The sequence below is a fragment of the Collinsella sp. AM36-4AA genome (genome assembly GCF_003467795.1).
Taxonomy (GTDB): Bacteria; Actinomycetota; Coriobacteriia; order Coriobacteriales; family Coriobacteriaceae; genus Collinsella.
Map to the genome: position 1 here is coordinate 17,480 of NZ_QSHS01000001.1, position 57,671 is coordinate 75,150.

Annotated in this window: 49 protein-coding genes (1 of these 49 cut by a window edge); 17 read left to right on the plus strand and 32 right to left on the minus strand. The window is 59.7% G+C overall.

The features are described from left to right. Positions 1-80: 80 nt before the first annotated feature. Positions 81-3,164: a CAP domain-containing protein gene (locus DW850_RS00085; protein WP_117785890.1), complete on the minus strand. Its 3,084-nt coding sequence runs from the start codon at positions 3,162-3,164 to the stop codon at positions 81-83. Between the two features lie 179 nt (positions 3,165-3,343). Continuing rightward, on the minus strand, positions 3,344-3,538 hold the full coding sequence (locus tag DW850_RS00090) for a hypothetical protein (protein ID WP_117785891.1): 195 nt from the start codon (positions 3,536-3,538) through the stop codon (positions 3,344-3,346). Positions 3,539-3,845: 307 nt separating this feature from the next. Between DW850_RS00090 and DW850_RS00095 the strand changes: the two genes are divergently transcribed. Further along, positions 3,846-4,985, plus strand: coding sequence for a DUF389 domain-containing protein (locus tag DW850_RS00095; protein ID WP_117785892.1), 1,140 nt, complete (start codon positions 3,846-3,848; stop codon positions 4,983-4,985). Between the two features lie 128 nt (positions 4,986-5,113). Here the strand turns inward: DW850_RS00095 and DW850_RS00100 are convergent, their stop codons facing one another. From DW850_RS00100 to DW850_RS00145, 10 genes are all read right to left on the minus strand, one after another. Next, on the minus strand, positions 5,114-5,563 hold the full coding sequence (locus tag DW850_RS00100) for a hypothetical protein (protein ID WP_117785893.1): 450 nt from the start codon (positions 5,561-5,563) through the stop codon (positions 5,114-5,116). Between the two features lie 481 nt (positions 5,564-6,044). After that, positions 6,045-10,826 (minus strand): 2-hydroxyacyl-CoA dehydratase, encoded by a 4,782-nt coding sequence (locus tag DW850_RS00105; RefSeq protein WP_117785894.1) that lies wholly within the window; start codon positions 10,824-10,826, stop codon positions 6,045-6,047. Positions 10,827-10,837: 11 nt separating this feature from the next. Continuing rightward, on the minus strand, positions 10,838-11,548 hold the full coding sequence (locus DW850_RS00110; RefSeq protein ID WP_117785895.1) for a TetR/AcrR family transcriptional regulator: 711 nt from the start codon (positions 11,546-11,548) through the stop codon (positions 10,838-10,840). A gap of 846 nt (positions 11,549-12,394) precedes the next feature. Further along, entirely contained in the window at positions 12,395-13,252 is an 858-nt protein-coding gene (locus tag DW850_RS00115; RefSeq protein WP_117785896.1) for an HAD-IIB family hydrolase, read from the minus strand. Positions 13,253-13,368: 116 nt separating this feature from the next. Beyond that, complete coding sequence (locus tag DW850_RS00120) at positions 13,369-14,631, minus strand: MFS transporter (RefSeq protein WP_117785897.1); 1,263 nt, start codon at positions 14,629-14,631, stop codon at positions 13,369-13,371. A gap of 100 nt (positions 14,632-14,731) precedes the next feature. Continuing rightward, complete coding sequence (locus DW850_RS00125) at positions 14,732-15,394, minus strand: TetR/AcrR family transcriptional regulator (protein ID WP_158565196.1); 663 nt, start codon at positions 15,392-15,394, stop codon at positions 14,732-14,734. A 74-nt stretch (positions 15,395-15,468) separates the two neighbouring features. Continuing rightward, a complete protein-coding gene (locus tag DW850_RS00130; RefSeq protein ID WP_099432138.1) occupies positions 15,469-15,807 on the minus strand; it encodes a P-II family nitrogen regulator in 339 nt (112 codons plus the stop codon). A 156-nt stretch (positions 15,808-15,963) separates the two neighbouring features. Beyond that, the gene (locus DW850_RS00135) at positions 15,964-17,241 is read right to left on the minus strand and encodes an ammonium transporter (protein ID WP_117785899.1); all 1,278 of its coding nucleotides are present in this window, start codon (positions 17,239-17,241) and stop codon (positions 15,964-15,966) included. 198 nt (positions 17,242-17,439) lie between these two features. Continuing rightward, complete coding sequence (locus tag DW850_RS00140) at positions 17,440-18,459, minus strand: putative ABC transporter permease (protein ID WP_233540572.1); 1,020 nt, start codon at positions 18,457-18,459, stop codon at positions 17,440-17,442. A 3-nt stretch (positions 18,460-18,462) separates the two neighbouring features. Then, a complete protein-coding gene (locus DW850_RS00145) occupies positions 18,463-18,999 on the minus strand; it encodes an HD domain-containing protein (protein WP_117785900.1) in 537 nt (178 codons plus the stop codon). Positions 19,000-19,227: 228 nt separating this feature from the next. On the opposite strand from DW850_RS00145, the gene DW850_RS00150 reads away from it, so the two are divergent. The 6 genes from DW850_RS00150 to DW850_RS00175 all read left to right on the plus strand — a co-directional run bounded on the left by DW850_RS00150 (position 19,228) and on the right by DW850_RS00175 (position 25,761). After that, on the plus strand, positions 19,228-21,009 hold the full coding sequence (locus tag DW850_RS00150) for a 1-deoxy-D-xylulose-5-phosphate synthase (RefSeq protein ID WP_117785901.1): 1,782 nt from the start codon (positions 19,228-19,230) through the stop codon (positions 21,007-21,009). A 465-nt stretch (positions 21,010-21,474) separates the two neighbouring features. After that, positions 21,475-22,470 carry a glutamate ABC transporter substrate-binding protein gene (locus tag DW850_RS00155; protein WP_117785902.1) on the plus strand — a complete coding sequence of 332 codons (996 nt, stop codon included), beginning with the start codon at positions 21,475-21,477 and terminating at the stop codon, positions 22,468-22,470. A 138-nt stretch (positions 22,471-22,608) separates the two neighbouring features. Beyond that, positions 22,609-23,268, plus strand: a complete 660-nt coding sequence (locus DW850_RS00160; protein ID WP_022094657.1) for an amino acid ABC transporter permease — start codon at positions 22,609-22,611, stop codon at positions 23,266-23,268. Next, complete coding sequence (locus DW850_RS00165; protein WP_117785903.1) at positions 23,265-24,098, plus strand: amino acid ABC transporter permease; 834 nt, start codon at positions 23,265-23,267, stop codon at positions 24,096-24,098. Before DW850_RS00160 ends, DW850_RS00165 begins: the two co-directional genes overlap by 4 nt. Before the next feature lie 36 nt (positions 24,099-24,134). After that, a complete protein-coding gene (locus DW850_RS00170; protein ID WP_117584139.1) occupies positions 24,135-24,899 on the plus strand; it encodes an amino acid ABC transporter ATP-binding protein in 765 nt (254 codons plus the stop codon). Positions 24,900-24,951: 52 nt separating this feature from the next. Continuing rightward, positions 24,952-25,761, plus strand: a complete 810-nt coding sequence (locus DW850_RS00175) for a gamma-glutamyl-gamma-aminobutyrate hydrolase family protein (RefSeq protein ID WP_117785904.1) — start codon at positions 24,952-24,954, stop codon at positions 25,759-25,761. A gap of 109 nt (positions 25,762-25,870) precedes the next feature. Here the strand turns inward: DW850_RS00175 and DW850_RS00180 are convergent, their stop codons facing one another. The 8 genes from DW850_RS00180 to DW850_RS00215 form a co-directional block, all read right to left on the minus strand. Further along, positions 25,871-26,689, minus strand: a complete 819-nt coding sequence (locus DW850_RS00180) for a hypothetical protein (protein WP_117584141.1) — start codon at positions 26,687-26,689, stop codon at positions 25,871-25,873. Further along, entirely contained in the window at positions 26,673-27,497 is an 825-nt protein-coding gene (locus tag DW850_RS00185; RefSeq protein WP_117584142.1) for a hypothetical protein, read from the minus strand. Before DW850_RS00185 ends, DW850_RS00180 begins: the two co-directional genes overlap by 17 nt. After that, positions 27,494-28,255: an ABC transporter ATP-binding protein gene (locus tag DW850_RS00190; RefSeq protein WP_117785905.1), complete on the minus strand. Its 762-nt coding sequence runs from the start codon at positions 28,253-28,255 to the stop codon at positions 27,494-27,496. Before DW850_RS00190 ends, DW850_RS00185 begins: the two co-directional genes overlap by 4 nt. Positions 28,256-28,399: 144 nt before the next feature. Continuing rightward, on the minus strand, positions 28,400-28,729 hold the full coding sequence (locus DW850_RS00195; protein ID WP_089572320.1) for a helix-turn-helix transcriptional regulator: 330 nt from the start codon (positions 28,727-28,729) through the stop codon (positions 28,400-28,402). A gap of 8 nt (positions 28,730-28,737) precedes the next feature. Further along, the gene (locus DW850_RS00200; RefSeq protein WP_147327752.1) at positions 28,738-29,277 is read right to left on the minus strand and encodes a hypothetical protein; all 540 of its coding nucleotides are present in this window, start codon (positions 29,275-29,277) and stop codon (positions 28,738-28,740) included. 251 nt (positions 29,278-29,528) lie between these two features. After that, the gene (locus DW850_RS00205; RefSeq protein ID WP_117785906.1) at positions 29,529-29,885 is read right to left on the minus strand and encodes an Hpt domain-containing protein; all 357 of its coding nucleotides are present in this window, start codon (positions 29,883-29,885) and stop codon (positions 29,529-29,531) included. Positions 29,886-29,909: 24 nt separating this feature from the next. Beyond that, positions 29,910-31,790, minus strand: coding sequence for a diguanylate cyclase (locus DW850_RS00210; protein WP_158565197.1), 1,881 nt, complete (start codon positions 31,788-31,790; stop codon positions 29,910-29,912). Positions 31,791-32,001: 211 nt separating this feature from the next. Continuing rightward, on the minus strand, positions 32,002-32,799 hold the full coding sequence (locus DW850_RS00215) for an alpha/beta fold hydrolase (RefSeq protein ID WP_117637637.1): 798 nt from the start codon (positions 32,797-32,799) through the stop codon (positions 32,002-32,004). Positions 32,800-33,024: 225 nt separating this feature from the next. On the opposite strand from DW850_RS00215, the gene DW850_RS00220 reads away from it, so the two are divergent. The 3 genes from DW850_RS00220 to DW850_RS00230 all read left to right on the plus strand — a co-directional run bounded on the left by DW850_RS00220 (position 33,025) and on the right by DW850_RS00230 (position 35,849). After that, positions 33,025-33,801, plus strand: a complete 777-nt coding sequence (locus DW850_RS00220) for a radical SAM protein (protein WP_117637636.1) — start codon at positions 33,025-33,027, stop codon at positions 33,799-33,801. 92 nt (positions 33,802-33,893) lie between these two features. After that, positions 33,894-34,781 carry a type I methionyl aminopeptidase gene (gene map, locus DW850_RS00225; protein ID WP_055286839.1) on the plus strand — a complete coding sequence of 296 codons (888 nt, stop codon included), beginning with the start codon at positions 33,894-33,896 and terminating at the stop codon, positions 34,779-34,781. Positions 34,782-34,913: 132 nt separating this feature from the next. Next, positions 34,914-35,849, plus strand: coding sequence for a D-2-hydroxyacid dehydrogenase (locus DW850_RS00230; RefSeq protein ID WP_117736128.1), 936 nt, complete (start codon positions 34,914-34,916; stop codon positions 35,847-35,849). Between the two features lie 233 nt (positions 35,850-36,082). On the opposite strand, the gene DW850_RS00235 is transcribed toward DW850_RS00230, so the two are convergent. From DW850_RS00235 to DW850_RS00245, 3 genes are all read right to left on the minus strand, one after another. Beyond that, positions 36,083-36,577, minus strand: a complete 495-nt coding sequence (locus DW850_RS00235) for a PIN domain-containing protein (RefSeq protein WP_117785907.1) — start codon at positions 36,575-36,577, stop codon at positions 36,083-36,085. Next, positions 36,570-36,950 carry a hypothetical protein gene (locus tag DW850_RS00240; protein ID WP_117785908.1) on the minus strand — a complete coding sequence of 127 codons (381 nt, stop codon included), beginning with the start codon at positions 36,948-36,950 and terminating at the stop codon, positions 36,570-36,572. Before DW850_RS00240 ends, DW850_RS00235 begins: the two co-directional genes overlap by 8 nt. A gap of 213 nt (positions 36,951-37,163) precedes the next feature. Beyond that, positions 37,164-38,549, minus strand: a complete 1,386-nt coding sequence (locus tag DW850_RS00245) for a M18 family aminopeptidase (protein ID WP_233540573.1) — start codon at positions 38,547-38,549, stop codon at positions 37,164-37,166. Between the two features lie 161 nt (positions 38,550-38,710). Between DW850_RS00245 and DW850_RS00250 the strand changes: the two genes are divergently transcribed. The 3 genes from DW850_RS00250 (at position 38,711) to DW850_RS00260 (ending at position 42,369) form a co-directional block, all read left to right on the plus strand. Continuing rightward, positions 38,711-39,796 (plus strand): carcinine hydrolase/isopenicillin-N N-acyltransferase family protein, encoded by a 1,086-nt coding sequence (locus DW850_RS00250; protein ID WP_117785909.1) that lies wholly within the window; start codon positions 38,711-38,713, stop codon positions 39,794-39,796. Between the two features lie 139 nt (positions 39,797-39,935). Continuing rightward, the gene (locus DW850_RS00255) at positions 39,936-41,015 is read left to right on the plus strand and encodes a 6-phosphofructokinase (protein ID WP_117785910.1); all 1,080 of its coding nucleotides are present in this window, start codon (positions 39,936-39,938) and stop codon (positions 41,013-41,015) included. Between the two features lie 433 nt (positions 41,016-41,448). Further along, positions 41,449-42,369 (plus strand): helix-turn-helix domain-containing protein, encoded by a 921-nt coding sequence (locus tag DW850_RS00260; RefSeq protein ID WP_117785911.1) that lies wholly within the window; start codon positions 41,449-41,451, stop codon positions 42,367-42,369. 514 nt (positions 42,370-42,883) lie between these two features. Here the strand turns inward: DW850_RS00260 and DW850_RS00265 are convergent. Together DW850_RS00265 and DW850_RS00270 are read right to left on the minus strand one after the other, a co-directional pair. Continuing rightward, positions 42,884-45,649: an FtsX-like permease family protein gene (locus DW850_RS00265; RefSeq protein WP_233540574.1), complete on the minus strand. Its 2,766-nt coding sequence runs from the start codon at positions 45,647-45,649 to the stop codon at positions 42,884-42,886. A 5-nt stretch (positions 45,650-45,654) separates the two neighbouring features. Next, positions 45,655-46,356, minus strand: a complete 702-nt coding sequence (locus DW850_RS00270) for an ABC transporter ATP-binding protein (RefSeq protein ID WP_117563856.1) — start codon at positions 46,354-46,356, stop codon at positions 45,655-45,657. 271 nt (positions 46,357-46,627) lie between these two features. Here DW850_RS00270 and DW850_RS00275 point away from each other — a divergent pair, with 271 nt between their 5' ends. Both DW850_RS00275 and DW850_RS00280 read left to right on the plus strand, forming a co-directional pair. Then, the gene (locus DW850_RS00275; RefSeq protein ID WP_117785912.1) at positions 46,628-47,266 is read left to right on the plus strand and encodes a GyrI-like domain-containing protein; all 639 of its coding nucleotides are present in this window, start codon (positions 46,628-46,630) and stop codon (positions 47,264-47,266) included. Positions 47,267-47,451: 185 nt separating this feature from the next. Further along, positions 47,452-48,696, plus strand: coding sequence for a chloride channel protein (locus DW850_RS00280; RefSeq protein ID WP_117785913.1), 1,245 nt, complete (start codon positions 47,452-47,454; stop codon positions 48,694-48,696). A 69-nt stretch (positions 48,697-48,765) separates the two neighbouring features. Here the strand turns inward: DW850_RS00280 and DW850_RS00285 are convergent, their stop codons facing one another. From DW850_RS00285 to DW850_RS00300, 5 genes are all read right to left on the minus strand, one after another. Continuing rightward, positions 48,766-49,440 carry a TIGR00266 family protein gene (locus DW850_RS00285; RefSeq protein ID WP_117648272.1) on the minus strand — a complete coding sequence of 225 codons (675 nt, stop codon included), beginning with the start codon at positions 49,438-49,440 and terminating at the stop codon, positions 48,766-48,768. Between the two features lie 165 nt (positions 49,441-49,605). Next, positions 49,606-50,967 (minus strand): sensor histidine kinase KdpD, encoded by a 1,362-nt coding sequence (locus DW850_RS00290; RefSeq protein ID WP_117785914.1) that lies wholly within the window; start codon positions 50,965-50,967, stop codon positions 49,606-49,608. 2 nt (positions 50,968-50,969) lie between these two features. Continuing rightward, the gene (locus tag DW850_RS10240) at positions 50,970-51,206 is read right to left on the minus strand and encodes a winged helix-turn-helix domain-containing protein (protein WP_255415223.1); all 237 of its coding nucleotides are present in this window, start codon (positions 51,204-51,206) and stop codon (positions 50,970-50,972) included. Between the two features lie 12 nt (positions 51,207-51,218). Further along, a complete protein-coding gene (locus DW850_RS10245) occupies positions 51,219-51,653 on the minus strand; it encodes a response regulator (protein ID WP_199575442.1) in 435 nt (144 codons plus the stop codon). A gap of 228 nt (positions 51,654-51,881) precedes the next feature. Continuing rightward, on the minus strand, positions 51,882-52,460 hold the full coding sequence (locus tag DW850_RS00300) for a methylated-DNA--[protein]-cysteine S-methyltransferase (RefSeq protein WP_233540575.1): 579 nt from the start codon (positions 52,458-52,460) through the stop codon (positions 51,882-51,884). Between the two features lie 870 nt (positions 52,461-53,330). Between DW850_RS00300 and DW850_RS00305 the strand changes: the two genes are divergently transcribed. Then, a complete protein-coding gene (locus DW850_RS00305) occupies positions 53,331-54,620 on the plus strand; it encodes an IS110 family transposase (protein ID WP_158565199.1) in 1,290 nt (429 codons plus the stop codon). A 63-nt stretch (positions 54,621-54,683) separates the two neighbouring features. On the opposite strand, the gene DW850_RS00310 is transcribed toward DW850_RS00305, so the two are convergent. Beyond that, on the minus strand, positions 54,684-55,709 hold the full coding sequence (locus DW850_RS00310; protein WP_117785917.1) for an aspartate-semialdehyde dehydrogenase: 1,026 nt from the start codon (positions 55,707-55,709) through the stop codon (positions 54,684-54,686). A gap of 174 nt (positions 55,710-55,883) precedes the next feature. Then, the gene (locus DW850_RS00315) at positions 55,884-57,272 is read right to left on the minus strand and encodes an aspartate kinase (protein WP_117654959.1); all 1,389 of its coding nucleotides are present in this window, start codon (positions 57,270-57,272) and stop codon (positions 55,884-55,886) included. 103 nt (positions 57,273-57,375) lie between these two features. Between DW850_RS00315 and thrC the strand changes: the two genes are divergently transcribed. Then, positions 57,376-57,671: the 5' end (the start) of a threonine synthase gene (gene thrC, locus DW850_RS00320; RefSeq protein WP_117785918.1), read on the plus strand. The gene runs 1,222 nt beyond the window's last position; only the first 296 of its 1,518 coding nucleotides appear in the window; the start codon lies at positions 57,376-57,378; the stop codon falls past the right edge of the window.

Sequence of the window (57,671 nt, forward strand, 5' to 3'; positions counted from 1 at the left end):
GCGCGCCGGCCTTATTGGTTTAGCTATCGAAGCGTTCCTGCTATGAACCGAAGTTCGTTGCAGAATCTACGCTTGAAACGCTACATCTGCTTGCGACGACGATCAGCCAACGTCACGCCCGCGGCAACGAGCGTAATGCCACCGATGACGAACACCTCGCCCGCAAGTGCGGAGTCATCACCAGTCTGGGCGAGCGCGGCAGGCGCGGCCTGTTTCTTGGCAACGGGGACCTTTGCAGCAGCCTGCGCAACCTGAGGCTTGGCCTGCGGCTCAGCCTTGAGATGATACTTGTCGTACTCGGCCTGAGCGGCAGCCAAGGCATCCTTGGCATCGCCAAGCTCGGCAAGCGCGGCGGCATAGGCGTCGTTGGCATCGGACAGCTTGGCATCGGCATCGCTCAGAGCAGCCTTGAGACCAGCGGCGGCATCGACGGCAGCCTTATAGCGAGCGTAGGCAGCGTTCAGCTTAACCAGCTTCTCGTTGCCCGTCGTGCCCGCGGCAAGGGATGCCTTATGGTCGACAGCCTCAAGATCGGCCTTGAGTGCCTCATCGCTGGCAAGCTCGGCCTTGGCCTCGACGATCTCGAAGTTCGCATCGACGACGGCTTCGTTGGCGGCCTCGAGCTGCTTCTGGGCATCGGCGACACCGGCGACGGCAGCGTCATAGGCGGCCTTGGCGTCGTCGACCGCCTTCTGGGCACCGGCGAAGCGCTCGAAGGCCTTGTTTGCGGTGGCAAGCTCGTCCTCGGCGGCCTTGGCCTTCGCCTGCGCGTCGGACAGGATCTGCGTCTTGGCGGCAACTGCCTGCTTGGCGCCCGAAAGAGCGGTCGCGGCGTGCACATCTGCGGCCTGAGCCTTGTCAACGCCAGCCTGGGCAGTGTCGTCGGCCTTCTTGGCATCGTTAAGCGTGCCCTGCTTGTTCGCAAGATCCGTCTTGGCGGCATCGCACTTGGCGGCAAGGTCCTTGACCGAAGCAGTAGCGTTGTCATACGCCTCGTTGGCCTGATCGGACTTTACCTTGGCGGCGTCGCGGGCGCTGCGAGCCTTCGCCTTGTGAGCAGCGGCCTCGGCTGCCTTCGTCTTGCTGTCAGCAAGCGTGGCGTTTGCCTTATCGAGAGCTGCCTGGGCAGTAGCGGCCTCGCCCTTGGCGGCGTCGAGCTTGGTCTTGGGCGTCTTGACGTCGATACCCTTGAGTTTGGCTTCGGCGGCGTCGTATGCCGTCTTCGCGGCGGCGGTGCCGGACTTGGCCTTCTCGTACTCGCCCTTGGCGGTGTTCATGTTCACATCTGCTGCGGTGAAAGCGTCCTGGGCGGCATCCTGCCCGTTTACAGCTGCGAAGTAAGCTTCCCTAGTAGTTCCAAAGTTCTTCTGCGCCTCGGCGAGCTTGCCCTGAAGCTCCTTGAGCTGCGCCTTCTGCGCCTGCGTGCCGCCAGCGTTATAGGCAGAGTCGATGTAGTCGTTCACGAGCTTCTTGAACTCGGAGACAGTGAAATCAGCCTGAGTATCATCAGCGCTGTAATCGAATACGGTTACCTCGGAATCGGTGTTCTTACCGCTACCGGTCGCGATACCGATAGCCTTCGTGCCGGCATCGATGATGTTGAGATAGTGCCCGCACTCTTTGTAGATGCTGTAGTAGTGCTGGTAGATATAGCATGAATCATATCGATGGCTCCCAAGTGCGTCACCATACTGTTCGACGTACTTATCGAATGCCTTTTTCTCCTGGGTGTAGAGACCGGTATATGGCCAGCCAAGCGTATCCTCGGTCTCGCCGCCGGTATATGCGCCGCCTCCGCCAGCAAGATTTTCGCCGTTGTCGAAGTAACAGTTCGAGTGTCCCCAGATGTTCGATGAATATGATGTATTAAGAGCGGCTGCCGCAGTCATGCGGTGGCTGACGCTGAGCGCCGACTGACCGTTCGCCTTGCGGAGGTTGTTCTGGGTGTCGAGATATGTCAGGGCGTTGCGCATCTGCTCCAAGGAAAGCGGGTTGGTGTCGCGAGACATGTCCTGATCGACGTACTGGTCATACCATTCGGCCTTGTCAGCGGCACCGGTCAGCATCGATACGGCTTCCTGGGCGTTCTTTTTCTGCGTGGCTGTGAACTGGCTGCCGTCGCTAATATAGTTCATGAAGCCGAGTATACCTTGGCTGATGACTTCCTGGTCAACGGTCATGTTGGACTTGAGCTCAGCAATCTGCTGCTCAAGAGCCTCAGCCTGGACATTAGCAGCGTCATAAGCCTTTTCCGCGGCGTTCGAAGCAGCGCAGGCTGCCTCCCACTCGCTGCGCTTCTGCTTGCGAACTTCGACAAGCTTATCGTACTCCGCCTTCTTGTCGGCCTCGGTCTGCTGGGCCTGCTCGTATGCCGTCTTCGCGGCGTCACGCTTACTGGCCGCGTCCTTGTACTCCTTGTTTGCCGCATCGTATGCAGACTGGGCAGATGCCACAGCAGCGTTGGCGGCGTTGGCCTTCTCCTGCGCGGCAGCGACGGCAGCCTGGGCGGCCTGCAGATTTGTCTGTGCGGTGGCGTCGGCATCCGTCGCGGCATTGAGCTCCGCCTGCGCGGTCTTGAGCTCACCAGCAGCAGCTTTCTTGGCGGCCTCAAGCGCACTCAGGTCAACACCCGTACCCGAGACGGCAGCATCGAGCGCGGCCTGCGCCTGGTTGAACTTCTGCTGGGCGTTATCGCGCGCGGTGGTTGCGGCTGCGAGAGCAGCGGCAGTCTCCTGCTTCTTGGCCTGGGCAGTCGTCAAAGCCGCCTCGGTATTCTGCTTTTCCTGCTGGGCGCTGGCCTCGGCAGCCTTGGCCTGGTCCAGATTGGCCTGTGCAGTAGTAACGGCCTTATTGGCGTCATCGAGCTTTGCCTGCGCGTCCTCGACGGCCTTCTTGGCGGCCTCGTACTCGTCCATACCCATGGCCTCGAGCTTGGCCTGGGCATCATCGAGGGCCTTCTTGGCCTCATCCTGCTTTGCCTTGGCGTCCTTGAGCGCCTGGGTCTTATCCTCGACACTCTTGTTGGCCTGTTCGAGCCGATCGTTCAGGTCGCCCAGCTTCTTCTGCTGCTGCTCGGTCTTTTCGACGGCGGCTTTGAGCTCGTCAATCTTCTCCTGGAGCGCGGCGACTTCTGCTGCGTTCTGCTCGGCGGCGTTATCGGTCACGGCCTGCGAGGCCTGATTCTTTTGCTGCTGCGCCTGCTTTTGAGACTGGCCCGCCGCGTCGGCCTTCTTCTGGGCGGCATCGTAGGCGGCCTGAGCGTCCTTGAGCTGCTTTGCCGACTCCTCGGCCAGCTGGGCAGCCGTCTTTACGACCGCTTGGTTACCGGCGGCAACGGTATTCTCTACAGAACTACCCCCCCCCCCTGAACAGAATCGCCGTTACCGGTTGACGGTGCGGCGATTGCCGCCAGCGGCGACATGAGCGGCTGAGCGATGAGGCCCGCCGTCAAAACGGTTGCGACGGCGCGGTTGGCAACGCCCTTGACGTTGACGGCCTTAGCCCGAGGCTCAAAGTGTTGTGGACTGTAGTTTGCCATGGCTTTCTCCCTTTGACACGGATTTATCCATACGCTTCAAACTGTAGGAGCTGATTTTTGAATTCTGTTGCGCAACATTGGTCACCGGCGGATTTTTTGAAATTCGCGCTCTCGTGCTTCACAATTTCGTCACATATGTAGGAGCTGGCGCATCATATTCTTGCGGGATCGAATTGAGCCTGTGATTTGCATTTGCTCCCGCGTCATCCGCCCTATCGGATTCCGCATCCAACAGACACCCCGCCCGCCACGGTGTAGAGTTAGGACAACGGGCGCGTTGCGCGGCCCGTGCCAGAACGAGGTGAACATGGAACTCGACAAGCAACAGATCGAACGACTGCGTGAGCGTCATCATCGGCGTCACGGCATCCGCCCTGCTCATAGCGAAGCCATGGAAAACGTCACCCGCTTCCTCAAGCGCGCGTTCAACATTCGCGAGGGACGCGCACCCTATCACGTGATCCGCAAGCGTTTTGTAAACGGGGCGCGTCTGACTGGCACTCACCTGTGCATCCTCATCATCGCGATGTTAATCGCAAGTATTGGCCTCGATATCGATTCGGACATCGCCATCGTGGGCGCCATGCTCATCTGCCCGCTTATGGGATCGGTCCTTGCCATGGCATATGGCATCGCCACGCTCGACCGCGAGATCACCGTCGAGGCCATTGCCAGCCTCGCACTGCAGATGGTCTTTTGCCTGGTCACATCCACGTTGTACTTTAAGCTCTCGCCCCTTGGCACCACCACAGCCGCCATTATCGACAACTCGACGCCCACCGTGTGGGACCTTGCCGTCGCGCTCGCGGGCGGCTTTGCGGGTGGCCTGGGCAACTCGCGCGACCAGGAGCCCGCAACGCTCATCGCCGGCGTGGCCGTGGCGACCGCGCTCATGCCGCCCCTGTGCGCGGCGGGCTATGGCATCGCCATCGCAAGCGGGTCGCTGTTTCTCTCGGCGCTTTACGAGTTTGGCATCAACGTCGTCTTTATCGCGCTGGCGGCCGAAGCCGTACTACTTCTTTTGCGCGTGCCGCTCAAGCGCGACCTCAACGGCGACGGCATTGTGACCGCCGAAGAAGATGCCGAGGTCGATGAGCTGTCACACAAGGTGCGCCGCCGCATCATCGTGGGTACGGTGATCTTTGCCATCCCCTGCATCGTCATGACCGCGGGGTCCATTGGCTCGGCGCAGGTCGGCGTGCAGGACGGCTACGGCGTCACCGAGACCACATGCGAGCTTGCCGCGGTGCTGCCGGGCTTTAAGGATTACACCGTCGCCGTCGAGACCTCGGCCACCGAAGGGGACGAGGAAGGCATCGTCGAGCGCGAGATTGTCGCCCATGTGACGACAGGCGAGGCGCTTGGGGCACACGACCGCCGCGTTGCCCGCAAGCTCATCGACCTCAACGTGCCCGAGCTCGATCGCGTGGAGTTCGATGTGAAGTGATGCGGGATGTGAGATGGATGCGCGCACAGGCGCGAGTCGGAACGAAGCGCAGACGCGACGCAGGCCGCGAGCAAAAAAGCGGGGCGCGATTCATGTCCGTGCCCCGCTCGCTGTTTTATTGCCGTGAATCAACTGTCCGCATCGACATCGCCAGACTCCACCGTAAACGCCGGACCGGTACTCACCAGATAAAAACGGGTCACCCTGGTATCTCTAAATAGGTAGAGCAAGCCCTGATCGCGTCGGCGTGACAAGTACGCCACGTGGACCGTACCGAATTCTTCACCGTTTTCCTTCTTTAATATCAGGATGTTGGGGTCATCCGTACGCTTAAACTGCCCGTCTGTGCAGATTCCGTCTTGGTCGACCAGCTGCCATCGACAGTTGTCCTCCTCAAGAAAAGCCAGGGTTACCCGACTCGTTTTGTCATCCCGATAGTAACCATCAATGGCAAAGCCTTCGGAAGCGCATTCCTGCATATAGGACGTTTCTCGGCTTATAGCAAACAGCCCTGTAGCGCCCAGGAGCACAGCCAGGCAGACCACTGCAAGGGTTATCGAGACAAAACGGCGGCTCATGTTAGCCAGCCCGATACTTGTTTAACGGAGCACGAAACATACTTGGTACCTCCGATATCAGGGCAAACGTCACCTACGGCCTGCCGGCAATCATATGTTTCCAACATCAAACCATATGGTTACAACTCGTTGGAGATAGGTTCCATGAACGGACGATAATTTGCGGCGAACGGCTACATATGTTCATTATCTCAGGGTTCTGGAGGCAATTTTTGGTGCCACCGAGACGTTGTTTTCGGAAGTATGCGGCAAATTCCGGAGCCCTCGAGCACACCCCGGTTTTTCACCAATAAAACCGCAGGTACAAAGCTTGGGCATATCCAGTGTGCTCGGCCTATTCAAATTTTGCCGCATAATTCCGAAATCCGAGTCCGCTGAAGGCGCCTGCAACGCTATTTACGCAACATATGTGCAATAAAAACGGGTGGCAGCCGGTACGGCTACCACCCGTTTGTCTCATATCCAGCACAAAGCAGGCCAGTTACTTCTTAATACCGCGTCCCAGGCGCTCAGCGACCGATGCCACGGCCTCCTCGCTGGCCGGTCCGCAGCTCACGCAGCCATCGTGGGCGCGCATCTGGCCGGTGACCTCGTCCATCGCGAGCGGCGCCACCTTCTCGAGCTTAAAGCCCTTACCGGCGCGCATGTTCTCCTTGGCCACGCTGATCATGAGCTTAATGCGGTTGAGCTGGTTGACCTCGGACGCGCCGGGGTCGTAGTCCACCGCGACGATGTTGCTCTCGGGATGCTGGCGGCGCAGCTCCTTAATCACGGCCTTGCCCACCACGTGATTGGGCAGGCACGCGAAGGGCTGCGTGCAGATGATATTGGGTGCGCCATGATCGATCAGGTCGAGCATCTCGGCCGTGAGCAGCCAGCCCTCGCCCATGTTGTTGCACACCGAAAGCACCGTGCGGGCCTTGTCGGCCATGGTGCCGATGCGCTCGGGCGCCTCAAAGCGGCGGGACTTCTCGAGCAGCTCTTCCACCGGCGTACGCATCCAGTCCACGAGCTTAATAAGCGCTTGCATGCCCGCACGCGTCGTGGCAGAGCTGCCCAACTCGTCCTTCTGCAGCTCGGCGTTGCTCATGGAGTACAGGAAGAAGTCGAGCAGGCCCGGCACCACAGCCTCGCAGCCCTCGCGCTCGATAACGTCGACCACGTGGTTGTTGGCTGTAGGGTGGAACTTGACCAGGATCTCGCCGACCACGCCCACGCGCGGCTTGGTGCCCTCGCCCACAAGCGGCATGGTGTCGAACGCGCGGATGGCCTCGCGGCACAGCTTGGTGTAGTTGTGACGGTTGAACTTGGGCGCCAGCTTGCGGGCTCGTGCCATGTACTCCTCGTAGAGCGCGTTGGCGGCACCGGGCGTTGCCTCGTACGGGCGGCAACGATAGAGCATCTGCATCATCACGTCGCCAAAGAGCACCGCGTAGACTGCCTGTTTAAGCAGCGCCGGCGTGATCTTAAAGCCGGGGTTGTCCTCGCCGAGCGCCACGGCCGAAAGCGAGATTACTGGGATCTCGGGGTGGCCGCTCTCGCGCAGGGCCTTACGGATGAGCGCGATGTAGTTGGTGGCACGGCAGCCGCCGCCGGTCTGGCTGATGACCACGGCCGTCTTGGACAGGTCGTACCGACCGCTCTCGATGGCCTCCATAATCTGGCCCGTCACCAGAATCGACGGATAGCAGATGTCGTTATTCACGTAGCGCAGGCCGGCCTCGACGGCATCGTGATCGGTCGAGGGCAGCAGCTCCAAGTTGTAGCCGGCACCGCGGAACACCTCTTTGACCAGGTCAAAGTGAATCGGCGCCATCTGCGGGCACAGAATGGTGTAGCCCTCCTCGCGCATCTGCTCGGTAAAGGGCACCTTGGGCCACGCGGTCGAAGCACTCTCGCGCTGAGCCTCAAACGTGTATTTGCGACTCGCGAACGCGGGGGCATCCGTGGAGGGCGTCACCGGCGCGGCATCGCCCTGCTCGTAGGCCTCGCCCGCGGCCGTGGCCTCGGCCAAGCGCTCGGCCTCCTGGTCCTTGAGCGCCGCCATGAGCGAGCGGATGCGGATGCGCGCGGCGCCCAGGTTGGACACCTCATCGATCTTGAGCACGGTGTAGATCTTGCCGCTGGCCTCAAGGATTTCCTGCACCTGGTCGGTGGTCAGGGCGTCCAAGCCGCAGCCGAAGGAGTTGAGCTGAATCAGGTCCAAATCGTTGCGCATGGTCACAAAACGGGCGACGGCGTACAGGCGGCTGTGGTACATCCACTGGTCGACAACGCGAATCGGACGCTCGGGCTTTACCAGATGCGCGAGCGAATCCTCGGTAAAGACCGCAAAGCCAAAGCTCGAGATAAGCTCGGGCAGGGCATGGTTGATCTCGGGGTCGTTATGGTAGGGACGGCCGGCGAGCACGATGCCGTGACCGCCGTGGTCCTCGACCCACTTAAGGGCCTCCTCGCCCATGGTCTGGATGTCCTCGTGGAAACGTGCATCGGCCTCAAAGGCAGCGTTGACGGCGGCATCGACCTCGGAGCGCGTGATCTTGGGTCCACGCACGCGACCGCGACCGGCTTGCGCATCGGCCACACGGTCGACGGCGAGCACCTGGTACAGACGGCGCTTGAGCTCGGTCTTGTCGTGATAGGGCACAAACGGGTACAGGAACTCGATGTTCTGCTCGCGGATCTCGTCGATGTTGAGTGCCAACGCCGTGGGGTAGCTCATGACGATGGGGCAGTTGTAACAGTTGCCGGCGGTCGGGTCCTCCTTGCGCTCCCAACGCACGCACGGCATCCAGATGAAGTCGACATCGCGGTCGATAAGGTTCATCACGTGGCCGTGGCTCATCTTGGCCGGATAGCACACGCTCTCGGACGGCATGGACTCGATGCCCGCCTGGTAGGTCTTTTTGCTCGACTGGTCGGACAGCTGTACGCTAAAGCCCAGGCGCGTAAAGAACGCATGCCAGAAGGGGTAGTTCTCGTACATGTTGAGCGCGCGCGGGATGCCGACGGTACCACGCGGGGCCTCGTCGGGGCTCAGTACCTCGCGGTCAAAGAGCAGCTCGTTTTTCTTTTTGAAGAGGTTGGGGGCCTCGGTCTTTTGCTTTTTGTGGCCGGCGCCCTTCTCGCAGCGGTTGCCGGTAATGAAGCGCCTACCGCCGCCAAAGTCGTTGACGGTAAGCTGGCAGTTGTTGGAGCAGCGACCGCAGCGGACATGCTTTTGCGTCACGGTGAGGTGCGCGATGTCCTCGGCAGAAAGAATGGTCGAGGTGCCGTCGGCGTCGGCGCGATCGCGGGCGAGCAAGGCCGCACCGTAGGCGCCCATGCAGCCGGCGATGTCGGGACGCACGGCATGAACGCCGGTGAGCTGCTCAAACGCGCGCAGCGTGGCGTCGGACATAAAGGTGCCGCCCTGGACGATCACTTGGCTGCCAATCTCCTTGGGGTCGCGCAGCTTAATGACCTTGAACAGGGCGTTCTTGATGACGGAATAGGACAGGCCGGCCGCAATGTCGCCCACCGTGGCGCCTTCCTTTTGCGCCTGCTTGACGCGCGAGTTCATAAAGACCGTACAGCGGCTGCCCAGGTCGACCGGGGCCTTGGCATGGATGGCGGCGTTGGCGAACGCGCGCACGTCCATGTTCATAGAGACGGCGAAGCTCTCGATAAAGCTACCGCAACCCGACGAACAGGCCTCGTTGAGCATGATGTGCTCGATCACGCCGTCCTTGACGCGCAGGCACTTCATGTCCTGGCCGCCGATGTCCAGGATAAACTCGACACCGGGCAGGAATGCCTTGGCGCCGCGCAGGTGCGCGACGGTTTCGATCTCGCCGGAGTCGGCCTTGAGGGCCTCGATGAGCAGTGCCTCGCCGTAGCCCGTGGTGGTCACGTGGCCGATGGTGCAGCCCGCGGGAATGTGGTTGTAGAAATCGGCCATGATGACCTTGGCCGTGCCCAGGATGTCGCCGTTGTTGTTGCCGTACCAGGTGTGCAGCAACTGACCGTCCTCGCCCACGAGCGCGGCCTTCATGGTGGTGGAGCCGGCGTCGATGCCGATGAACACGCGGCCGGTGTAGCCGTCGAGCTTGCCCTTGGGGACGACTTCCTTGTCGTGGCGGTTCTTGAACTCAGCAAAGTCCTCGTCGGTGGCAAAGAGCGGATCCAGGCGCTCGACCTCGGCACCCTGTGTGTCACCTAGACTATCGATGGCATCGATGAGCTGCGGGAACGTGCTGAGCTTGTTGGACTCGTGCGCCATGGCGGCGCCGCTCGCCACAAACAGGTGAGCGTTTTGGGGCACGATACGGTGCTCCTCGTCCAGGTTGAGCGTGAGGTAGAAGCGGTGGCGCAGCTCGGAGAGATACTGCAGCGGGCCGCCCAGGAAGGCGACGTTGCCGCGAATGGGACGGCCGCACGCCAGGCCCGAGATGGTCTGGGTCACAACGGCCTGGAAGATGGAGGCGGCCACGTCTTCGGGGCGGGCGCCCTCGTTGAGGAGCGGCTGCACATCGGTCTTGGCAAAGACGCCGCAACGGCTGGCGATGGGATAGATGGTGGTGGCGTTGGCCGCGAGCTCGTTGAGGCCGCTCGCGTCGGTGTGCAGCAGAGTGGCCATCTGATCGATGAACGCGCCCGTGCCGCCGGCGCAGGTGCCGTTCATGCGCTGCTCGATGCCGTTGTCAAAGTAGATGATCTTGGCGTCCTCACCGCCCAGCTCGATGGCGACATCGGTGGCCGGGATAAGGGTCTCGACGGCGCGTTTGCTGGCGATGACCTCCTGGACAAACTCCAAGTCGAGCCACTGGGACAGCAGCAGACCGCCCGAGCCGGTGATGGCGCAGGTCATCTGGGCCGTCGGCAGCACAGTCGCGGCGCCCTCGAACAGATCGCGGGCGCAGGCACGGACGTCGGTGTGGTGGCGCTGGTACTTGGCGTAGACGATCTGGTTGTCGTCGTTGAGCACGGCAAGCTTGACGGTGGTGGAGCCTACGTCGATGCCCAGGTGCAGGTTGCCACGGGCGGCCTCGGGGTTGAAGATCGCGCCTTCGGGGGCCTGGGCGGCGGCTACGGGCTCAGCGGCGGCTACGGGCTCGCTAGCGACGGACGTCTCCCCTGCCGCGTTCTTGGCCTCGGCAACAGCCTCGACAACTTTCTCGGCAGCAGCGGTCGCGGCCTTCTGCGCGGCGTCCGCCACGGCGGGCGCGGCCTCGCGCGCGGCAGCAACTATACGGTCCTTAATGCCCTCGACGAGTTTGCTCATTGTCTCTCCTCTTAGTTGTTGGACTCGACGGTTGCGGCGGTGTCGGCCGCGTCCTCGAGCTGCAAGTTCAATAGCTTCATGCCGTATTCCGGCACGTTGATATCGATGGGTTGGCCATACAGGTCGCCGGGGCGCACAAAAGCGAGCACCGTCATAATGCGCGCCATGGCCTCGGGCGATTCGGTGAGCCCACGCTCAAACCAGCGCTGAATCAGGCCGACCTCGGCACTCACAACGTAGGTGACGTAGTAGTCAAAGAACGTGCCCAGCGCCAGGCCCAAAATGCCCGTCTGCGCACGCGGCACCACAGCCTCACGCGCGGTGTCGATGATCCTTTTAATGAAGGCCTGGTCGCCGCCCGGACCCAGCAGCGCACCGATTAAGTCGCGGTTGGCCGCAAGATAACGCAGCAGCTCAACCGAACCGGGCGCCGGCTCGAGCTCATCGATATTGTGATAGAGATCAGGCAGCTGAGCTGCGGTGATGAGCTCAATGCGCTCACGGATCTCGGCCAGCAAGCCGTCCTCGATTTGATTGATAAAGTCGGGGATATCGCGGTAGTGCGAATAGAACGTGCGGCGCGTAAGGCCGGCGCGCTCGGTGAGCGACGCGACATTAATGCGCGAAAGGTCGCCGCTTTCGGCAAGCTCGCTGGCAAGTGCCTGGCGAAGGGCACGCTGCGAGCGAAGGGACCGGCGATCGCATTTCTCGAGCTGGGACAAGCGTCCTCCTTGTTACTCAGCCTGTGCGCTATTGCACAGTGCGAGTATTATTGCACACCGTGTGTATCAACACGTAAAGGCAATATTTTGGATGTGACGAGAGGGCAGTCCCTTTGTCACAACCCGCCTGGCTTTTGGAGCGGCATTACCGATTGTCCAAAATGTCATTCATGGGTAGAATAGTGTCGACGGCAGCCCAAGTTGTAGCTGGCTGGGCAGCGCCGTTGCTTGTTTTAGGGGGTCAACGCCTTAGCGGCGGCGACCCCCTCTGTTACGCTTCGAGCGTTGCTTGAGTGCCTCGGAAAGTCCGATAAGCGTCGTAAGAAGCGAGACCAATGCGGTCAGGAGCCTCACGAAATCAATCAAATCGGTCATGGGCATCGCCTCCCATCAAATGGAGGGCGCTGCCCGGCACATGGAACTACCGTCAACGATACCGATTCTATCAAAGCACAGTTAGATATGCGAATGTTTGTTCGCATATCAGAAGATCGGAGCTCGGGTATGGCGAAGGAGCAGTTCCTTTGCCATACCCGAGCTTGTCGCCGAACTGCCAGCTACATTTTTCGAGTTATTCGGCCACGCTACTGGTTTTGTATAAATGCACCGCCGGGATTATCTGAGAGTTTATGTCCTTACTTGAGCGTATACATGCCCATTTGCGCACTTACGTCACCGAATCAAACACCATTAGAGGCATGAATGTTCCCGAGAGGGCATCTTTAGCCATTTAACGACCTCCGACAGGCCGAATAACTCGAAATTTGTTGGTGGCGAAAGCGTAACAGTCCTATACGCCAAAAGCCGGTATCTCCCATGTGACAAAGGAACAGTCCCTTTGTCACATTATTCGATGACGGTGCGGGAGTTTTGCTTGCGCATGGTGGCGAGCATGTGTTTGGGGACGGCGTGGGCCATGCAGCTGCCGATGGTCGCGCTCGCGGCGGCCTTAGCTGCATCGCTTGCGTTTTTGGTCGCGTAGCTGTGGCGGAAGCGTTTGAGCATGGCGATGTCGTTGCCACCGTCGCCATAAACCGCAACCTCGTCCTCGGCAATGCCGTAGTAGCCCGCCAGCCAGGCCACACTCTCGCCCTTGTTGCATGCCACGTCCGTGATCTCGAACATCACCGGATCGAACGGCGCGTTGACCACGCGGTCCGAACGCTCGGCAAGATACGCCTTAAGGTCGCGCTCCAGCTCGGACGAGGTCACGCGACAATTGATCTTGCATACATCGTGGCGCAGGATGTCACCGATCGACTGGTCGAAGTACTGCTCCTCGTGATACCCGCCGCGCGCACGCATGCCGCGCATCACAATACGCTTGATGGGGCTGTCCTTTTTAAAGCCCGCCTGATGCATCTCGAACGAACCGCTCGAGTACATGCCATCGGGCGTGGAACAATCAAAGCAAATGTCCGGGAACGCCTTGAGCAGTTCCTCAGTGACCTGCGGATCGATGGTCCAAGTCTTGAGCACCTCGCCATGGCTGTCGCGCACGATGGATCCATTGGAGCAGCAGGCGTCAAGCGTCAGGCCCGTAAAGCCATGCTCGCCGATCGGCAACGTCGAGCGTCCAGTCGCGGGAACCACGTGGAGTCCGGCCTCGGTCAGCTCGCGAATGGCACGGCGGATGGTCCCATCTGCCTCGTGCAGGGCGTTAAGCAGCGTACCGTCTAAGTCACTCGCAAACATCTTGATCATGGGCGTGCCTCTCCTTCGTCTGCACGTTATTTTAGACGAAAGAGAGGCATGCCCATGCAAGGGTGTTCCAACGCGCCAGGACATTCGCTTCCGCAAAGCAACGGTGCCCCAGCGCGTTAAGACAATCGCCGCAAGCGATTTTTCAGACGATAAAACAGCGCCGTCGTCAACGTCAGCACCGCCAACATGGCTGCGAATACAATCGCCGGTGTCCATCGATCATATGCAACCCCGTACGTCAATTGGCCGATAGGTGTTGCGCAGGAAAGGACCATGTAAACGACCGAAAGCACTTTTCCGCAGAGCTCAGTCGGCGCTACCCGCTGAACAAACGCGATGATTTCAACCGACGTAATGCTCGCCCACACCATGACCCATGCCGAACCAACCGCAAACACGGTGAACACGCATACATCTACGCCGAACAGCAGCGTAACAATAATCGGCGCGACTCCAAAACAGATCATCGCAACATATCGACATATGCCATTGAAAGAAAAGCGATGCGGCCAAATGCCGACCAAGCCACTGCCGGTAAGACCACCCAGGCCCAGAGCAACCTCAACTATCCCAACGCAGGACGATTGCATGCCGAGATGCTTTGTAACAATAATGGGAGCGCCAATCGTTAGCCCAACCAACGCAAGGTTCAAAACTGCCGCAAGCAAAATCACAGCGACCAATGATGCATTTTGCAACAGATACCGAATCGACTCCCGAAAATCGTTTCGGCATCTCGTACGAGTCGCGCCGTCTCCCATCGTTTCAGATGAGGCATTTTGCTTGAGTACGCCACCAAACAACAGAGCTGAAATCGCAAACGTTACCGACGCGATTGTGCAAAGAGCATCGATGCCAAAGCACCCATAGACTGCCGTCCCGACCACAGGACCCAAGATATTGCTCACCATGGTCACCTGCGAAACCAATGCAGTGGCCCGCTCAACCTTCTTTTCACCCGCCATGCGCACCGTCTCAATTTGGAGCATTGGCTTTAGCAGCGATTGAACACCATATTGAACACAAAGTATCGCTACTACGACGACCGCAAGAGGCAACGAGCGCTTCATGGGGATAGACAGCAGTGATGCAGTCATCAGAGCAATGCCGAGGGACACGAGGACCTCGCGGTGTCTTCCCCGATCCGCTAAGATCCCACCAGCCGGAGTTGCGAGTACGCCGGGTATGAACGCCGTCGCCACGACGGCGCCATATAACGTTGACGATCCACTGCAATCGAACAAGTAAAGTGGATACGCAAAGCACAGCGCCGACAGCATCGAATACGTGCACAGCTGCGCAACCAGAAGTTCCGCGAGCCTGATTGACCGCACTGTTTTTGATTTCAACGAGACACCGACGTCTCTCAGCCCAGCCATAAGCCCACCCCCTATACATACCACTAGTATGTATTTAATGACTTGAAAAGGGCAGCCGTGGCTACCCTCACAAATCAATTACATACCGTTGGTATCTATATTACCACCCGGCGCGGTCCCATACGTCCCAAATCTGCGCCGTTGTCTGAAGCACTTCTTCCCCCAAATCGAGTCCCACCGCGGCAGCCATCTGCGCCAAACATTGAGCGCGAGCGAGCATTCGATCCTTGGACTCAAGCGGACGGAACAATGGCAGCAGCCAAAGATTCGCCAACAACGATACGGCCTCCGCCGCTTCACGCGGACATTCGCACGCAATGGATCCGTCGGCGATGCCCTCCTCGATCACCGGCAAGAGATAGCCATCGGCAGACTCGTTAAACGAGCCCTGGTACTGCATCGCCAGAAGACGCGAGCTTTTTACCGGATCTGCTGCAGGACGCATACGTGCCCATAGCTCAATTTGCGGAACAACGGACTCGGGAGCGTAAAGCCTTTTTAGCTTTTGGGCGCCGGTCATATTACCGACGCCAAGCATCGAGCGGCGGTGCTCAACAATCGGAGTCATCGCCCGATCAAACGCGGCGTTGAAAATCTCTTCTTTGCTCTTGAAGTGATGATAGACAGCGCCCTTGGTCATGCCATCGAGACGGTCAACGATATCTTGAATGCTCGTCCCCTCATAACCCTGTGCGCAGAATAGCTCCAGTGCCGCGTCGAGAATCTTCGCGACCGTCTCCTCGGGATATTTATTGCGACCCATAATCCGCCCATCCGCAACGCAAGTCTTGTGCCTCATTGCAGCATTTTAACGTTGCGGATGGCAGACGGTCGATTCTACACCGCGGCCGGGCCGTGTTCGCCGGTGCGAATGCGGATGACTTCTTCGACCGGCTCGACCCAAATCTTGCCGTCGCCGACGGCACCGGTGCGAGCGGCGTTGCAGATAATGTCAACGATACCGTCGACATGCTCGTCGGCGCAGATGAGGGTGAACTGCACCTTGGGGATCGTGTTGACGAGCAGCTCGTTGCCGCGCACGTATTCCTTCCAGCCATGCTGTGCGCCGCAGCCCTGCACCTGGTTGATAGTCATGCCGCGAACATCAGCAGCAAACAGCGCATCTTTAAGAACCTCAAGCTTCTCCTGGCGCACGATAGCCGTAATTTTCTTCATAGTGAATTCCTCTCTTCAATAAAAGAAATTGATTTACCTTCACATGGCACGGGTTTTCCAGGTGCCCGAGATTGCCCCGAAAGAGGAGCGCCGCGTACTTCGGTACGCAAGCGACGGTTTGAGGGGCAAGGTCGGGTGCCTGGGAAACCCGTGCCGCTAATCGAGTCCCGAGAAGGAAGGGTATGCGCTCTCGCCGTGCTGACTCGCATCCAGGCCCAGCGCCTCGTCTGCCTCGTCCACGCGCAGGCTGCCGTGGAACAGCGCCTTGACCACCGCGGCGATCACCAAGTCGAGCACCAGTACAATAGCGACCGTCACCACAATGCCCAAAATTTGCGAGATGAGCAGCGACACGTCGCCCGTGTAGAACAGGCCGCCCTTGCCGGTCCACGAGAGCTCCGGCACGCAGAACAGGCCCGTGAGCACGCCGCCCAAGATACCGCCGATACCGTGGCAACCGAACGCGTCGAGCGCATCGTCGTAGCCAAACTTGGTCTTGAGATGACTGATAGCCAAGTAGCAGACGGGCGAGACGATCAGGCCCATGACCAGCGCCGCCCACGGCTCGACAAAGCCCGCGCCCGGCGTGACCACCACAAGGCCTGCAACCAGACCGGTGCTGGCACCCACCAGCGTGGGGCGACCGGTGTGCACGCGCTCAACGACAAGCCACGAAACCATGCCCGCCGCGCTGGCCGTCACGGTGTTAAGGATGGCGAGTGCCGCCACGGCGTCGGCCTTAAACTCGCTGCCGCCGTTAAAGCCAAACCAGCCAAACCAAAGCAGGCCGGCGCCCAGCGCCACAAGCGGTACGTTATGCGGACGATAGCTCACCATGCCAAAACCGCGACGACGGCCGAGCATTAAGCAGAGGACCAGGCCGGTAAGACCGGACGAAATGTGCACCACATCGCCGCCGGCAAAGTCGAGCGCACCGATGATGTCACCGATAAAGGAGCCCTCGCCGCCCCAGACCATGTGGGCGAGCGGCGCATAGACCCCGAGCAGCCATATGCCCAGGAAGGCCGTCATGGCACCAAACTTAACGCGGCCGGCCAAGCTGCCTGTGACGATAGCGGCCGTGATCATGGCAAATGCCATCTGGAAGGCGATGTTGATGATCTGAGGGTAGACGGCACCGTCCGCGGCATTGCCCTCGGCCGCCTGCAGCACTTGGTTGAGCACCGGCAGGCACAGCAGCTGGTCAAGGCCTCCAATAAACGGGCTCGAGCCGTCGCCGCCGTAGGCCAGCGACCAGCCGACGACAATCCACAGCACACCAACCAGGCCAATGGCGCCAAAGCACATAAGCATGGTGTTGATAACATTTTTGCGCCTGGACAGGCCGCCATAGAAAAACGCCAGACCCGGTGTCATTAAAAACACGAGCATGGTGCAGATGAGCATAAACGTTGTCGATCCCGTATCGTACATTCTCTCCCCCTTGGTCGCATGAACGTTGTCGGCGCTCATGATGCGGCCGAGGGGCAACTGGTGTAGACCAGATACGGCGTTGTTAAACGCTGCGCTGTCGAATGGAAACGGTGCCGTAATCTTGGAAACGGCGCGGCAACGGACGCGAAACCAACGGGAAATACGCGAGCAAGGAAGCCGTGAGCGCGTCCGTCCCGGCTAGCGCCGGAACAGCTCGCGGGCTCGGTCGCGGAGGTCGGTAGCTCGGATGACGCCCTCGTAGCGATTGATGCGCAGGCGCGGGAAGGCGTTGAAGAAGCGTAGGTCGCGGCGGCTGAGCGACACGCTCGGCACCGGACGGCTCATGCGCTTGCCGGCAAGGCGACGACTGAGCGACGGACGCGGCATGCTCGGCGCGGCATCGGCCACGCGGCGGGCAGCGAGCGCCAGGCCGCGAGCACCATCCGAGATAAACGTCGGCATCGAAGCCTTCTCGCGCAGGGCATCGAGCGCGGCGTCACCCAGCTCGGCCAGCCACGCGTTAACGGCACGGCTACGGATGTGCGTCTGTGTCACCGAGTCAATCGTCGATTCAGGAATGCGCTCGAGCATTGAGTCCGAGGCATCGGCAAGCGACTCGTTGATGCGGTCGGCAAGGTCGGCCCGGACGCACTCCAGCTGGTCGGACAGGCGACGCCAGCTGGCCAAAGAACACACTGCGTCGCCCATCATCGCGACAGCGACGATAAAGGCGGACAGCCGCACAATCAGCACCGGCAGATGGGCAAGCAGCCCCAGCAATGCCGGCTCCACTAAACGGCAAATGCACAGCGCACCCAAGCCAAACGCGCAGGCCCAGTACAAACAGATGCGTCCGTGCAGGTTAAACGGCAGATGCGAGTAATCCCAAAAGCGCGCGCCTGTTGTTTTTTCCAACAGCACACCAACACTGTATTCGATCACGCTGCATACAAGCGCCGCGGCGACAAACTGGCTCGAGGCATCCGGAATCCCGCGCAGCAAAAGCCAGCACGCGATGCCGCCCGCACCGTAGATGGGACAACACGGCCCTAGCAAAAAGCCGCTGTTGGCAAAGCGTCCGTGGTTGAGCATGGCGCAGACTGTCGACTCCCATACCCAGCCGCAAAAACCGTAGAAGGCAAACGAGAGTACCAGCGCCGAGAGCGGACAGGCGGCAAGCGTCGCGCCGTCAAATGCCATGTCGATCGCGGTTCCCACCGTCTACCCACTCCTCTTTTCGTTCGATTCGCTGTTCACGCCATCGTCAGCCTCGTCCTTGCGCCGCAGACGGCCGGCGACCGTCTCACGCAGCGCGCACCATTTATCGGCCAGGCACACAATCCATGCCTCACGACATGTCGGCGGCACCGGTACCAGCGGAAACATATGGCGCGCGATGATATTCCGCTCGCGCGACGTCAGCTCAAAATCTTCTTCCGCACGCGCCAGGGCAAAAAACGGGTGACGAAAGCCATGCAGTCGATGGCTTGGGTCGGGATCGTGCCAGTCATAGAGAAAGTAATCGTGCAGCAGGGCCCCGCGCAGCAGCGAGGCGCGGTCGACCGAAATGCCAGCACGGCCCAAGCACTCGGCAAAGGACAGGCTCGCCCGCGCTACCGAAGTCACGTGTGCATAGACCGTCACGTCGCCATGCTGGATAAACTCGTGCGTCAGGTCCAAGCGGCCCGCCTGGGCCAGCTGACGGGCGGCATCGTCGACCTCGTGCGCGATTTTCTCGGCACGAACGGCATCAGACATGCTGCCTCCTTCCAGCGGCTCACGGCGGCAAGCCACGGCCTGCACGCATTGAATAAAAACATCATCGAATCTACCAGTATGGCATCGGACAAAACGTTTTGCCCCGCCAGTTGGCGAATTACCGCGCCGCCGTCACATATCAAACGCCAAAATGTGCGAGACTGTTTTGTGCAATTGTGCCGGCCGAGGGAGCGCCGGCGCTCGATTCGCATGGAGTAACCCACAACGATGCTGCTTACGCAAACGACAACGCCCGAGGACGTCAAGGCTCTCGACCGCGCCGAGCTTCCGCTGCTCTGCGGCGAGATCCGCCACGCCATCCTCGAAAGCTCCGCCGCCGTCGGCGGACACGTTGCCCCCAACTTGGGCGTCGTTGAGCTTACGGTTGCGCTTCATCGCGTGTTTAACTCCCCCATCGACAAGATTGTCTTTGACGTTTCGCACCAGACCTACGCCCACAAGGCGCTGACTGGGCGCGCGTACACCTATATCGATCCGGAGCGTTATGGCGAGGCTTCTGGCTTTGCCAATCCCGACGAGTCCGAGCACGACCTGTTCGCCATGGGTCATACCTCCACATCGGTGAGCCTGGGCTGCGGCTTGGCACACGCCCGCGATTTGGCGGGCGACAGCTACAACGTCATTACCATCATTGGCGACGGTTCGCTTTCGGGCGGTCTGGCGTTTGAAGGCTTTAACAATGCCGCCGAGCTCGACAGCAACTTGATCATCGTCGTCAATGACAACGACCAGTCCATCGCCGAAAACCACGGTGGCCTGTATCGCAATCTGGCCGAGCTGCGCGCCAGCAACGGCACCTGCGAGCGCAACGTTTTCCGCGCCATGGGACTCGACTACCGCTATCTGGACGCCGGCAACGATGTGTTGGCCCTGGTCGACGCGTTGCAGGAGCTGCGCGATATCAATCATCCCATCGTGCTGCACGTCTCCACCGCAAAGGGCAAGGGCTTTGAGCCAGCCCAGAGCGACCCCGAGCGCTGGCATCATGTGGGTCCGTTTGACATGGCGACTGGGCGCAAGCTCTGCCCGGGCCATCCGAGCGAGCCTGCGCCGCGCACCTATGCCGATATTACGGGCGAGGCCCTGAGCGCTGCCATCGAGCGCGATCCGCAGGTTGTGGGCATCACGGCTGCCACGCCCTACATCATGGGCTTTACACCCGAGCTTCGCGCCGCGGCAGGCAAGCAGTTTGTCGACGTGGGCATTGCCGAGGAACACGCCGTGACCTTTGCCACCGCGCTCGCCCGCTCGGGTGCCAAGCCAGTCTTTGGTGTGTACGGCACGTTTTTGCAGCGCGCCTACGACGAACTGTGGCACGACCTGTGCCTCAACGACGCCCCCGCAACCATCCTGGTATTTGGCGCGTCGATCTTTGGCACCACATCCGAGACGCACCTCTCGTTCTTTGATATTTCCATGCTGAGCGGTCTTCCCAACATGCACTACTTGGCGCCGGCCTGTATGGAGGAATATCTGTCCATGCTGAGCTGGTCGCTCGATCACCGCGAGCATCCCGTGGCGATTCGCGTGCCGGGCATTGGCTTGGTAAGCCGCCCCGACTTGGCGCCTGCCGAGGACGCCGATTACGGCGCCGTTCATTACAACGTGGTGCGCCAGGGTCGCGACGTGGCCGTGCTCGCGCTTGGCGATTTCTTTGAGTTGGGCGAGCGCGTGGCAAACCGCTTGGCTGCCGAGTACGGCATCGAGGCCACGCTCGTCAACCCGCGCTATGCAACTGAGCTCGACCGTGAGTTCCTCGACAGCCTTGCCGCCGAGCATCGCGTTGTCGTCACTCTCGAGGACGGCATCTTGGACGGTGGCTGGGGCGAGCGTGTCGCGTGCTACTTGGCCTGCACGCCCGTGCGCACGCGCACCTTCGGCATCGCCAAGGGCTTCCCCGACCGCTACGACCCCAAAGAGTTGCTCGCTCAGAACGGCATGACGGTCGAGAACATGGCCGCCGAAGCCGTAAGGCTACTCAACGAGTAAGAAAACCTCCGCAAGGAAAGCACCCCTGCGGAGGTTTTTATTTTCGCGGCGCGATTATCTCGATCTGTAACATCTAGGGCCCGAATTCCCGTCTACCTGTTACAGATCTAGACAAACCGTCTTAGTCCCTGACCTTTGTCTCAATCTGTAACAGATAGAGACCTTTTGGCCGTCTAACTGTTACAGATTGAGACATTCGAATCCCCCTGAAGAGAAAATCTCAATCTGTAACAGTTACTCGGCAAAAATGGCTGCAGATGTTACAGATTGAGACAAAACAGTAAGGCATGCCGTTGCATCGGTCAAAACCACCACGAAGGTGCCTGTGAACCTGTCCCTTTTTGGTAGGTTGAATAACCCATAAGGTAAGTATGTTTCTGAGTTATTTCGTGTTGACCCATTTGAGCGCGATAGGGTATAACTCTACTCAACCGCTAGGGATTTTATTGAGAAAGGTGTTCTACCATGAGCAAGAACCTCTCCCAGCAGGTCGTTCTCGACCGCCGCGGCTTCGTCGCCGCCACCTTCGCAACCGTCGCCGGCCTTGGTCTTGCCGGCTGCTCCGACACCAGCGCCGAGGCCGACAAGGGTTCCGCCGCCGGCTCTTCCAAGAGCTCCGAAGATGCCGAGGCTTCCACCACGCTCGACGCTAAGGCATTCGACAAGCTCGTCGACAACGGCCCCAAGGCCGATGACGATGCCATCGCCGCCAGCACCTGGGCCACGGCCGTCAAGGACGCCGGTGTCTTTAAGATCGGTGGCGTTCAGACCTCCACGCTCTTCTCCCTCCTCAACGAGAAAGACGGTCAGACCCGCGGCTTCGACGCCGGTATCGCACAGCTTCTGTCCAACTACATTCTGGGCGAGAACAAGGTCGAGATCACCCAGGTGACCTCGGACACGCGCGAGTCCGTCCTGCAGAACGGCCAGGTCGACGCCGTCTTTGCCACCTACACCATCACTGACGATCGCAAGAAGCTCGTCTCCTTTGCCGGTCCCTACTACTACACCCAGCAGGCCATCCTGGTGCTCGCCGACAACGACGACATCAAGAGCGTCGACGACCTGGCCGACAAGAACGTCGCCGTCCAGTCCGGCTCCAACGGCCCTGCCATCCTGGAGGAGCTCGCTCCCAAGGCCAGCCAGCAGGAGTTCAAGACCGACGAGGAGGCCCGCCAGGCACTTCAGCAGGGCCGCGTTGACGCCTACGTCATCGACAACAACATGCAGCAGAGCGCCCTGGTCCGCGAGCCCGGTAAGTACAAGATTGCCGGCAAGCCCTTCGGCAGCAAGGAGCCCTATGGCATCGGTCTGCCGCTCGATTCCGACGGCGTTGCCTTTGTCAACGACTTCCTTAAGAAGATCGAGGACGATGGCACCTGGACTGAGCTGTGGCAGATCTGCATCGGCGACCGTACGGGCGACACCAATGTTCCCGAGCTGCCCGAGATCGGCGCCTAGGCAGCGAGCCTGGTAACGACCGCAACGAAACCATACGGAAACGCATGATGCGCTTTATTGCGGTAAACTGTTTCCTCACTGAGTTGTCGGGGCTTCCGTACACACGGGAGCCCCTTTCCTTACCGGCGGGAGGTCCGCATGAGTCTCTCCGAGCTCTGGTCGCTCTATGGCCAGAACTATATCGACGCACTGCTAGCAACCTGGGGCATGACGCTTGAGTCGTTTGCCATCGCCATGGTGCTGGCCGTCGCCGTCACCGTGATGCGCGTGTCGCCGCTCAAGCCGCTGCGCGTCTTTGGCGACCTGTATGTTCAGGTCTTCCGTAACATCCCCGGCATCGCGCTACTCATCATCGTCGTCTATGCGCTGCCGCCGCTCAAAGTCGTCCTGCCCTACCGCACCTGCGTTATCGTCGCCACGGTCCTTTTGGGCTCGGCCTTTGGCTCCGAGAACTTTATGAGCGGCATCAACACCGTCGGCGTCGGCCAGGTGGAAGCCGCCCGCTCGCTCGGCATGAGCTTCAGCCGCATCCTCGCCAAGATCGTGATTCCGCAGGCGCTGCGCTCGAGCGTATTGCCCATGACGAACCTCTTTATCGCCGTCATGCTCACCACCGCGCTCGGCAGCCAGGTGCCGCTTAAACCGCAGGAGCTCACCGGCGTGGTGAGCTACATCAACACGCGCTCGCTCGGCGGCGTCGCCGCGTTCTTTATCTCGGCGCTCGGCTACCTGGGCACGGCCTTTGTGGTGAGCCACATTGGCAACTACATCGATAAGAAGGTGAGGATCCTCCGATGAGCAAGCACTCCTCCCCCGCGCTCACCATGCGCGATGCGCTCTACGAGGCTCCCGGCCCCAAGATGCGCGCCAAGATTCGCATCGGCACCGCCATCTCGCTTGTTGCCGTCGCCGTGCTCGTCGCCCTCGTGTTGCAGCGCTTTTATGTGACCGGCCAGCTTTCGGTCCACTATTGGTATTTCTTTACGCACCTCACCACCTGGAAGTTCCTGCTTGCCGGCTTTGAGGGCACCGTTAAAGTCGCACTCACCGCCGGCGCCATTGCGCTGGTGCTGGGCTTAGCCCTTATGCTCGGCCGCACGAGCGACATCAAACCGCTACAGCTGGTCTGCCGTGTGCTTACCGACTTCTTCCGCGGCGTGCCGAGCCTGTTGTTCATCTACTTCTTCTTTTTGGTGCTGCCCCAGTACAAGATTGCGCTGCCGTCGTTTTGGATGCTCACGCTTCCTGTCGCGCTCGCCGCAGCCGGTGTACTGGCCGAGATTTTCCGCGCGGGCGTCAATGCCGTGCCGCGCGGTCAGGTCGAGGCAGCCCAGGCGCTCGGTCTCTCCAAAGCTAAAATCACCTTTAAAATCGTGTTGCCGCAGGCTATTCGGTTTATCATTCCGTCCTTGATTTCGCAGCTTGTGGTCGTAGTCAAGGACACCACCGTCGCCTATGTGGTGAGCTACCCCGACCTCATGCAAAACGCCCGCGTGCTCATTACCAACTACGACGCCCTCGTGTCGGTCTACCTGGTTATCGCGGTCATCTACATCCTCATCAACGTCGCGATCAACAAGGCCGCTGTCTATGTTTCGCACAAGACCGGCGCGACCATCATCCGCTAACGCTTTACCATTTCGAGTCATAAGGAGCCGAGCACCATGGCACAGAGCACTTCTTCTACCGGTAATCAGCCGCTGATCGAGCTCAAGCACGTCGATAAGCACTATGGCGATCTGCACGTCCTCAACGACATCAATCTCTCGGTCGACCGCGGCGAAGTCGTCGTCGTGATCGGCCCCTCGGGCTCGGGCAAGTCGACCATGTGCCGAACCATCAACCGCCTGGAAACCATCGACTCGGGCGAGATCCTCATCGAGGGCGAGCCTCTGCCGCAGGAAGGCAAGGATCTTGCCCGCATGCGCGCCGAGCTGGGCATGGTGTTTCAGCAGTTCAACCTGTTCGCGCATATGACGGTGCTGCAGAACGTCATGCTGGGGCCGGTCGACGTGCTGGGCGTGTCCAAGGAGGAAGCTCGTGAGCGCGCCATGGACCTGCTGAGCCGCGTGGGCGTTGCCGAACAGGCCGACAAGGTGCCCGCTCAGCTCTCGGGCGGCCAGCAGCAGCGCGTGGCCATTGCCCGCTCGCTCGCCATGCAGCCCAAGGCCATGCTCTTCGACGAGCCCACGAGTGCCCTTGACCCCGAGATGATCAACGAGGTGCTCGAGGTCATGGTCCGCCTGGCCCAGCAGGGCATGACGATGATCGTCATTACGCACGAGATGAACTTCGCCAGCCGCGTTGCCGACCGCGTCGTGTTTATGGCCGACGGCCAGATCGTGGAAACCGGCACGCCCGACGAGTTCTTCGACCATCCCCAGACCAAGCGCGCCCAAGACTTCCTCAACTCCATCAAGGGCCACTAGCCCAATTGCCATATCCGCTCGCCATGACCATCCAAACTCGAAAGCAACACCTATGATCGGAACTCGCACTTCATCGTCATACACCCCGCACGCCAACGTCGACCCCGCCGACCGTCCGCTCATCCTGGTGGCGCCGCGCTGGGAAGAGGCGAAGCCGTTTTTAAGCGAAACGCTCTCCCCCAACGAGGAAATCGCAAGTGTCTTTGTCGATGCCATCCTTGCCGCCGGCGGCCTGCCGCTGCAGATGTCCATCACCGAGGACATTGAGGTCATCCGTCATTACGTCGATATCGCCGACGGCATCGCCATTCCCGGCGGCCCCGATGTCAACCCCAAACGTTGGGGCGATGATCGACCCTACGACCCCACCCTCTGCTGCGAGATCCGCGATAGCTTTGAGTTTAAGCTGGTCGGCGAGGTACTCCGCGCCAAAAAGCCGCTCTTTACCACCTGCCGCGGCACGCAGTTGCTCAATGTCGCCACTGGCGGCACCCTGTGCATGGACGTGCCGAGCCTGGGCGCTCGCGAGGGCCGCACGCAGTGGCGCCATACCCACGTGCTCAACGACCCCGTGCATCCCGTCGAGGTCGTGCCGGGCTCGCTGTTGGAGCGCGCGCTTGGCGGGCACAGGCTGATCCAGACCAACTCCGCACACCACTGCTGCGTCGATCATCTGGGTAAGAGCACGCGTTTGGTCGCCAAGGCAACCGACGGCGTTCCCGAGTGCATCGAGGTCGAAGGCCAGCCATTCTGCTTGGGCGTGCAATGGCACCCTGAGTACACGTGGAAGACGCTCGAAACCGACTTTAACCTGTGGAAGTCGTTTGTCGAAGCAGCGGCCAAGGTAAAGCAGGCCCGCTAGCTCGCGAACCACTCAGGTTAAAGCCTCCTAAGCCAGGGGGGGCGGACACCAGCTACGGTGCCCGCCCCCTGTATTTGATATGCTCGGTATGATTATCCCTCGCAAACAATCAGAGAAATCTCGACCGCAATCGGTCGACAGTAAAGCAAATGGCAACAACGCTTGCTACGTTTATGAGACAGTCAATTAAAATCGAAATGCATTGACCATTCCCCAACGGGGTCACGCCGCAAATCCACATGAGCATCGAGGCTGGAAGCGGAAGCATGGAATTGGCCCCGATCTGTATGTAGATCGCTACGACGTTGACAAGCAACAGCATGCCAATCGGACCGAAGCCGGACCCAAAATAGGAAACAACGATTACGCAAGAAACCACGTATGCAAGGCAGGCAGCGGCAGCAAGAACAAGTCGATAGCAAAATACATGCAAGTTGAAATACTGCTGAGCATCCAAAACGATCGCGCAGTTAAGACAGTACAAAACGACACTCGTCAGGATAAACGCGCCCAAAAGGGCAAAAGAAGACAGCACCACTCGCGCAACGATAGCGCACACACGCTTCCCTCCCCGAGCCTCCGACAGCCCCCACGGTTCCTCAATAAAGTCCGAACTGACAAAGCGCGGCACAATGCAAGCCGCGATGAACGGAAAGAACAATGCATGAGCCAACGGAGCCACGTTGAACAGCAGGCCGCGAAAAACCTCTGCATTACCAAATAGAAGGGCATCCTCTGCCGATAGCCGAAGCGTCGGGTCTGGGAAAAAGCCCAAGAAGCTGTTCTCACGGAGGCTACAGAACCACATCGGGAAAGAATTAAGCTGCAATACCACCATGCACGCATAAATTACCAGGATTAAGGCGTACGCCCATTTGCTCACATGCTTCAATTCTGACTGGAGAAGTCTTTTAATCTGACGAGCCATTGAGCACACCCCCAGCGCGAAAGCTCAAGAGAGCGTAAATCAATACCGATAGACAGCTGGCTGCCACGCCATATCCCAGAAGCGTCAGCTGCCCCATATCGCTATACCCAAGGGCACATCCGACTCCAAGGTACGGCCCCGGAAGGAAGAAGATCCATCGCAAGGATGGTATAGGTGCCTGAAGGAAGGCTCCGTAGAGCGTCAAGCTCATGACAAATCCGACTATCACCACGGCCCCACTCAATACAGCGCTGCCCGTTATCCGATAGATGGTCACCGTCTCCAGCGCAACCGATATCACCAATACGGCGTTGACTATCATTGCAGGCAAAAATACAGTTAGTATGTTGTGCGAGTAGTTATGCCCTCCACGTATTATGGCTATTGCAAAAAGAAGAAGGCAAAGCGCGCTATACGCTGCGCCAATTATTAAAGCAGACGAAAATGCATGGGCTAGAGCCCCATAAAAGCGGTTGAGACCTCTTGCCGAAGAAATTCGGTGCCCCTCTTTATAGCCATGCTCCTGTAAAAGCACCAAACAAACGATGAGTGGAACGAACAGGGATGTACCGGCAAAAGCGCTGCGCGCAAGGGACTCATCAGGCGCAGAAGGATCGATTGCATTCCAGAGGAAACCAATATCCTCCCCACAAACGCCATAGCCAAAGGCGAGCAACGTTGTTCCGTTTTTTAGAAAGATGCCGAAGAGAAGGCCGAACGCCAGCATAAGCGCAAGACCAAACTTCGCCGGAAATATCCTGTGCAAACGCATCATATCTGCCTTTATGGGATGGATCGCCCGCTTCATAGCGAGACCGCCTTCATCAAGCGCCTGTAATACTCTTTTAGGGATGGCGCCTCATCCCTTATGACGTCCATCGATTCCTTTTTTAGCAGTTCACCGTCATGAAGAAACAGGCAGCTTGTTGCAACCGATGCCAGCTCATCCAAGTCGTGGCTAGAGATAAGCATGGTTTTGCCCTGCTCCCGATTCAATCGACCGATAAGGGCCCATATACTCTCGATGCCCAACGGATCCAATCCATTTGCCGGCTCATCGAAAATTAGTACGTCGGTGTCGCCCAATAAAGCCGTAGCTATATCCAGTCGCCGTTTCATTCCCAGAGAAAAACTGCTCACGCTCTTTTTCTCATCGACGTCCAGCCCGACTAGGCCCAAGACGCGAGGAACCTCACGTTTCTCATCGAGTCCCCATTCCGCACATCGGATCCGAAGATTCTCAGCCGCACTGAGGGATTGGTATGCTCCGCAGGAATCTGGCACATAGCCGACACGCGTCCGCATCAAGCTCAGCTCTTTTTTCGACTTGCCTCCAAAGAGCTCCACGCTCCCCGACGATGGCTCACAGAGGCCCAGCACTATTTTATTAAGCGTGCTTTTGCCCGCCCCGTTTGCACCAACAAGGGCGCAAAGCTCAGACTGATCCACCTCGAAGGAAACGTCATGCAAAACGCGGCGCCTCCCATAGCGCTTTGACACCCTTGATAGCCTTATCGTCGATGCGTTCATTGGCCTCCCGTTCCGCTTGATAGCAAAACCGCTCATATCGTTCCTTCTTTACTTTATCGTTTTCCATAGTTGTTATTGTTTTTCGATAACTCATATTTGCCAAGATAATCTAAAAGAAAGAACCCGTGTTAGACACGGGTCCCTTCACGCTGATATTTCGTTTTAGTTGTTCGCCTTAAGCTACTCGTCGCTCAAATCGACAGCAAAGACTGATGTCGGAAGCGACGCCTCATTGCCTCCGCCGTCCCGCATCTGCCTCACAACGTTTTTTGCACGCTCAACAATAAGCTCCTCAAGCTCTTTCTCACTCACGCGCTGAATAATATCTCCCGGTTGACAATCAAGCTCATCACAGATATCGAGGAGCGTCTTTAGGCGAATAGCTTTTATCTTTCCGTTTCTAAGCTTTGAAATATTAGCCGGAGTATGCCCCGTCGCCCGAATCAGATCAGCACTGGTCTTTCCGGTCTTAAGCAGCTGCGTCTCAAGCTCGATGATGAGATAGCTCATGTTTCCTCCTACACAAGCTCGTCAGACTGCTCTTGGAGCAGCGAGGCATAACTCCAGATCGCCGAGATAAATAAACAGACAACTGCGCCGATAAACGACCCCGCATCAAAGGTAGCGCCTTGGCAAATCTCAATAACGAAGGAATGAGGCACGATGTAAAGCTCCAGTCCGCCAATGGTGAGATTGACCGATCCATAGGCACCAACAAGCGAAACCGCGGCGTTAACAGCAAAGGCAAGCGCGAGAACACGGATAAGCCGCACATGCGTCTTGGTAAAGGGCGAGACGCCTCGCGAGATGTTACGGCTGATCCCGCACAGAACGACAAGCGAAATACCCATAACAAGCGCCATGCACAGTCCGCTTGGGATAACGATGCACCCGCCATCGAGAAGCGTCACGACACCGAAAGAATCGACAGAAGCAACGTTTGCAACCGCATACCAGATCACGTAAACAACCAACGCGGCAAAAGCGACGAGCATCCCTGCAAAAACGGCTGCCATGCAAAAACCGAGCTTCCTGATATTTTCGCCCGCCTTGGCCATACGCTGAACGCTGTTGGACATACACTCACCCTCATCGACTCTATCGTTATTCGAACGGTTTATCGAACAACGATATGGATTGCATGCGGAAAGCCCCGACAGTGTGCATAGGCAATTCACTAATCAGAAGAGGTGAGCGTGGATTTTTGGACACGTATCGAACGAGCGTGGATAATCTCCCACTTTGAGGCCGCCACCGGGCCTAAAACGGGAGATTATCCACGCTCATAGTCATCAAGGCTCACAGCCTCTTACTCGGCCGCCTCGCGCAGAGCCGACATCGTAGCCGCATATTGCTGCTGCAACGCATGCATCCCCTCGCGGGCGCCGTCAACGGCATCAGCGCCGCACAGCGCTTCGGTTACCACGACCGCCGGCTCGTACAGATTATCGAATCCCAGGTTCTGGCTCACGCCCTTGAGCGTGTGCGCTGCCATAAACGCACTCTCGGCGTCTCCTGCCGCCATGGCAGCCTCCAGCTTGTCCATGCTCTCGTCATCCAAAAACTTGAGGGCAAAGCGGGCAAGCATTTCCCCGCCCATCAGCCGAGCGCACGCGTCGTCATAATTAGCGCCGATCTTCTCATACGCCTCACGCATGGAAATCATGGATTAAAAACTCCTTTGGTCAAACTAAATCGTGGGAAACGCGACGACGTCGGCGGGGCGTGCCAACGTCTCGGCAATTTGGTCTTGCACCTCGAGCAGGCAATCGAGCAGCAGCGGGTTAAAGGTGCCGCACTTACCGTCCAGGATCATCTGGATCGCCTCCTCGTGCGGGATAGCGTCCTTGTACACGCGCACGCTCGTCAGTGCATCGTACACGTCAGCCACCGAAACCACCTGCGCGGCGATGGGAATTTCGTCGCCCTTAAGGCCATCGGGATAACCCTTGCCGTCCCAGCGCTCGTGATGCCAACGCGCAATCTGGTACGCATATTCCATAAGCGCATTGCCGGCGTGATGGCTGCCCAGCTCGAGCAGCATGTTGGCGCCAATCGTGGTATGCGTCTTCATAATCTCGAATTCCTCGGGCGTGAGGCGCCCGGGCTTGTTGAGGATCGCATCGTCAATCGACATCTTGCCGATATCGTGCAGCGCCGAAGCCAGGGCGATCGTGGAGCGTTCCTCATTGTCGAGGGAGATCGTGCCGCTACGCTGGACCAGATAGCCAAGCAGCAGCTCGGTCAGCTTTTCGATGTTCGTAACGTGCCTACCGCTCTCGCCGTTGCGAAGCTCCATGACGCCGGCCATGATGTCGATGAGCATGCGACTGTTCTTGACGCGCTCGTTGTACTGTTGGGACAGCAGGTTCGTCAGGCGGCGCTGTTTGGCGTACAGGCGGATGGTGTTGCTTACGCGGCGGCGCACGACACGGGAGTCAAACGGGCGGTTGATATAGTCCGAGGCGCCCAGCTCGTACGCGCGCAGAACCGCATCATCGGAATCTTCGCTCGAAATCATGATGACAGGCAGATTATCGATACCCGATCGGCGCGACAGATCGGCCAGCACCTCAAAGCCGCTTATGCCCGGCATCACAATGTCCAGCAGCACGAGCGACAACTCATCGCCATAGCGGTCGACCATGTCGAGCGCCGCACGACCGTTATCGGCCTCGAGGATGCAATGCTCGTCCTTGAGCATCTCGCTGAGAATGGCTCGGTTCATCTCGGAGTCATCGGCGATAAGCACCAAAGGCTTTTCGCTTTGGAAGGCCTCGATGGAATCGGCATCGGTCACGACCGTACCGGCTTTTGCCTTAGCGCGGCTCAGTAACTGAGCAGCGCGGCCAACGCCCTCATCGACCGTCTCGCCATGAATGCGAACGCCACCAACACATGCCGTCAAGCTCACGTACTCATGGCCCGGAATAATCGTGGAATGAACGGCATCGGACACCTGATGCAGGCGACGGGTGAAGTCATCGGAGGGAATATTGGGCATGACAACCACAAACTTGTCGCAGCCATAGCGCACAAGCTCGTCAGTCGAACGGATTCCGCTGCGTATGGCTGTCGCCACAGCACCGAGCGCAAGGTCGCCGGCATGACGGCCACACGTATCGTTGAAGACCCTAAAATCATCAAGGTCGATCACCGCAACGCCGGCATTCACGCGGGTGCTACGGAGCTTTTCCTCGTAATATCGGCGATTGCGCACATTCGTCAGCACGTCGGTGTAGACAAGGTCCTCTTCTGCGGCCTCTTGCTCATCGATCGGACGCACCATCAGCAAGACGTGAGGCTCGCCCTCGACCTTCAAAGGGCGTAGACGGGCGCGGTACTCAGTGCCATCATTGAGCAGTTGCTCCGACACCTCATCGGAGTCTGCCAAAGCCTCAAGACTTGACTGACGCAGACAAGGACACCGATCACCGGCGAGCAGGCAGTTAGGCTCACTCTTAATCTGATCGGCCGACAGCAAACGCACCACGGGGTAGGTCTTCGCGACACGGGCGACCTCGGCGGCAGCCTCCTCGTCGGTTAGATTGACCTCGTGATTATTGAGCATATGGGGCCCTTTCGATAGTTTCGCATGGTAGCGGTGGGTTCCAAATGTTACAAGGGTAACACCTTGCCGATGCAGGTAAGCACGTGAATGCTGCCACATTCTTATGAGTTGGCAGACGGCGCGATTGAAGCCGCAGACGCGAGGTTTTGAGCACGTTTGTTAATACGGCCGAAACGTTTGCGGATGAAGCCTGCTTTGGCTATTGCGGATGCTAGAGCCCCAGGATGCCACGGACAGCCCGGGCAGCCGCTGCCGGGCGATCGCGCAGACCGTTATGCGCGCCCGGGATCGTCACGAGAGGGCAATCGAGATATTCGGCAGCCGCTCGCGTGCCAGCCTCGCGGGGCGTGCCAATCGAGAGCTCGCCTAGGAGCACGGCGGCCACCGTTTTCGACGCGCGAACGCTATCCCAATCGGGAACGCAGGTCATAGTAATCCCGTATTCGTTTGCCATGAAACTGCGGCCGTTGCGCAGGGCATGCTTGGCTTCTGCCTCGGTCGTTCCAGGAGCCTCGGGGTCCAAGTCGCCGAGGGCTCCCAAGAAAAGCCGGAGCGCCCTTGAAACCTTTCCAGCCGCAATCATATCGAGCAAAACCGGAGCTGCGCCCATGCCGACGCCTTCGGCCGACACAGCCGGCTCATGCAGAATCGCACGGGCGACGAGATGGGGTTCAGTGCGAAGAAGCTCCAGCGCCACCAACGTACCGGCGCTGTGCGCAAGCACATTTGTCGGAGCGCCAACGTGTTCGATCACGGCCTGCAGGTCGGCGGCCTGAGCGGCAAGATCATAGCTGCCGTCTGCCGCTTCGCTGCTGCCACCACAGCCGCGGCGGTCGTAGGCAATGACGCGGTAGTCACAGGCGAGCTCGCGGGCGATACCGTCAAAAAAGACGCCGTCAACACAAGCGCCGTGCACGCACACCAAGGCAGGAGTATCAGGCGACACATCCGGGCCGGCATATTCGCGACAGGCAATCGTGGTGCCCGCATTCTCGACCGTAAAATCCATGTTGTGCCCCCATCATCAATGCTCATCCAGTTGCACGTCAGCACGGTTGGATGGACCCGCATTGCTTTACGCCTTGTTAACAGATTAACTGTACCCGACCCGAGGCTTTTCATGGCACGGCATCATGAGCGACGTGAAAAAACGAAACTTGTAAAGCAAGAGCCCACACCTTGCTTTGGAGCCGATGCTATGCTTAGGCACAATTGTCTTGAGGAGCATATGCCTATGTCTACGTTTTTGAATGCCAGCCCCATCTTTGGGCCCGTTCGCAGCCGTCGCCTTGGTCTCTCGCTCGGCGTCAACATGATGCCGGCCAGCGGCAAAATCTGCACGTTCGACTGCATCTACTGCGAGAACGGCCTCAACGCCGAGCGCCCCTGCCATGAGCCGTATAACACGGCTGCCGTGGTACTCGAAGCGCTCGAGGCAAAGCTGCGCGAGATGGCAGCCGAGGGCGAGCCCCCCGATGTAATCACCTTCGCAGGCAACGGCGAGCCCACCGCCGCACCGGAGTTTCCACAGGCCATCGCCGGCGCCGTCGCGCTGCGCGATCAGCTAGCCCCCAACACCAAGATTGCCGTGCTTTCCAACGGCACGCGCGCCGACCAGCCCGCTGTGCACGATGCGCTCATGATGGTCGACGACAACATTCTTAAGCTCGATACCGTCGACCCGGCGTTTATCCAGCTGCTCGACCAGCCCGTTGGCCCCTATGACGTCGAGCACCAGATCGAGACGTTCGCAGGCTTTAACGGTCATGTCATTATCCAGACGATGTTTTTGAGCGGTGAGTACCGGGGCAAGTCTCTCGATAACACCGGCGAGGAGTACGTCGGCCCTTGGCTCGCGGCGCTCGAGCGCATTCGTCCGCAGGAGGCGACCATCTACACGGTCGCGCGCGAGACACCAGTCGCCGGCCTTGCCAAAGCAGCGCCCGAGGTGCTCGACGCCATTGCCGCGCGCGTGCGCGCCCTCGGTATTCCCTGCCAGGTGAGCTACTAGCGCGGCCGCCCGCCAGCAGCTAAATTAGCCCCATCCCAAATGAGCTGGTCTGCGGGTGGGCTATACTAGCTGCGGATGAAAGGAAGTTAGCCATGTATGACAAAGGACCCGTGCCCGGCCGCAACGACGCTTGCTGGTGCGGCAGCGGCAAGAAATACAAGAAATGCCATAGCGCCTTTGATGAGCGCCTCGAGCGCTTGTGGGAAGAAGGCTGGGAGGTTCTGCCTCGCACGCTCTACAAGACTCCCGCCGATATCGAGGGCATCAAGCGCTCGGCAGCCATCAACGTGGGCGTGCTCGATTATGTGGGCGAGCATATCGCCGCAGGCATGACCACCAACCAGATCGACCAGATGATCTACGACTACACCGTCGAGCACGGTGGCACGCCGGCCGACCTCAACTACGAGGGCTACCCCAAGAGCGTGTGCACCTCGATCAATGATGTGGTCTGCCACGGCATTCCCTGCGATACGGACGTGCTGCACGAGGGCGACATCATCAACGTGGACTGTTCCACGATCCTAGACGGCTACTTTAGCGACTCGAGCCGCATGTTCTGCATCGGCGAGGTCTCGGCCGAGCGCCAGCGCCTGGTCGATGTCACCCGCGCCAGCGTGGAAGCGGGTCTGGCGGCCGTCAAGCCATGGCTGCCACTGTCCGTTATGGCCGAGGCCGTGCAAAAGACCGTCGAGGACGCCGGTTTTAGCGTGGTGCGCGAGTACGGCGGACACGGCATCGGTAAGGAGTTCCACGAAGACCCATTTGTGGGCTTTACCACCGAGGCGCCCGATGTGGATACCATCATGGCCCCGGGCATGGTCTTTACCATCGAGCCTATGGTCAATGCCGGAGCGCCCGACATCAAGATTAGCAAGGGCGACGGCTGGTGCGTGCGCACCAAGGACGGCAGCGATTCGGCCCAGTGCGAGGTACAGCTCGTGGTGACCGAGGACGGCTACGAACTGCTCAGCTGGTAGCCGTGGATGCGCCGGGCTACGCGATGGATATGTTAACCATCACGAAGCCCGGCGTTTTTTAGCGTTTTACCTGGTAAAACCTGCCAAAATAAACCTGTCCCTTTTTGGCAGGTCGAGCGGAGAGGACTGTTTGTGAACATCCTGGTTTTGCTGCCCGTCAATGACCGCCATCGCGCAATTCTTGAGTCGAGCGCTCCGGGCGAGGACTTTATCTACACGAGCGCCGACGCCATCACGCGCGAGCAGGTCGCCGACGCCGACGTGATCTTGGGCAACATCGACTCTGACATGCTCACGGCATGCGAGCATCTCCAGCTGCTGCAATTGCAGACCGCCGGCTATGACGACTACCTTGCCGCCGGCACCGTGCCGGCCGACGCCAAACTGTCTTGCTCGGTGGGCGCCTACGGTCAGGCTGTGAGCGAGCACATGTTTGCCATGGTCCTTTCCATGATGAAGCGCCTGCCCGGCTATCACGACTTGCAGCGCGAGCATCGCTGGGAGGATTTGGGGCCGGTCACCTCGCTCAAAAACGCCAATGTGCTGGTGCTGGGCGCGGGCGATGTCGGTGGCCACTTCGCCACGCTCTGCCGCAGCATGGGCGCGCACGTCCGCGGCATCAAGCGCCATCCGCTCGTCTACCCCATTGTGTTTGAGGACATGGACGGCATGGATGCCCTGCCCGAGCGCCTGGCCGAGGCTGACATCGTTGCATCCTTTATGCCGAGCACACCCGAGACCCGCGGCCTGGCGAACGCCGAGTTCTTCGCCGCGATGAAACCGGGTGCCTTCTTTGCCAACGGCGGCCGCGGCGATCTTGTGGTCGCCGACGACTTGGTTGCCGCTCTGGAATCGGGACATCTCGCCGGCGCCGCGGTCGACGTCACCGACCCCGAGCCGCTGCCTGAGACAAGCCCCCTGTGGGATGCGCCCAACATGCTCATCACGCCGCACGTCTCGGGCTGGTTCCACCTAGCCGCCACGCTCAACAACGTCGTCGACATCGCCGCGGAGAACCTGCGTCATCTGCAAGCCGGCGAGACCCTGCGCTGCTGGATCGAGCACTAAGAATTACGCCGTTTTACAAACGGCGTAATGAGCCGACGCTGCGAGCCCGTCTGGACGGCAATCTGCCTTTCAACTTCGGCGGCATGACCAGAAGGTCAATGCCGCCTTGTTTCAAGGCACCTTGCTCGCCCAGACGGGCTCTCGCTGACTTTTGTTCAACCTGCGGGGTCTGGCTGGCGTTGGCTCTATCTGTGGGCCCTCGCTGACTTTTGTTCGGCCAGTGAGGTCTAGAGCTATTTGAGCGTTGCCAAGTACTTTCTTGCGTTTTCGACGTTCATTGCTGCGACGGGCGCATGCGAACAGAGTTTGACATCGTTGGTGACCAGTAAATCTGCTTGGGCGCGTATCGCAGCCGCAATGATTAAATCGTCTTCGTAATCGCTATGGAGCTCACGCTGTTTGCTCGCCATCCATATGTCGCTCAGGTCACAGGGCACTGGCGTGGCAAGCTGCGAAAGCACGCCAAGACAATCCCATGCAAGCGATGTCGCTGCCGTAGCAGCATCCTGGGAAAGCGAACCGTGCTCTCGCCGATACCATGCCTTATGCTCGCTGGAAATTAAATAGAACAGGTCTTTGGACGATGTCGCCGCATACAGTAAATCTATCTGTGCCGTACATGCATCGCGTAAAAACTCAATCGCCAGCGAACGACCGCGTCGTGAGGGAATGAAGTAATCGAGCCACACGTTGGTGTCAACCAAGATGCGCTTTGGAGTCTCACTCACAGAGCCAGCTCATCTCCTCGCCATAGCGATCCGCATAGGCATTCCGTTTGAGCTCTTCGTCGTTCGATGGTCGAGCCTTGGCCATATCGATTCCCGACTCACGGCAAACAGCAGCGAACAGCTTCGATCCTTGGTCGATGAGTTCGAGTTTGCGCTTGGCGGCCTTTTCTCGCTCGCGCTGTTCCGCCCGGGCACGACTAGGCAGCAGGATATCCTCAAGCGCACCGGGGCGATCGGCCAGCGACGCCGCAAGCTGCCAGAGCGCTCGCACCGCTTGGCTCGGCGTCATACCGGCCTTGGAGAGAGCAGCGTCGCCGCTCCTTTTAAGATCGGCATCGAGACGCACGTTGATCTGAGCGGCCGTTGTAGTCATGATCCCTCCTTACCACTCCAAAATCATCATAAAACACTATGTTAAATACGTAAAGCATGTATAGCATTTTGAAGCATAGCCGTATCCTGCGCACCAAAAGCCGCCGAGGCGCACTGCACCTCGGCGGCTACGCATCACCGATGTAGTTCGGTTTTACCCTTTGCATTTGCCCAGATAAAACCTGCCAAAATTAACATCCCTTTTTGGTAGGTTTTAGAGCTCAACGCTTTCGGCGCCGTTGATGTTCAGGTCACGCTCGTAGAAGGCCGTGAGGGCGCGGATGGCGTATACCACGTCGCGCACGCCACCGGTCTCGTAGCTAGAATGCATGGCCAGCTGAGGCAGGCCCACGTCCACGGCATGCATGCTCGCCTGCATATTGGACAGATTGCCGAGCGTGGATCCGCCGGCCATATCGCTCTTGTTGGCGAAGGCCTGCGTGGGTACGTCGGCGTCATCGCAGATGGCCTGGAACACCGCGCGGCTAAAGGCATCGGTACAGTAGTGCTGGTTGGCGGCTTCCTTGATGACGATGCCGCCGTTGAGCACCACCTGATTGCGGGCATCGCACTTCTCGGCGTGGTTGGGGTGCACGGCATGTGCATTGTCGCAGCTTACAAGCATCGAGGCGGCAAGTGCGCGATGGTACGACTCGTCGTCAAAGCCCAGCGATCCGTTAATGCGGCGCAGCGCGTCGGCCAAGAACGTCGACATGGCGCCCTGCTTGGTCTCGGAGCCAACCTCCTCATTATCAAAGCAGCAGAAGACCGAAACGTCGTGCGCGTTCTCGGCACCCAAAAATGCCTGCAGCGAGGTGTAGGCGCAGGCCAGGTCGTCGAGCTTGGGCGTCGAGATAAACTCGTCAGCCCAGCCCCAAATACGTGCATCCTGACGATTGACCAGGAACAGATCGCGACCCAAAATCTGATCGGGCTCAACGTCCAGCTCGTCGGCAATCAGGGCGTCAAAATCTCCCTGCTTAAGATCACCGGCGCTGATGAGCGGGCACAGGTCGACGGCGCGATTGGGAGCAAAGCCCTCGTTAACGCCGCGGTTCATATGGATAGCAAGACTCGGAATGATAGCGACCTCGCGCTCGGTGGCGAGCAGGCGGCTCTCAATACGGTCGCCCTCGCGCACCAGCACGCGGCCCGCGAGCGCCAGCGGGCGGTCGAACCAGGTGTAGTCGATCATGCCGCCGTAGGCCTCGGTGTTCAGGCGCAGCATCTCGCCCGCACCGTCGAGCTCGGGCACGGCCTTGACCTTAAACGTCGGCGAGTCGCTGTGCGACGCCGTGAGCTGAAAATGATAGTCACCGGCAACGCCGTCCTCGCCCCACGTCGCGGCCAGGTCCTCGCCCACCTTAAAGGCAACGACGCTCGAGGTGTTGCGCTGCGTGTAATAACGCCCGCCCGGTTCGATATCCCACGCCGCATTCTCGGGCAGGTAGGTAAAGCCCGCCTCGTCGAGCTCGGCCATAATGGTCGCCGCCGTATGGAACATGCTGGGGCATGCCTCGATAAAGTCGATAAGGTCGTTGGCGGCCTCGATATCGTCGGCCGTCACATGCACGCGCTCGGGCGTTTCCTGATCCGTCATGCTCTCCCCTTTCGCTGGGTTGATGGTCCCCTCCAGCATACCCCGCCACGCCAGTGCCGCACTCTTCATTCCGTGCTTAATTCCGCACCGCTCACCAAGTTGAGCCATCATGCCCGCGCTCCTTTTGCGACAATTGCGCTAACAGGACGAGAGGAGCCGTCATGAAGCCACGTAACATTGCCATCGCCTGCGGTGTCGCGGGAGCCGCCGTCGGCCTTGCCGCTGCCACCGGCATCGTTTACCGCAAGCAAATCAAGTCCGTCGCGTCGCTCAAACGCTTGACCGACTATGCGGATGGCTATGACCTGTACGCAATCGACATCGCCTACGACTACGATCTTGATCGCATCATCGCCGCTGGCGTGTGCGACGACCAGGCCTACATCGATGCCGTGGTGGCGCAGGTGCTGCCCGGTGCGCCGGCACATGTCCAGGCGCCCCAGTTTGCCTGCAGCGCTTTTGCCGCCGTAGATGCCGAAGGCCGCGTGCGCACCGGTCGCAATTACGACTTTAAGGACGACACCTCGGCGCTGCTGGTGCGCAATCACCCACGCGGCGGCTATGCCTCCATCGGGTTTGCCGCCCTTAACAACCTGGGCGATAACACTCCGCTTGACTCCGTCGTCGGACGTGCCGCCGCACTCATGGGCCCGTTTGCCCAGCTCGACGGTGTTAACAAATGCGGCGTGTCCATTGCCGTACTCACTCTGGATTCCAAGCCCTGTGACCAGGACACGCAACGCCCCGTCATCAACACTTCGCTCGCCATCCGTCTGGTGCTCGACCGCGCGGCCACCACGCAGGAGGCCGTCGACCTGCTTTCTGCCTACGACATGCACGCCATGGCCGGACGCGACTATCACTTCTTTATCAACGACGCCGCCGGTGACGCGCGGGTGGTGGAGTGGGATCCGCGCGATCCCGACCGTGCATGCAAGGCGACGCCCGTACGCCAGGTCACGAACTTCTACGCCTGCTATGGCGACGAAGTGCTGCCCAACCAAAAGAATGGCGAGCTGGGCCATGGTAAAGAGCGCGCCGTCGCAATCGCCGATGTCCTCGACGCCCATGCCGGCGCCCAAGACGAGGCAGTCGCTTGGAAGGCCCTTCGCGCTGTGGCGCAAGAGCCCAATCCGGAAGACATCACCAGCAATACGCAATGGTCGGTCGTCTTTGACAATACCGAGCCCGCTGCCGCCATCACGCTGCGCCGCCACTGGGGCAACGTCGATGCCTTCGCACTGTAAGGAGCCAGGCCCGTCGACCTTACGTTCCCTGGCGTTGCTTACATTTCCATACGCTTGAGCTAACACGTTTTACCCCCGTATCAACAGTGTGCGGGGGTAAACTTATGCGCATGTTATAACTTGCCCGGAAGGATTCATCATGCTTAGGATCGGTCTTCTTACCAGTGGCGGCGACTGCCAAGCGCTCAACGCCACCATGCGCGGCATCGTCAAAACGCTTATAACCAATAGCGAAGAGCCTATCGAGATCTATGGTTTTGAGGACGGCTACCAGGGCCTTATCTACAGCAGGTTCCGTGTCATGACGCCCGCCGATTTTAGCGGCATCCTCACCCGTGGCGGCACCATCCTGGGCACGAGCCGCACGCCGTTCAAGCGCCTCGACATCCCCGAGGCCGACGGCGTCGAGAAGGTGCCCGCAATGGTCCACACCTATCACAAGCTGCAGCTCGACTGCCTGTTTATGCTGGGCGGCAACGGATCCACCAAGACCGCCAACCGCCTGCGCGAAGAGGGCCTCAACGTTATCGCCCTGCCCAAGACCATCGATAACGACACCTGGGGCACCGAGCTGACGTTTGGCTTTACGAGCGCCATCGACGTCGCCACCAAGTGCATCGACGACATCCACACCACTGCCTCGAGTCACGGCCGCGTGTTTGTCATCGAGATCATGGGCCACAAGGTCGGTTGGATTCCGCTGTATGCCGGCGTCGCGGGCGGCGCGGACGTCATCTTGATTCCCGAGATCCCCTACGACATGGACAACGTCATCAAGACCATCGAGCATCGCATGGAGACCGGCAGCCGCTTTACCATCGTAGCCGTCGCCGAGGGCGCTATCTCCAAGGAGGACGCGGCGCTGCCCAAGAAGGAGTACAAGAAAAAGCTCGCCGAGCGCACGAGTCCGTCGATCGTCTACGACATCGCCAAGGAGATCGAGGCCAAGACTGGTCGCGAGGCCCGCGTCGCCATCCCCGGCCACACGCAGCGCGGCGGCCAACCCGACGCCCAGGACCGCATCTTTGCGACCCAGTGCGGCGTCGAGGCGGCACTGGGGTGCCTACGCGGCGAGTTTGGCTACATGATTGCCCTGCGTGACGGCAAGATGTGCCACATGCCGCTCGAGGAGGTCGCCGGCAAGCTCAAATATGTCGACCCCCAGAGCGACCTGGTGCGCGAGGCCAAGGCGTTGGGCATCAGCTTCGGCGACGAATAGCCTCGGCTGGAATCCACCCCATCGGGCCCTCCGACCCCGCCCGACGTATTTCGATTTGGCTCCTCCCTTGACTCCGTCAAAGGTCGCCAATCGAAATCGTCGGGCGGGGTCGGAGGGCCCTGCGTTTACATACTCGCCGGGGCTATTCGTCTTCTTGCTGCGGGTGCCTGGGCTGGAATTGAGTTGCGGTGAAATAGTTCCTGCTTAGTCCGCAAATGGCTGAATCCAAAAACTATTCCACCGCAACTTACTGAGTGGGGGCTCTTGGCTGCTACTTGCACTGACATTTGTCCTAAAATGGCTGGTCGTTAGGGGTTGCTACCGGTAGTTGCGGTAGGGTTGGGGCAGATTCTAACTAGAAATGGTGGTCGCTACCGGTTGTTCTCGGCATACTCGGCTCATTCGATTCGACCATCAAACGAAAGGAACCACCATGGATCTTGCGATGGCACAGCGCCTCGTCGATCGCCGCAAGGCTGCCGGGCTTTCTCAGGAGGCGCTTGCCGCCCAGCTGGGTGTGAGTCGTCAGGCTGTCAGTAAATGGGAGCGCAGCGAATCCTCGCCCGATACCGATAACCTTATTGCGCTCGCCGCGCTGTATGGCGTGTCGCTGGATGAGCTGCTGTATGGGGAGGCGGCCAACGATGCCGACGACCTGGAGGACGGTAGCGCCGACACCGAGACGGCGGATGTGGCTGACGAGGCTGAGGATTCTGCCGAGCACGCCGATTGCGGCGACAAACCACTTGTCGACATTTCCCTCGCGCGCGGTATCCACGTCATTGATCCCAATAAGGGCGAGGAAGTCCATGTTGGTTGGAGCGGCATCCATGTGACCAACGAGCGCAAGGGCGAAGAGGTGCATGTGGGGCCGGGCGGCGTGCATATCGATACGCTTGAGGACGATGGACATAGCGTGCGCACCAATGACGACGGCACCGTCACCATCGACGGCGAAACGTTTTCCAGCTGGAAGGAAGCACACGACAAGCTCGACCATCATGGCAAGCATTTCCACACCAAGGTCGGACGTGCATGGAACAAATTCCCCTTCCCCGCACTTGTTACTCTCGCCTATCTGGTGCTCGGCATTGTCTACGGCACATGGGGCATGGGGCTTTTCCTCGTCTTTCTGGTTCCCGTCTACTACGCGATTGGTGACTTCATCGATCGGCGCCACCTGTCTAAGCTGATCGAGGCCATCTACCCGGCAGCCGCCATCGCTTGGTTCCTCTACATGTGGCTCTGTTTGGGACAGCCCCATCCTGCATGGATCATCCTCATCACGATTCCCGTCATAAAGGCGCTCATGCGCTGGTGCCGCAAACAATGGAAGCACCGCAAACAGGCCTAACACGCTCCGACCCACCAGCACCCAACCGCCCCCGCCCTTCTCCTAAGTTGCGGTGAGATAGGGACTGTTTTGAAGCTCCAAAGCGCCAAACAGTCCGTATATCACCGCAACTTACAAACAACTGGGTCAGTTCCGGCACGGAGATTAGCATTGAGCTGACCGCGCGCCAAGAAAAGGGCCTATTTACTACGTTTAACTCGAGAGGGCCGACCATACCCGCCTTTTCCGAAAACTGGCAAGCCCTCTACCTGCGGTTTTAATTTCATAATCTTTGTCACGGTCGAGGGTGTGGTAGCAAACGTAGTAGATAGGCCCATTTTGTGGCATACGACCCATACAAGCCCAATCTCGAAGGCCAAAGAGAGCCTCTCATCCACGCCTGCGAGCGAAAACCAAATAGAATGAAAGGCAAATGGAAAGCCCGTTTGACGGGGCAAACGCCGGGCCACCTAATGGTTGTCCGGCGTTTGCCCCGATAAAACCTGCCAAAATAAACCTGTCCCTTTTTGGCAGGCTACTCGGCGCTCTTGAGGGCGCCGACCATGTCGATCTTATTGAGGGTGCGATTGGTAGCGAGGTTGACGATGATCGTAAAGCCGAAGGAAAGCACCACGGCAAGCACGTAGCTCAGCGGCTCGACTTCGACGTCAAAGTACAATGACGGCATCTGCAAGATGTACGTAAAGCTCTCGGCCAGCGCACCACCCAGCGGTACGCCCAGCGCGGCTCCGATCGCCGTAAGAATCAACGTCTCCTTGTTGACGTAGTGATGCACCTCGCCACGGCGGAAGCCCAGCACCTTGATGGTCGCCAGCTCGCGTTCGCGCTCCGAAATATTCGTATTAGACAGCGTAAACACCACCACAAACGACAGGCACGCCGCCATAAAGGTCACAAGCACCACGACCGAGTTGATGATGGTGAAGTTGGCCTCATAATTCTCCCAATGCTCGGACGTACTCGAAATTGTGAGCCAACCGTCACTCTTAAGCTTCTTGCTAAACGCAATCTGGTCAGCCGACGAACCCTTAAGCAGCACAAAGACGCCGTTAAGGCGTGCACTTCGACCGAACGCGCGCTCATAGGTGCTCTGCGTCATGTAAAGCGTATTGCCCAGATAGTTGAGCGAGATGTCGCTGACTTTGACCTTGGCAACATTGAGCGACGAATCCTGGACGTGTGCCGTGTCACCCGGCTTGATCCCCAGCACCAGCTGTGAGCTCTTGCTCAGATACACATCTCCGTCACGCAGGGCGAGCGGTTCTTTGGACTCATCCTCCAGGCGCACGTAATCGCCCAAGTCACCCGTGCGGTCATCGGGCACCACGATCAGCTGCACGGTCTCGCTCTTGCCGCCAAATGTAAAGGTGACGTTGTCGGTCATAATCGGCAGCGTCGAAGTCACGGTCACGTTGGAATCCTTGGCTGCACTGCGCTCATCCAACGCCGCGCACGTCTGCGAAAAATCGTCGGGATTGGCGACCGCCAGCAGGTCATAGCGTGTGATGTGGCCGTACTGTTTGGGCGAAAGCGCCACCGACGTATCGCGGATACCCATACCGCAGATCACGAGCGCCGTGCATCCCGCGATACCAAAGATGGTCATAAAGGCACGCTTTTTGTAGCGGAACAGGTTACGCGCTGCCACCTTGTTCAAAAAGCCCATGCGACGCCAGACAAAGCCGATGCGCTCAAGCAAGATGCGCGAGCCGGCGCGCGGGGCCTTGGGACGCATGAGCGAGGCCGGGGTCTCGGCCATCTCGTGGCGGCAGGCGATAATCGTGGCGCCCACCACGCCCACGGTAAACAACGCCACCGATACGAGCGATGACACGATGTCGTACGAAAGCAGCATCTGGGGCAGCGAGTACATGTCGTCGAACACCGTAAACAAGAACAGCGGCAGGCCCACGAATCCGATGACGTTGCCGAGCACGCCGCCAATCAGGCACGCCCACAGTGCATAGTCCACGTATTTGGACAGGATGCGCCCGCGCGAGTAGCCGAGCGCCTTGTACAGGCCAATGAGCGTGCGCTCCTCCTCGACCATGCGTGTGGCGGTGGTGAGGCTGATGAGCACGGCGACGATAAAGAAGATAAACGGGAATACGGTGGCGATGGCCTCGATTGAGGAACTATCGCTCTCGACGCTCGAGTAGCTTGCGATATTGCCGCGGTCCTGGATGTACCAGGTGCATTCGCCCAGGTCAGAGAGCTCGGCGCGGGCATCGGCAAACTGCTGGCCGGCGGCGGCACGGCGCTGGTCCAGGTCGGCTTGCGCCTGCGCACGCTCGTCGCTGCCCTCGGCCATGCGGTTGATGTTGTCCTGCTCGATCCCAAAGACCATATCCGCCTGACGCTCAGCCGCGTCCAAGCTCGCCGGTGTGTCGACCGTCAACTCCTGAGCGCGCGCCTTCTCACGCTCCTCGCGGATCTTCTCGATATTGCCCTTGACCTCATTGATCTTTGCCGAGTAGGCATCCGAATAGGAGTTGAGGCTCTTGGCTCCCTCGACGACCACGTGAATCGCGGAATAGGACGACGACGTCGCGGCATCCTCGCTCACGTAGAACTTGTAGTCCGCGGCCGAGGCGGCACGGAAGGCGTTGACCGTCGAGTCGGAGCTCACGTCGGTGGGATCGAGAACCTCTGCCGTGATGGTGTAGTCCCCATCGGCAAACTGGTCCTTGGCGCTTTGGTTCGACGAGCTCGCATCGTTGGCGGCAAAGCTCACCGTATCGCCGATTTTCTTGCCCGAAGCCTTCAAAAAACGTGAGGTCACTGCCACTTCGCCCGAAGTCTCGGGCAGCTCGCCGTGTACTAGCACCGGTTGGTCAATATTCTCCTTGGAGAAACTTTGCACGACCACGCGCTCGCGCGTTGTGCCCACGGCGGTGTAGGCGGTCTCGGTGTAGATACCCTCGGCCGTCTCGACGCCGTCGACCTCTTGAATGGCCGCAAGATCGTCACGCGTAAGACCATAGGTCGACTGCACATTAATGTCATAAACATTCTGCTGGTCAAAGTAAGCGTCAACCGAATCGCACAGGTCCTCGCACCCCGCTTTGAGGCCGCACATCACGCTCACACCGAGCGCGGTGATGACCACGATGGACAAGAAGCGCTTAAGACTGCCTCGGATTGTACGGTAGATGCCACGGCGAAAAACCGTCGGCACCATATCGTTTGAGCTTTGGGCGGTGCGGTAGGTCGTAAAATCCTGCTCGCGCTCCGTGTTCTGCGCGTCGCGGCGCTGGCTGTTTTGGCGGTCCTGGTCCATGGGCGCTACCACTCGATCGTCTCGATAGGCACGGGATTTTGCTGGACCGTCTCGCTCTCCACGCGACCATTCTTAAAGCGAATCAGGCGATCGGCCATGGGCGCCAGCGCAGAGTTGTGGGTGATGATGATGACCGTAATGCCTTGCTTGCGGCAAGTGTCCTGTAGCAACTGCAAGATCTGCTTGCCGGTTTTGTAGTCAAGCGCGCCCGTGGGCTCGTCGCACAAAAGCAGCTTGGGGTTCTTAGCCAGCGCGCGGGCGATGGATACGCGCTGCTGCTCGCCGCCCGAAAGCTGCGCCGGAAAGTTAGCGAGGCGGTCGCCCAGGCCAACCTGGCGAAGCGTTTGCTCGGCATCGAGCGAATCGGGGCAGATCTGCGCCGCGAGTTCGACGTTCTCAAGCGCCGTCAGGTTAGGGACCAGATTGTAGAACTGAAAGACAAAGCCGACGTCGGCGCGGCGGTATTCCACAAGCTGAGCCTCGTTGGCAGAGCTCACGTCACGCCCGTCCACCGTCACGGTGCCAGAAGTTGCCGTGTCCATGCCGCCCAAGATGTTGAGCGCCGTCGTTTTACCGGCGCCCGAAGCGCCCAGAATGATGGCGAGCTCGCCGCGCTCGACCGTAAAGCTCGCGCCGTCGAGCGCGTGGATGCGGGCGTCGCCCTCGCCGTATGCCTTGATGACGTCTTTGAATTCGATATAGGCCATCGATTAATTCCCATCTGGTCGGATAACTCTTTAGTATTACCCATTTCCCACCTACCAAAAAGGGACAGGTTTATTTTGGCAGGTTTTATATGGGGAAACGGCAGCTATAGATAGGGCGCCGGGGAGGCCGAGAAATCATCAACGGGGTCAGGCCGACCGCCAAACACAACGCACGCATCTCAATCTGTCAGCCAAATCATTCGAACAGCTGTTCGTTTCTATGATATGATTCAACTATCTAAGCAGGCCAATACGCAGAAAGGCGGCCAACATGGCGTTCGACTTTAAGAAGGAATGCAAGGGGCTCTACAAACCTGCAAGCAAGCCGAGCATCGTAACAGTCCCGCCTATGAGCTACGTTGCCGTTCGCGGAAAGGGCGACCCAAATACCGAAGGTGGCGAGTATCAAAACGCCCTGCCGCTACTTTACGGCATCGCCTATACCGTCAAGATGTCGAAGAAAGGCTCAAGGAGTATCGAGGGCTATTTCGACTTTGTGGTACCGCCGCTCGAGGGTTTCTGGTGGCAAGAGTCCCCGAGCGGCGGCATCGATTATGTACGCAAGGACAATTTCAACTTTATCTCGTGCATCCGCCTGCCCGATTTCGTCACCCGAGATGACTTTGACTGGGCAGTCGCGGAAGCCACGACCAAAAAGAAACTGGACTTTTCCGCCGTCGAACTGCTTAAAGTTGACGAGGGTCTCTGCGTTCAATGCATGCACACCGGGCCCTACGACAACGAACCGGCGACCGTAGACGCTATGCATGAATACACGACCGAGCTGGGCTATGTTCCCGACTTCTCAGACACCCGTTTACATCACGAAATCTATCTCTCCGATCCACGCAAATGCGCACCGGAGAAACTTAAGACCGTGGTTCGTCATCCTATCAAGCGCGCTGAATAGCGTGGGGCGTCATTTCACGCGCTAGGTTTTAAGCCGGCCAACCAGCCGCCTCCTAGGCCGTCCGGTAATTATCTTGACGCGGCCCGTCGCATCTTATAAGTTTGTTTTGCTAAAGCTGGAAAGCCTCTCAACGATGCGCAACTCCAGCTCTTTTTCTATCAAGAGAGCAAGTGTCGAAAAGCAAAATGTCAGAAAGCAGCGCTTCGAGCAGAATCAAACGCCTGGTCAACACCTATAGCGGTCTCGTGCTCATGGGCGCCGTCGGAATCCCTATCGGCGTTATCGTTGGCGCCATCAGTGCCCTTTTTGGTCGTGTGCTCCTGGCAATCGGCGCCTTCCGTGACGAGCACATCGTACTGCTCCTTCCCTTCCTCGCCCTCATGGGCTTGGCCATCGTATTTGCCTACCTCACCTGGGGCAAAGGCACCGATCGGGGCATGAACTTAGTATTCGACGTAGGTCACGGACGCGAGGACGCCATCTCCCCGCGTCTGGTGCCGCTCATTATGCTGAGCACGTGGGCCACGCATCTCTTTGGCGGCAGCGCGGGACGCGAAGGCGTAGCCGTGCAGATCGGCGCAACCGTCTCGCATTGGATCGGCCGACGTCTACCTTTCCGAGAACCCGGCAACACGTTTTTGCTTATCGGCATGGCCGCCGGCTTTGCCGGACTCTTCCGAACGCCCCTCGCCGCCACGGTCTTTGCGATCGAAGTACTGGTCGCAGGACGCATGGAATACCGCGCGCTGTTTCCCGCGCTTACAGCCTCGCTCGCCGCAAGCATGACCTCCGGCGCTCTGGGGCTCGAGAAGTTTGAGGTCGCCGTTACCGCCTCGTATGCGCTCGACCTCCCCGGTCTTGGACGACTGGCGTTGTTGGGTATCGCGTTTGGTATGGTAGGTGGAGCTTTTGCCTGGTGCCTTGCCCATGCCAAGACCCTTGCAGCGCGGCTGCTCCCCAGCCCTTACATACGCGTTGCCGTTATGGGCCTTGCGCTGTCGGCGATTCTGTTCGCGCTGTGGCAGGGGCGATACTGCGGCCTTGGCACCAACCTGATATCCGCGGCACTGGGTGACAACGGTGAGGCGTCGATCATGCTTTGGGACTGGGCGCTCAAATTCGTACTCACCATCGCCACGCTTGCCGCAGGATATCAGGGTGGCGAGGTGACGCCGCTGTTCTCCATCGGAGCCAGCCTGGGTGTCGTACTCGCCGGGATTCTCGGCATGCCCGTCGAGCTCTGCGCCGCGCTGGGATACGCCGCCGTCTTTGGCAGCGCCACCAATACGCTGCTCGCGCCCATCTTTATTGGCTGCGAGGTCTTTGGCTTTAGCAGTCTGCCGACGTTCTTTATTGTCTGCGTCGTGGCCTACCTGTTCAACATGGATAAGTCGATCTATGCGCTGCAGGAGCACAGCCGCACCCGATAAACAGGGCGTTTGCCACCAAAAAACGCGCACGACAGGCCGGGCCCGCCGCGCGCGTCATCCTATACACGATTAGTTATTGTTGTTGGTCATCGAAGCCACTGCTGCCGCAAGATTGGAAATGGGCATTGTCTGCAGCCAGATGCGCCCCGGACCGGTGAGCACAGTGTTGAACACGCCTTCACCGCCAAACATGATGTTTTTGACGCCCTTGACCATATGCGCGTCGATGCTCACCGTCTCCTCAAAGCCGGCCACGTTGCCGGTATCTACAATCATTTGCTGGCCAGCAGCAAGCTCGTACTCAACTAGGTCGCCGTCGATCTCGGCAAAGGCAATACCCGAGCCCGTGAGCTTTTGCATGATAAAACCCTCGCCGCCAAAGACGCCGGTCTTTGCCTTCTTGTTAAAGTGGATGCTCAGCTCAACACCACTTTCCGCGGCAAGGAACGAACGCTTCTGCAAAATCCAGCTCTTACCAGGGCCAATCTCGATCGGTATAATGCGGCCGGGGAAGCAAGAGCCAAACGCAATCATGCCATCGCCGTGCGCGGTCCAAATGTTTTGGAACAACGCCTCACCCGAAAAAGCCTTAGAGAACATCTTGCCTATACCACCGCCCGAGGTGGACATCTCCATGTTGGGGGTCATCCAGACCATGGCACCGCTTTCGGTGATCATGGATTCGCCGTCGCTAAGGTTGCACGTAACAACCGGGAAAGCCCCTCCGCCGATCTCGTACTGCATGACCGTCTCCTTTCCTTCGGGAGCCGAACAACGATGTCCATATTTTAGCAGTTAGAGGTGCGTTTATTTGGGTCGGTGGCGTTCATGGCGCCGATCACCGCCAGCCTCCGCTGCCGTCTGCACAGATAAAACCTGCCAAAACAAACCTGTCCCTTTTTGCAGGTTTTAGAGACGGACGGTGAAGGTGATCTGATGGTCGTGGCCAGATACGGTAGCGGAGCCGCCATGGGCTTCGGCGATGGCACGCACCACGGATAGGCCCACGCCCGAGCCGCCCGTCTTGGAGCTGCGCGACACGTCCGCACGATAGAAGCGGTCGAACAATCGATCTAGGTCGCCTTCGGGCAGCTCGTCCACGGCGTTCGATACGACAAGCTCGGTGGCGCCCTTACCCTGAACGCGCGAAACGGCACGCAGGCTCAGCTCAATCACGCTGCCCTCGCTCGCATAGCGCGTGGCGTTGTCCAGAAGCAGCTCAACCACCTGCGCCACCGCCGCAGCATCGGCATGGGCCCGCACGCCGCACGCAATCGACGTCGACAGACGCTTGCCGCGCGAAACCGCCACCGATTCAAACGGCGCCGCAGCCTTGTCCACGGCCTCCGAAAGATCGATCGATGTCATGGTAAAGCCCGCCGAGCCCTCGTCCATACGTGCCAAAAACACTAGACGTTCCGTGAGCGCCGTCAGCCGCGCAACCTGCTCGTGAATGCTCTGCGTCCACTCACTTTCGCCGCTCTCGATCTCTTGTACCTCATTGGCGGCGTCAATTACAGCCAGCGGCGTCTTGATCTCGTGGCTCGCATCGGTAATAAAGCGCTTTTGCTTGCTGTAGCTCTCGACCATCGGTCGAATCACCGCGCCCGAGGCACCCGCCACAATTGCCAGCACCGCCAGCCAGCCAATGCAACTGATCGCCACGCTCGCGCTCAAAAACGAATGAAAGCTTGCAAGCTCGCGCGAGCAGTCCACGAACACATAGGTGATCTCGTCGTCCTGGACGTCGGTCGTATAACGATAATTGCCAGAGAAGCCCGAGGTCCAGCCCTTGGCATGCAGCCTTGCGGCAATACTGGCGGCGCGCTTGGCACCAACCGCGGCAATGCGGGCCGTATTGACATCGGCAACCTGTCCGGCGTCAATCGTCACCGTAAAGTAGCGCGTGTCGAAGGGAGACTCCGCCGTCATGCCTTCGAAGTGTCTGATGCGAACGCCCGCTTGGCTATCGCCGGCATCCTTGCCATTAGCGGGCTCGGCTTTAGGCTCGTCCCCCCAATCGATACCGTCCTTGCCCGCCAGAATATAGTCCAGGCGAGCGTCGGCCATCTTGCAGACATGCGAATAATTGACGATGTTGATGCCGGCGATGATAAGCGTGAGCACCACGGTCACGGCGCCCATGGCAACGAGGATAAACTTGCGACGCAGACGGCGGCCCAATGCGTCAACAGAATTAGCCCGCCCCGTACTACTCGAGGCGGCGTGAAACCACTCCGTCATGCGCTTGCACCACGCGCTCGCGCTCACGCTTATTCGCCTTCCTCGACAACCTCGAGCGAATAGCCCTGGTTACGCGACGCGCGAATGGCAACGTTGGCACCAAGCGCCGTCAGCTTTTTGCGCAGGTACGAGATATAGACCCACACCACGTTGGCGCCTTCGGGCGCGTCCTCACCCCAAACCTCGAGCATCAGACGTTCAGTGGGCATGCGCGTGCCGGCGTTGCGCATAAAGAGTTCCATAAGCTGAAACTCGCGATTGGCCAGGTGCTCCTCGCCCTAGGGTCCCACAAGCGTGCAAGCCGCCGTGTCGAGGCGCACGTTACCCACGCTGAGCGTCGTGGCGTCAATTGCCGTCGCGGCGCGCGTCATGGCACGAATACGCGCAAGCAGTTCCTTGGCGGCAAACGGCTTGGTCAGGTAATCGTTGGCACCGGCATCCAGGCCCTCGACCTTATCGGACACCTCGCTTTTTGCCGTGAGCATGATGATGGGCAGTCGATTTCCGGCGGCGCGTGTACGCTTGAGCACCTCGATGCCGTCCATGCCGGGCATCATGATGTCCAGGATTGCGGCGTCGTAATCGTTGGTGAGTAGATTCTCGAGCGCCGTCAAGCCGTCGAGGGCGGTGTCGACCTCGTAGTCGCTATGTTGAAGAATCGCGGTGAGGGCGCGGGAGAGACCAGGTTCGTCCTCGGCAAGCATCAGCTTCATAGTTGCTCCTTTGGCGCACGGCTATACAGGTTTCGATACTGCCGATGATAGCGCACCGCCAGCTGCCTTAGCGCAGCCCTAGCTGCTCAACCTGCACGTTTTTAAATGCGCAGAATATGGCTTAGCCAAACTTAAGGCGCAGATGCTGAGCACTTGGACGCATGCCGACCGCGAAAGGACGGCGACTCGTTCTTTCAGGGCGTCTTGGCTATGCAAAGTGCCTTGGCGTTACTCCTCGTACGCGCCCTCAAGCCGAAGCAGCCACTCCTTGCGATTGAGCCCACCGGCATATCCGTTGAGCGATCCGTCGGCCGCCACCACGCGATGGCACGGCACAATAATCGAAATGGGATTACGCGCGACCGCAGCCCCCACCGCACGAGGAGACACAGCGGGCGCTTCATTTCCCGGCACACGATGTCGAGCCGCAATACGCTGGGCAATCTCGCCATACGTAGCGACTTCGCCACGTGGGATAGAAAGCAGCTCAAACCAAACCTCACGCTGGAACGCCGTACCGATCATATGCAACGGCGGCGTAAACCGAGGTTCCTGCCCTGCAAAATAAGCATTCAGCCAAGCCCAGGAACGCTCAAGCACCGAAGAGGCCGCACCATTTGCCGGACTCACCGACGACATGCCACCAATACCGGAAACCGCGTCGGCGCCTTCAACATGTTCGGAGTCTTCCCGGAGAAGCGTGGAGCCAAAATGCTCCTGTCCCTCAAACCAAAGCCCCGTCAGACCGCGGCCATCAGCGGCAAGCAAGATTTCGCCCAAAGGCGAGGCAAACGTCGTCGTGACCACCAGCGGCTCCTTTCAAAACTCAGCAAACATAATACCGCGAACTGTGCAGACAACCTCCGCAGATACGTCCGGGCGGGCTCGCAATTACTTCAGCGAGGCTGTTTTTCCCAATCAAGCGAAGAAGACGCGGGGCTTCGACGCCAGGGCGGTACCCCCGCCAGCTGAGCTCTAATACTTTCCCGAGAAGTGAACGAGTAAAAACGAAGCCCCGGAGCATCCACACCTTTAGACCAAAAAACCGCAGGATTCGCGCTGCAAAACCGCAGGAAATAGCGGTCAAAATATGCCAATGCTTCGGGGGTCCAAATAAGGTCGTTCACTTCACGGGAAAAGTATTAGACCTCAATTCGCACCAAGCCCAAAGTCACCCCAGGCAGCAGGCGCGAAGCGCCGCCGCTGCCGCCACGGCCCCGCAGTAGACCCAGGCGGCAGGCGCGAAGCGCCGAGGCCGCCGCCGGGACCAGAGCCCGCAACAACCACGCGCCCCCACATCAGCCCAGCGGCCCCAACCAACAACGTCCCCATCGCAGAGCGCTCGCAACAGCGTCACCGCAGGCGGGGGCCGGGCTTGGTTTTCAGAACATTCCGCACTGATATTGTCTGTATTGAAGACGTCGATGATGCGCCCGTATACCATTGACGTCGACACCATCAGATGCGGACCGCGCGGTGACCCCACATTCCGCTGGCGCCCACAGGGCTGCCCTCGTTTCCTGACATGTCCCGCGCGGGCCGCGGCGAGCCGAGACCGCCGCATGACCTAATAGGAGCATGGAGCGATACCGCGGACCCGAACAACCGCATTCTATCGCGCCCCGTCAGTGTGCCGTCTGCCCGGTCCAGGCGAGCACGGAAAGAACGGAGCGAGACATGAGAACCGAATCGACACCCGGCGCCCGCGGGCCGGTCTTCTGCGGGGTCGACACCCACGCCGACTCGCACTGGCTGTGCGTCCTCGACTGGAGGGGCCGCAAGGTCCTGTCCCGCCAGTTCCCCGCCGACGCGGCGGGCTACGAGGCGCTCGCCGGGGCGATCGCGGCGGCCGGGGAGCCGGCCTGCGTCGCGATGGAGGGGACGTCGTCCTACGGGGCGGGCCTCACCAGGCACCTCGCGTCGCTGGGGATGCCCGTGCGCGAGGCGCTCTCCCCGGCGAGGATGCAGAGGAGGCGCCCGGGGCAGGGAAAGTGCGACGAGGCGGACGCGGAGAGGGCCGCCCGCGCGGCGATGTCCGGCTCAAAGCTCGGGACCCCCAAGAGCCAGGACGGGTGGGTCGACGGGGTGCGCTGCATGCTCGCGGCGCGCTCCGGGGCGGTGAAGGCGCGGACCTCGGCGATAAACACCGCGAGGTCGCTGCTCACCACCGCGCCGGAGGGGCTCAGGTCGAGGTTCCGCGGCATGGGAGGGCCGAGGCTGATGGAGGAGCTCCCCTCCGTGCGCGCCGAGGGCGCGCTGGGCGCCGCGCTCGGCGCGCTGGCGGACCTGTGGGAGGCGGCACGCGACGCGGCGCTCGACATGGAGCGCGCGATCGAGGCGTCCCTGGAGGAGAACTGCCCCGCGCTGCTGGCGATGTACGGGTGCGGGCCCGTGAGCGCGGCCAAGCTCGCGGTCGCGGCCGGGGACAACCCGGGCAGGCTGCGCTCCGAGGCGTCGTTCGCGGCGATATGCGGGGCCTGCCCCATCCCCGCCTCGAGCGGCAAGACCGTGAGGCACAGGCTCAACAGGGGCGGCGACCGGCAGGCGAACAGCGCGCTGCACGAGATCGCGAGGCAGAGGGTCATGCGCGACCCCGAGACCGCCGAGTACGCCGAGAGGGCCAGGGGGCGGGGAAAGAGCGACAGGGAGGTCATGAGGTGCCTCAAGCGCTACGTGGCCAGGGAGGCGTACCGGGCGCTGATGCACCCGCACGAGATCAGGAGGCCCGAGGACGCCTCGGAGCTCGTGGCGTCCAGGCGCGCGGCGAAGGTCAGCCAGGTGAGGGCGGCGTCCATATTGGGAACCAGCGAGAAGTACATCTCGATGCTGGAGAGGGGCCAAAGGGAGCTCAGGCCCATAAGGAGGGCCTACGAGGCATGGGTCGAGGCCGGACTTCCGCTCGATTGGGACAGGCAAGCCTTCGAGGCCGAGCGCAAAATGGATTCTAAAAAACACCTTGCCAAATAGGAGCGCCACACATGGTCGAGGACGTTCTGAAAACCAAGCCCGGCCCCCGCCGGACAGGTCAAACTACTCGCAGAGCAGCTTAGCGATCTGGACGGCGTTGGTTGCCGCGCCCTTACGGATTTGGTCGCCGCAGCACCAGAAGGTGATACCGCGCGCGGCCTCGGGGTTCGAGATGTCGCGACGCACGCGGCCGACCCAAATCAGGTCCTGGTCGGACGTATCCATCGGCATGGGGAAGCGGTCGTGTGCATCCTCGGCGCTCATGTCGTCAACCAGCTTGACGCTGGGAGCGGCAGCCAGCGCAGCACGGGCCTCCTCAACCGTAATGTCGCGCTCAAACTCAAGCGTAATGCTCTCGGAGTGCGAGCGCAGCACGGGCACGCGCACGCAGGTGCAGTTCACGCGCAGCTCGGGCAGATGCATAATCTTGCGACCCTCGTTTTGCAGCTTCATCTCCTCGGAGGTAAAGCCCTCCTCCTTGACGCCGCCAATCTGCGGAATCAGGTTGCTCGCCAGCTGGGCGGCAAATGCACGCGGCTCGGGAATCTCCTCGCCGCGACCCAGGGCGGCCAGCTGAGCCTCGAGCTCGGCCATACCGGGAGCGCCGGCACCCGAAGCCGCCTGATACGTCGAGACGATCATGCGCTTCACGCCGGCGAGCTGATGCAGCGGCCACGTAGGAACCAGGCCGATGATGGTCGCGCAGTTGGGATTGGCGATAAGGCCGTGATGCCACTTGATGTCGTCGGCATTGATCTCAGGCACAACCAGCGGCACCTCGGGATCCATGCGGAAGGCGTGGCTGTTGTCGACCACGACGGCGCCGCGCTTGACGGCCTCGGGCAGTAGCTCCTTCGCAATATCGTCGCCGGCGGCGCCGAGCACGATGTCGCAGCCCTCAAAGGCCTCGGGGCAAGCTTCCTCAATCACGATCTGCTCGCCGCGGAACTCAACGGTCTTGCCCGCAGAGCGCGCGCTCGCTAGCAGCTTGAGCTTGCCAACCGGAAACTCCTGCTCGTTGAGGCACTCGAGCATCTGGGTGCCCACGGCTCCCGTCGCGCCCAAAATAGCAACCGTGTACTGTTTCATGCTTCCCCCTTTAAAGGTTGTGGCTTTTGCCCGCACGCCGAGCAGGCTGGTTTTTCTTGCCCAGTTTATACAAAAACGGGACGGGCATGAAACCCGCCCCGTCGAAACGAAACCGAAACGAAACGCCCTACGGTAGATTTTTAGGCATGTCCCAAAAATCTACCGGGATGGTCGTTACTTGCGGAAGGCGGCCAGGGCGGGATCGACCGGCGCGGAAGCCTCCAGGTCGGAGACCTTTACAATGCCGTTCTCGTCGGAGAAGGCGCGGTAAATGGTCCGAATCGCCAGGTCGAAGTCCTTCTCCTCGACGCCGATAATGATGTTGATCTCGTCGCAGCTCTGCGAAATCATGCGCACGCTCACGCCGGCCTGGCCGAGCATACCAAACAGGTGGCCGGAAATACCGGCGCGGCCGCGCAGGTTGCGGCCGACGGTCGCGATGAGCGCCAGGCCCTCAACAACCTCGATCTCGAGCGGCTCGACCTCCTGCTGAATGTCGCCCACGAGCGAGTACAGCGAATCGCGCACATCCTGCTCCTGCACCACGGCGCCAAAGCGATCGACGCCGGTGGGCATATGCTCAACGGAAACGTCATAGCGCTCGAAAACCGAAAGCGCGCGGCGCATAAAGCCGACGCGGGGCTTGGTACGGTCGCGGGCCACGTTGATGGCGACAAAGCCGCGCTTGCCGGTCACGCCGGTAATGATGGGCTCCGCCTCGCCCTCGTCTGCGGTCTCGCTAATGATGGTGCCGGGATCCCGCGGGGCGTTGGTGTTCTTGATGACCAGCGGAATGCCCGCCTCGCGCACGGGGAACACGGCCTCCTCGTGCAGAACGCTCGCGCCCATGTACGAAAGCTCGCGCAGCTCCTCGTAGGTAACGCGCGCGATGGGCTGAGCCTCGGGAACAATACGCGGATCGGCAGAATAGAAGCCCGAGACGTCAGTCCAGTTCTCGTACAGGTCGGCACCCAGGCACTTGGCCAGGATCGAGCCCGAGATATCGCCACCGCCGCGGTCGAGCAGCTTGATCTGCCCCTCGCGCGTCGCGCCGTAGAAACCGGGCATGACAAAGCCGCCCTGCTGGCCATACTCCTGCACCAGCTCGGAAGTGCGGTTCATGCTGAGCGTACCGTCGTGATGGAACGCCACGACCGTCGCGGCGTCCAGGAACGGCAGGCCCAGGTACTCGGCCATCAGGCGGGCGGTAAAGTACTCGCCGCGGCTCACGAGCTCCTCGGTGGAGTAGCCGCCCGAGCGGGCGCGCTCGGCAAAGGCCGCAAACTCCTCGCGGATGGGATAGGTGAGCTCCAGCTCGTCAGCGATATCAAAATAGCGCTGGCCGATGTCCTCGAGCAGTTCCTCGCACGACACGTGATACTTAACGTGTGCGTTAACCAGATAGAGCAGGTCAGTCACCTTGGTGTCACCCTTAAAGCGGCGACCGCAGGCGGAAACCACCACAAAACGGCGGGCCGGGTCGGCATCGACAATGGCCTTGATCTTCTTGAAGTGTTCGGCGTCGGCGACCGACGAGCCGCCAAACTTGGCAATCTTTATCATGGCGTGGAGGTTACCTTTCTAAAAGCCTCTGCAAACCTGTTTTGCGCGCTCTGATACCATGGGTTCACCGATTGGGACCAAGGCATCCGAGGAGCAGTGTTATATGGGAACTTATCATAGTACACGAGGACGCACTTTATCGTGCTCAAGTAAGGTAGCAATCCGCACCGGCATCGCTCCCGACGGGGGTTTGTTCGTCTCGGACGAGCTTGGCACCCAGCAGCTCGATATCAGCACACTTGCCGATAAATCGTACTTTGAAATCGCTCAAGATGTGTTGGGAATGTTACTGAATGATTACACGCCCGAAGAAATTTCGGCCTGTGTGAATGAGGCATACCGCGGCACGTTTGCAAGCGAAGAGGTCACGCCGCTCGTCAAACTCGACGCCGCACCGGG

Bases quoted from the DNA above. Each gene is read 5' to 3' on its own strand.
- DW850_RS00215 (WP_117637637.1), bottom strand. From the start codon at position 32,799: ATGGATTTTACGGTCGAGAATGCGGGCACCACGATTGCCTGTCGCGAA.
- DW850_RS00180 (WP_117584141.1), bottom strand. From the start codon at position 26,689: ATGGCTCGTCAGATTAAAAGACTTCTCCAGTCAGAATTGAAGCATGTG.
- DW850_RS00115 (WP_117785896.1), bottom strand. From the start codon at position 13,252: ATGATCAAGATGTTTGCGAGTGACTTAGACGGTACGCTGCTTAACGCC.
- DW850_RS00260 (WP_117785911.1), top strand. From the start codon at position 41,449: ATGGATCTTGCGATGGCACAGCGCCTCGTCGATCGCCGCAAGGCTGCC.
- DW850_RS00310 (WP_117785917.1), bottom strand. From the start codon at position 55,709: ATGAAACAGTACACGGTTGCTATTTTGGGCGCGACGGGAGCCGTGGGC.
- DW850_RS00105 (WP_117785894.1), bottom strand. From the start codon at position 10,826: ATGAGCAAACTCGTCGAGGGCATTAAGGACCGTATAGTTGCTGCCGCG.
- DW850_RS00255 (WP_117785910.1), top strand. From the start codon at position 39,936: ATGCTTAGGATCGGTCTTCTTACCAGTGGCGGCGACTGCCAAGCGCTC.
- DW850_RS00175 (WP_117785904.1), top strand. From the start codon at position 24,952: ATGATCGGAACTCGCACTTCATCGTCATACACCCCGCACGCCAACGTC.
- DW850_RS00100 (WP_117785893.1), bottom strand. From the start codon at position 5,563: ATGAGCCGCCGTTTTGTCTCGATAACCCTTGCAGTGGTCTGCCTGGCT.
- DW850_RS00145 (WP_117785900.1), bottom strand. From the start codon at position 18,999: ATGTCTGATGCCGTTCGTGCCGAGAAAATCGCGCACGAGGTCGACGAT.
- DW850_RS00265 (WP_233540574.1), bottom strand. From the start codon at position 45,649: ATGGACCAGGACCGCCAAAACAGCCAGCGCCGCGACGCGCAGAACACG.
- DW850_RS00280 (WP_117785913.1), top strand. From the start codon at position 47,452: ATGTCAGAAAGCAGCGCTTCGAGCAGAATCAAACGCCTGGTCAACACC.
- DW850_RS00275 (WP_117785912.1), top strand. From the start codon at position 46,628: ATGGCGTTCGACTTTAAGAAGGAATGCAAGGGGCTCTACAAACCTGCA.
- DW850_RS00130 (WP_099432138.1), bottom strand. From the start codon at position 15,807: ATGAAGAAAATTACGGCTATCGTGCGCCAGGAGAAGCTTGAGGTTCTT.
- DW850_RS00095 (WP_117785892.1), top strand. From the start codon at position 3,846: ATGGAACTCGACAAGCAACAGATCGAACGACTGCGTGAGCGTCATCAT.
- DW850_RS00160 (WP_022094657.1), top strand. From the start codon at position 22,609: ATGAGTCTCTCCGAGCTCTGGTCGCTCTATGGCCAGAACTATATCGAC.
- DW850_RS00240 (WP_117785908.1), bottom strand. From the start codon at position 36,950: ATGACTACAACGGCCGCTCAGATCAACGTGCGTCTCGATGCCGATCTT.
- DW850_RS00165 (WP_117785903.1), top strand. From the start codon at position 23,265: ATGAGCAAGCACTCCTCCCCCGCGCTCACCATGCGCGATGCGCTCTAC.
- DW850_RS00150 (WP_117785901.1), top strand. From the start codon at position 19,228: ATGCTGCTTACGCAAACGACAACGCCCGAGGACGTCAAGGCTCTCGAC.
- DW850_RS00205 (WP_117785906.1), bottom strand. From the start codon at position 29,885: ATGATTTCCATGCGTGAGGCGTATGAGAAGATCGGCGCTAATTATGAC.
- DW850_RS00315 (WP_117654959.1), bottom strand. From the start codon at position 57,272: ATGATAAAGATTGCCAAGTTTGGCGGCTCGTCGGTCGCCGACGCCGAA.
- DW850_RS00125 (WP_158565196.1), bottom strand. From the start codon at position 15,394: ATGGGTCGCAATAAATATCCCGAGGAGACGGTCGCGAAGATTCTCGAC.
- DW850_RS00190 (WP_117785905.1), bottom strand. From the start codon at position 28,255: ATGAGCGGTTTTGCTATCAAGCGGAACGGGAGGCCAATGAACGCATCG.
- DW850_RS00120 (WP_117785897.1), bottom strand. From the start codon at position 14,631: ATGGCTGGGCTGAGAGACGTCGGTGTCTCGTTGAAATCAAAAACAGTG.
- DW850_RS00195 (WP_089572320.1), bottom strand. From the start codon at position 28,729: ATGAGCTATCTCATCATCGAGCTTGAGACGCAGCTGCTTAAGACCGGA.
- DW850_RS10245 (WP_199575442.1), bottom strand. From the start codon at position 51,653: ATGAAGCTGATGCTTGCCGAGGACGAACCTGGTCTCTCCCGCGCCCTC.
- DW850_RS00210 (WP_158565197.1), bottom strand. From the start codon at position 31,790: ATGCTCAATAATCACGAGGTCAATCTAACCGACGAGGAGGCTGCCGCC.
- DW850_RS00185 (WP_117584142.1), bottom strand. From the start codon at position 27,497: ATGAAGCGGGCGATCCATCCCATAAAGGCAGATATGATGCGTTTGCAC.
- DW850_RS00170 (WP_117584139.1), top strand. From the start codon at position 24,135: ATGGCACAGAGCACTTCTTCTACCGGTAATCAGCCGCTGATCGAGCTC.
- DW850_RS00305 (WP_158565199.1), top strand. From the start codon at position 53,331: ATGAGAACCGAATCGACACCCGGCGCCCGCGGGCCGGTCTTCTGCGGG.
- map (WP_055286839.1), top strand. From the start codon at position 33,894: ATGTATGACAAAGGACCCGTGCCCGGCCGCAACGACGCTTGCTGGTGC.
- DW850_RS00155 (WP_117785902.1), top strand. From the start codon at position 21,475: ATGAGCAAGAACCTCTCCCAGCAGGTCGTTCTCGACCGCCGCGGCTTC.
- DW850_RS00090 (WP_117785891.1), bottom strand. From the start codon at position 3,538: ATGGCAAACTACAGTCCACAACACTTTGAGCCTCGGGCTAAGGCCGTC.
- DW850_RS00250 (WP_117785909.1), top strand. From the start codon at position 38,711: ATGAAGCCACGTAACATTGCCATCGCCTGCGGTGTCGCGGGAGCCGCC.
- DW850_RS00220 (WP_117637636.1), top strand. From the start codon at position 33,025: ATGTCTACGTTTTTGAATGCCAGCCCCATCTTTGGGCCCGTTCGCAGC.
- DW850_RS00245 (WP_233540573.1), bottom strand. From the start codon at position 38,549: ATGACGGATCAGGAAACGCCCGAGCGCGTGCATGTGACGGCCGACGAT.
- DW850_RS00270 (WP_117563856.1), bottom strand. From the start codon at position 46,356: ATGGCCTATATCGAATTCAAAGACGTCATCAAGGCATACGGCGAGGGC.
- DW850_RS00135 (WP_117785899.1), bottom strand. From the start codon at position 17,241: ATGTACGATACGGGATCGACAACGTTTATGCTCATCTGCACCATGCTC.
- DW850_RS00285 (WP_117648272.1), bottom strand. From the start codon at position 49,440: ATGCAGTACGAGATCGGCGGAGGGGCTTTCCCGGTTGTTACGTGCAAC.
- DW850_RS00200 (WP_147327752.1), bottom strand. From the start codon at position 29,277: ATGGCCAAGGCGGGCGAAAATATCAGGAAGCTCGGTTTTTGCATGGCA.